Below are 57,671 nucleotides of genomic sequence, written 5' to 3'. Positions count from 1 at the left end.
AAGGGCAATTTATTGAAGGCTTTAGTCATCCTGAAATGGGGCATATGATAGTCAAAAAGCATCCAAAAGATACCTTTGTAGGAAACTGTCCTTTTCATCAGGATTGTCTTGAAGGCATGGCAGCAGGTCCAGCAATTGAAAAAAGAGCAGGACAAAAAGGTCAGGAATTGCCAGCGGATCATGTTGCATGGGCTATGGAAGCTTATTATATTGCACAAGCAGTTTATAATACGACACTTCTTTTATCACCTGATGTGATGATTTTAGGTGGTGGTGTGATGCAGCAACCACAGTTACTACCAAAAATTCGTTTTGAATTTGAAAAAATGCTGAAAAATTATGTCAAAACACCATTACTGGAAGAATATATTGTGACACCTAAGTTAGGTAATGATGCAGGAACAATAGGCTGTCTAGCACTAGCGAGAAAAACAGCTATTTAAAATAAAGCGCGCAGAAAGTATTTTTCTGCACGCTTTACTTATCTTTTTTTATTTTTACTCAACACGAGGTTCTAATTCTTTTTTAGCCTTATCGGTACCATTATTAAGGGCTTTTTTTGCTTTATCAGTTTGATTTGATGCAAACTCGCCTGTACTTTCAGCTACATCACTGACACGATCTTGGAGTGTCACAGAATCTTTTTTGTATTCTTCTTTGGATTTCACATCGACTACATTTACATTGACTTCAATGACCTCTAAACTAGTCATTTTTTTCACTTGTTCAGCAATCACTTTTTGGATTTGGTCATATAATTTTGCAATATCGGTGCCATATTCTGCGACAATATCCAAATCGACTGCTACTTGTTTTTTTCCAACCTCTACATCAATTCCAGCAGTTACATTATTTGTATTGACTAATTTTTCAGCAATATTTGAGAAGAATCCACCATTTACAGTGAGTAACCCATTAATTGATTCTAAAGAAATCCCAATAATTTTTTGAATGACTTTATCATCAAAAGTCAAATCCCCTTTAACTGCTTGTGTAGTTAATTCAGTTCCATTATTTTTTTCCATTGTTAATTCCCCCTATAAGATCTTGTTTATTTTTTAGTTATTTTGACTAAAATCCCCGTTTTATTTAAAAAATAGCCTATGAATCCGCCAACTATGGTTAAAAGCACAATTAAAATGGTTTTAAAAAAACCAATTGTTAGGAATAACATGGCTAAAATAAAGCCTAAAATAGCACCAATAATCGGCCATTTATAAGTTTCCATCCAATCTTGCATCATTTATCATCCCCTTATTCAACACGTGAGCTTGTTTTTACTTTAGGTGTATAATTTGTCAAATGGACATAGATTTTTTTGTCTTCAGTGATGCCTAACAACTGTTCCAAGTCTTGTTGTAGCTGACTTGTGAAAGCTGCATTTTGTTTTTCGATATCTGGATAATTGAGTAAATGGCCTTTAATCCTAATGATGATTTTGTGGCGTTTAATGATTGTTTTAACTTTTGGATTATGCACATAATTCTCTTTTTTGATTGAAGTTAAGACAAAGTTATCAATCGCTTTCTTTTCGATTTTTAAGACACCATTTCCCTTTTTAAATTGAAGGGTTTGGCGTTTATTTGGGAAGAAAATAATGATAAAAATGCAGACAATCAAAAGGACAACAAAGACTAAGCTACCATAAAATAGATAGTAGGGTACATATTGACCAATCATTGGATAATCTTCAAAAGGAAGCAGTTGAACATCCATTTGAGAAATATATTGGTAGGAAGCAGTTGTTGCTAAAACAATGGGTAGTAAAAGAATGAATAACATAATGAGTAAAAATTTTTTCAATCCACTCAAGTTCTCTCCTCCTTTCTTAATCTATGTAAAATGAAACAAAGATGCTATGTAAAAAGAAAGGGAAAGTGTAATGGGGGAAGTATTTGAGATGATATATGTTGTATACCTGTTACTATTAAAATAGTTCACTTCAAGTGAAATGTCCAATGAAACGATTTGTGAAGGATTGAGTCAAATCAGATTGTCTGAAAATAAAAGTCTGATTAGAGGTGAAGATGCTCCGAATGACTTCAAGAAATAAAAAACACTTTTTTGTATTAAAGGATAATAAAAAGTGAAATAAAAAGATTTAAATATCTTTTTTTAATATGAATATATTATAAATTGAAAAATGAACAACAAACCCATATTTACCAGTACTTGACAAAGATAATGAATCAATTATAATAAGCCTTGCAAGTAACATGTGTTACTTGCATCTTGAAAATTCTATTCCTTAAATATGTAATCAGATACTTCGGAATGTTGTGTATTCAACCTTTCGAAGCTTTTTCTATTTTCTTTCCTAAAAATGAAAAAAACACATGTTTTTTTCATTAAAGGAGGCGTTTGAAATTGCGCATAAAAATAGTTAGAAAAAGGAATAAATTGAAATTGTTTGGATTGATTTTACTGATATTCACTGGGCTTCAAAGTATTCAACCACTACATATAGAAGCTTCTCATGTGATTAAAAAAGGGGACTTCAAATTAACCGCAGAAAATAAATGGGATGCAGTTGAAGAAAAAAATTATGCTGAGTTGCATTGGGATCAAGTAGAAAACCTAGCTTCAACGGGCTACACACTCTATCAATCAACAGATGGCACAAAGTTTGAGCCGATTCCTATTAATTACAGAAAAAAGATTAATGTATTAAATATTTATCCAGATGTAGCAGCTTCGAATACATTAAAAGGTTGGATGGACGGTTTAGGCTTAAAAGATGTCCATGGAGATTCATTAATTCAAGTTACAGCATGTTCAATTACAGAATTCAATGCAAATCCTAATGCCTATTTGAAAGATAGTGCAGGAAACTATAAGTATGATGTGATGATGTTTGGTTCTTGGGATGTTTATGGCGGGAAAGATTTAACCGAGCAGTCTTATGCAGCAACAAGGGCATTTTCAGATAGTGGTAGAGGCGTACTATTTGGACATGATACTGTTTATTTTGCAAAACCTCAATTTATGAAATATGCAAAGGATTTGGGTGTTACAACAACCTCATCTGTTCCTGGCGTAGCAGGGGTTGGGCATAATCAAGTGAGAGTAATAGACAATGGGTATCTGATGAAGTATCCGTTTGAACTTAAAAATAATATGGAATTAACCATTCCATATACACATATTCTTCAGCACAAATTAAAAGCCAATCAATCAAAAATCTGGCTGAATTTTACTGGCTCATCCAGTATTTATGCTAATCCAATTATTGATAATGCGACCCTCACTAATAATTGGTATTTAATTACCAATCAAAATGTAGCAATGATTCAGACGGGACATAGTGGTGGGCAATCTACACCTGACGAACAAAAAATTATTGCCAATACCTTATATAATTTGGCACAAGTTTCACAGGATAATTTTACAGATGATTTTACTGTCAAGGATTCTAAAGCACCAGATATACCTGACGTTTCAATAATAGCAGGAAAACCAGTTGAGGAATTAGAGCTATCCATAACTGCAAACGATAAAGGAACACCTTATCAATGGTATGTTGAAGCAGAAACTAAGGTGGGCACCAATAAAATATCTGATACTGTTGAAGAAGAGATTATTAGTGATATGGCAGGATATATTTATGAAATAGACGACAATCCTACCACGCTTCCTAAGGTAGAGGTGGACGAATATGGAAAAATTAAAAATATTAATTTGCCAGTCACATTACCAAATAAAAAAGCCATTCTTACAGGGCTTGATGGTGTAGCAGATGCAAATAAATGGCTTCACATTGTTGCTGTTGATAGAGCACATAACGTAAGTGAAGTGAAGCATCTTCAGATCAAGGATTTACTACCAGCATTTCAAATCAAGCAAAAATATACAGATGTTGATGATGTTGAGATTAAGCCTGTTGTAACGGAAATGGTCACTGCAAAAGAGAACTATCAAGTCACACCACCAGTCATTGCTGGTTATCTGATTACAGGTTATCAAATAGATAAAGAAGCACGGCAAAAATTAGATGAAAATGAAACGGTGACGATTACAGCGGTTTCAAACCACCATCAGGTTGCATTTATTTATCAAAAAATCAACAAGCTTCATGTAAGACAAGTTATTACTGAAGCCTATGACCAATTAGTATTACCAAAAACAGGCTTTGTTACAGTCAACCAAATCGATGGAAATAATGAACTGCAAATTGGTGCACAGCTAAATAGCAAGATTTTATCAGAGCTAGAAATTGCCACACCGAACTTTACAGAAATTTCACTACGAAAGTTGACAGCTTACCAAGGAATGAGCATCAAGCCAATGATTCCTAGCTACTATACCTATGCAGGCTATCGTTTAAGTCAAACTAAGGAAGATCATTTAGCAACACCACTCATCACAGATAGTTGGCCACTTGTGAAGGCGGTTAAAGATCAGGAATATTGGTTGACGATTTATCTATCACCAACCAGCGAAAGTCCTAGACCTTACAGTGGGCAATCTCAACAGCTAGAAATTGGTACATTAATCCCATAAATAATAGCCACAAGCCTAATTTGATAAAGGCTTGTGGTTATTTCTATTGTGACAAAAAGAGTGATAAATCTATTAAAGCTTTATTATTATCTTTAGTAAAAACACACTAAAAAAAACGAAAACACACTTAAAAAACATGAAAACGTATTCTCTTTCATTCTGAATCAACGTATGATGACAATGTAAGGTAAAAGGAGACGATTTATATGACAACTTTGCAGGTGAAAAAAATCAATTTGCAAAATTCTTATCATCAAACTGCTTGGCAAAAGATACTTGCAAGTGAAAACTTACGGGTAGAACATCATTTGTCTTATACAGCAGGTATTTATGATGGCGAACAGTTAATTGCAACGGGTTCTTTACAGCGCAATGTCATCAAAGAAATTGCTATTTTACCACATTATCAAGGAGGCGAAGTGTTTAATCTACTCCTCTCTCATTTGATGTCTGAATTATCAAATAGAGGATTTTATCACTACTTTGTCTTTACTAAACCAATGTACCAACAAACTTTTGAATATATTGGCTTTCAAAAAGTTGCAGCAACTGCAGAGGCCTGTTTACTTGAAAAGGGCAATCAATCTATTGATGAATTTGTGAAATGTTTTTCAAAGAAAGAAAAAGGTGTGAAGCAACAGATAGGATGCATTGTGATGCACGCCAACCCATTTACAAAGGGTCATCTCTATTTAATTGAAACAGCTGCAAAGGCCTGTGCGCAGGTTGTTGTCTTTGTTGTAGAAGCAGATGAAGGGATGTTTTCTTACCAAGAACGAATCGCTTTAGTCAAAGCTGGCACAGCACATCTTAGCAATGTTGAGGTTTATGGTGGTGGGGCTTATATGGTGAATTTTGCAACCTTTCCTTCTTACTTTATTGAAGAAGAGGAGCAAGTGATTCATTATCAAACCGTACTTGATGCGACTATTTTTAAGGAAAAAATTGCACCAGCGATTAATTGTACCGTTCGTTATGTGGGGGAAGAGCCTTTCTCTCATACGACAAACCTTTATAATCAAGCGCTAAAAGAAGTATTGTTGCCTGAGGTTCAAGTTCAGGTCATCCCAAGAAGCGCAAGTTTAGACGGACAAATCATCAGTGCTTCGAAAGTACGAGAAATGATTGAAGCAGGGGCTAGTGAAAAGCTGGCAGACTTTGTTCCAGCAACGACAAGAACGTTTATCCAAGAAAAATATCATGTATAGAGAGGGAAGTAATGATGGAAATTAAACAAACCGCAATGGCAGGGACTTTGGAATCAAGTGATATTCAAATTACCTTAACACCAATTGCCGGAGCCACTGAAATTCATTTAGATAGTTCGGTTGGCAAGCAATTTGGGGAGCAAATCAAGCAAGTGATTACTGAGACACTGGCAAGCTACAAAGTTGAACATGTAAGAGTTGATGCAGTAGACCGAGGGGCATTAGATTGTACGATTCAAGCAAGAACGCAAACGGTGATACAACGTGGCTTAGATCAAGTCGACCAAGTTAATTGGGAGGTTTTATAGGGTGGAAAAATTAAGAAGAACCATGATGTTTGTTCCTGGGAATAATCCAGGGATGGTTAGAGATGCTGGTATCTATGATGCAGATGCGATTATGTTTGATTTAGAAGATGCTGTTTCTTTAGGCGAAAAGGATGCGGCGCGTTTATTGGTTTATCAAGCATTAAAACAGGTGGATTATGGAAATACTGAAATGGTGGTGCGTGTGAATGCACTGGATTCAGCTTATGGTCGTAATGATATCTTCGCAATGGTTAAAGCGGGTGTTGATGTGATTCGTTTGCCAAAAACGGAGTCAGCCCAAGATGTGATTGATGTAGAAGCTGTCATTGTAGAAGCTGAAGAAAAATTTGGTGTGCCAGTTGGAACAACTAAAATGATGGCAGCAATTGAAGGGGCAGCAGGAACCTTAAATGCTTTAGCGATTGCCCAATCTAGTCAGCGCTTAATCGGGATTGCCCTTGGAGCAGAAGATTATGTGACCAATATGAAAACAAGACGTTATCCAGATGGTCAGGAATTATTCTTTGCCCGTAGTATGATCTTACATGCAGCACGAGCAACTGGGATTGCTGCATTTGATACGGTTTACTCTGATGTTGAAAATGAAGCTGGTTTTAGAGCAGAAGTAGAGCTGATTCACCAGCTTGGTTTTGATGGGAAGTCGATTATTAATCCTCGTCAAATTAAAATTGTGAATGATGTTTATGCCCCAAGTCAAAAAGAAATCAGCCATGCGATTGATGTGTTAGCAGCAATTCGTGAAGCAGAAGAAAAAGGTTCAGGTGTGATTTCCTTAAACGGGAAAATGATTGATAAGCCAATTGTTGAACGTGCAGAGCGTGTCATGTTGCTTGCTGAAGCAGCTGGTCTTATTGGAAAGGAGCTAAAATAAATGCAAAACAAAGTTGGACGTGAAATTCCAGATGCGTATTTAAACGATTATGCTTTATATGAAAGCACCAAAATTGGCAATCCAACCATTCAAAAGGTTGCGCCAAAAATCAGTGTTGTCAAACCCGGAGATGAGAAATTAGTCGCTTCTATTGAAGAAGCAATTGACCTGGCTGGATTAAAAGATGGCATGACCATTTCTTTTCACCATCATTTCCGCGAAGGCGATTATGTATTAAATATGGTCATGGATGTTATTGCTAAAAAAGGCATTAAAAATTTATCGATTGCACCTAGTTCTTTAGCTGATGTGCATAGTGAGATAGTGAAGCATATTGAATCAGGTGTCGTTACTAAAGTCACAACAAGCGGATTACGTGGAAAATTAGGCGAAGCCATTTCAAATGGATTAATGGATGAACCTGTTATTTTACGCTCACATGGTGGCCGTGCCAGAGCTGTTGAAACTGGAGAAATTCAGATTGATGTTGCCTTTCTTGGTGTACCAAGTTCAGATGCTTATGGAAACGCAAATGGGTATAAGGGAGAATCTGTTTGTGGCTCATTAGGTTATGCCAAAATAGATGCCAAGCATGCAGATAAAGTGATTTTACTAACTGATAACTTAGTTGGTTACCCTAATACACCAATTAGTATTTCACAAACAGATGTTGATTATGTTGTAGAAGTAGAAGCTATCGGAAATCCAGAAGGGATTGGTAAAGGGGCAACTCGTTTTACCACAAATCCTAAAGAATTACGTATTGCTGAAACGGTAAATCAAGTGATTACAGCTTCTCCATATTTTAAAGATGGCTTTTCATTTCAAACAGGAACAGGTGGCGCAGCGCTAGCAGTGACACGTTTTCTAAGAGAAGAAATGCTTGCAAAAGAAATTAAAGCTTCCTTTGCTCTTGGTGGGATTACGAAACCAATGGTGGATTTATTAGAAGAAGGCTTAGTTGAAAAAATCTTAGATGTACAAGATTTTGATAAGGGTGCTGCTTTAGGAATGGCCAAATATGAACAACAAGTAGAAATTGATGCTTCATGCTATGCCAGCCCTTATAACAAAGGAGCCGTTGTGAATCAATTAGATGTGGTGATTCTTTCAGCTTTGGAAGTCGATACGAAGTTTAATGTCAATGTGATGACTGGTTCAGATGGTGTCTTGCGTGGCGCAATTGGTGGTCATCAGGATGCTTCAAATGCGAAGCTGACCATTATTTCAGCACCACTTGTTCGTGGCCGCATTCCAACCATTGTTCAGGATGTGACAACTGTCATTACACCTGGAGATAGTATCGATGTTGTTGTAACAGAGATTGGGATTGCTATTAATCCTCAGCGTCAAGATTTAATTGATTGCTTTACGCAAGCTGGGTTACCAGTTTATACAATAGAAGCTTTACAAAAAGAAGCTGAAAAAATTGTAGGAAAAGCTTCACCTATTCAATTTACAGATCGTGTGGTTGCATTAGTTGAATACCGTGATGGTACCTTACTAGATACGATTTGCCAAGTGAAAGACTAAAACGTGGGTATAGTCAGTAGGACAAGAGTTGTTCTATTGCTTATCATAAATGAAAACAAAAAAGTATGCTCCTTTTTCAAAAACTCAAACCGCCAAGCCTGATGATGAAAAAGACGCATACCATTAAGAATTATCTTAGCAGAAATTCTAGTTTGTGCAACTAGTATGCTTAAAAAAAGGACATGTCTGAAAATTTCGGAGGTCTTCGAATGTTTCAGACACGTTCAAATTGAATAGCCATTTTATTCTTATCCTTGCGCAGCCAGATTTTTCACTAAGCCCTTCTTGATTCGTCCTTTGAGGAGCAACTTTTTTGTAAAAAAAGAGAAAGAAGGTTAACAAATGGATTTATTAATGATTGTTGGTTTTTTATTAATTGTATCAATTGTCTATTTATTGATTTCGGGAAAAGCAAGTCCGATTGTAGTATTTACGATTTTACCGCTAGTAGCAGCTGGTATTGTTGGAACTGGTTTGACAGAGCTAGGAGAGTTTGTTTCTAGTGGTGTTGCATCAATGGTCACAACAGCTTCCTTATTCGCTTTTTCAATTGCATTCTTTGGATTGATGAACGATGTAGGTGCATTTGATATTATTGTGAACCCCTTGTTAAAAATGATGGGAAATAATGTTTTTGCAGTTATGGCTGTTACGGTAACAATTGCGATTATTGGTCATTTAGATGGTGCAGGTGCTTCAACGGCCCTAATTACGATTCCACCAATGTTGCCATTATATAAAAAGATGAAAATTCGTCCAACAACTTTACTGTTATTATTAGCAGCTAGTGTTGGCGCAATGAATATTATGCCTTGGGCAGGTCCAACGATTCGTGCCGCTACCGTTATTGGTGAAAGTGCCAATACGATTTGGCATGGGATTATTCCAATGCAATTTATCTCAATTGGTTTAACTTTCGGTCTAGCCTTTATTATGTCTCGCATTGAGATCAAACGTGGTGCCGGCATGACAGATCTGGAATTTGCAGAGTTAAAACAAAATACTGGTACAAATAAATCTGAAGTGGAAGTACCAAAAGGCCTATTGATTTTCGATGTCGTCTTGGTTTTTGCAACAATTGCAGCGTTAGTAGCTGATTTATTACCAGCAAATGTGATCTTTATGATTGCTTTCTCATTAGCTTTAGTCTTAAACGTTAAGGATACAAAACAACAAAGTAAGATGATTAAACGCTATGGTGAATCAGCAATGCCAATGATTATGACCTTGTTCGCAGTAGGTGTTTTCCTAGGTGTCTTAAAAGGTACAGGGATGATTGAGTCAATGGCTGGAGGAATTATCCAAGCATTACCAAAAGCACTTGGACCAGTGATTCATATTGTGGTAAGTATTTTCTCTGTTCCATTAATCCTATTCTTAGGAACAGACAGCTTCTACTTTGGCGTGATGCCAATTGTAACAGAAGTTGCTGGCAACTATGGTGTTGGCGCAATTGATGTTGCACGTGTGATGTTAGTGACTGAAAACATTGGTTTAATGATTTCACCAGCGATTGCCGTTACTTATTTAGCTTGTGGCTTAGCTGGCGTGGAATTAAAGGACCATATCAAAGCAAACTTCAAATGGTTATGGGGCTTAAGTCTTGTGCTCTTAATTGTTATGGTGATTTTAGGCATTAGTTAATAGCTTTGTGATTAAAGTAATTCATTTGATGAATTACTTTAATTGCGTTTATTGCAGGAAAGAGGAGGAAGACAGGTGGGAAGTAAAGAGATTCGCTTTACAGAAACAGTTTTACGCGATGGTCATCAAAGCCTAATGGCAACAAGATTGAGCACAGCAGAAATGGTGCCGATTTTGGCAACAATGGATGAAGCAGGCTACCAAGCTTTAGAATGCTGGGGTGGTGCAACCTTTGATGCGGCCATTCGCTTCTTAAGTGAAGATCCATGGGAAAGACTGCGTTTATTTAAGCAGCATGCACCAAAGACACCATTACAAATGTTATTGCGTGGGCAAAACTTATTAGGTTATCGTCACTATGGGGATGATATTGTGGATAAATTTGTGCAGAAAACCATTGAAAATGGGATGGATATTATTCGCGTTTTTGATGCCTTAAATGATACACGCAATATGGAAGCTTGTGTGAAGGCCATTAAAAAATATAAAGGACATGCCCAGCTGGCGATTTGTTATACCGTTAGCCCAGTGCATACCAGTGCTTATTATTTAGAGCTGGCACAAAAATTAGTCGACTTAGGAGCAGATTCGATTTGCTTAAAGGATATGGCAGGAATTTTAACACCAAAAGTGGCCACTGAGCTTGTCACAGCTTTACGTAAGGTAATTCAAGTACCAATTGAAGTGCATACCCATGCAACAAGCGGTGTTTCTGAATTAACTTACTTTGCAGCAATCGAAGCAGGAGCGGATATTATCGACACAGCTATTTCTCCATTTTCAGGTGGTACCAGCCAACCGGCTACTGAGCCGCTTGCGATTGTTGCAGAAGAATTAGGCTATCATACGCATTTAAATCAGGAAAAATTAGAAGAAATTGCTGATTATTTTAAACCGATTAAGGAAAAATATTTAAAAGCAGAGATTTTAGATCCTAAAATGTTAACAGTTGATCCTAAGGCATTATTCTACCAAGTACCTGGTGGGATGCTGTCTAATCTATTTTCACAGCTCAAACAAGCGGGTGCTGAGCAGCGTTTTGAAGAGGTTTTACGAGAAGTGCCAAAAGTTAGAGAAGATTTAGGCTATCCACCGCTTGTGACTCCAATGTCGCAAATGGTTGGCACACAAGCTGTATTTAATGTCTTAACAGGGGAACGTTACAAAATGATTCCTAATGAAATTAAAGAATATGTTCGCGGAGCGTATGGGCAGTCTCCTGCTCCGATTTCACCAGAGATTCGTCAACTGATTATTGGGGAAACACCTGTTATTACAGAGCGTCCAGCTGATTTGATTGCACCAGAGTTTGAGGCATTAAAAGCTGAAATTGGTGAATTAGCAAAATCAGATGAAGATGTGCTGATTTATGCAATGTTCCCACAAGTAGGTAAGCAATTTTTAGCAGACCGAGAAAAGGGTGGGGCAGCTAGTGATGAGCCCATTCGTATTTTCGGTGTGACATCATAGTAGGAGGTAGAGCGTGTGACTGAAATTAGTCTGGCAGAAGGATTAGTCATCTCAATTGGCTGTATTATTACTGTCTTTATTGTCTTAGTTGGTTTGCAGTTTATTTTATCCTTATTTAAATTTATCAAGGCAGATGCCCCTTCAGCGGTAGCAGCTATTCCAACTCCTAGTGCGCCTGTTTTGGCAGTAGATGCTGAGACAGAAGAAGTGGCGATGCTAACAGCATTGATTTTAGCAAATGGAGAATCTCGGGATAAAAAATACGAAATAACAGAAATTAAAAGAATTAAATAAAGGAGCAACTTTATGAAAACATATGAAATTAACGTGAATGGTAAGGTTTACCAAGTCGGAGTTAAAGAAATTGATGAAGCAACTTATAAAAATCACACACAGCAGGCAGAAACAGTTAGTGCGCCTGCAGCTACAGCTGCACCTGTTACAGGTGGTAGTGGAGCAACCGTCTCAGCACCAATGCCAGGTGTGCTCCTAAAAATTGCAGTTAATGTTGGGGATCAAGTGAAGGCAGGCCAGCTTCTTTGTTTACTAGAAGCGATGAAAATGGAGAATGAAATCGTTGCACCAGAAGACGGTGTTGTATCGGCGATTCATGTGAAGCAGGGGGAACAAGTAGAGGCTGGAGCGGTTTTAATAACATTATAAATCTAGGGCTAAACGAATTCAAAAATGGATAAAGGAGTCACATAATGATTGAAACAATAATGAATGTTTTTACAGAATCAGGTTTTGCTGCACTTACGTATAAACATGTAATCATGCTGGCAGTTGCTTGCGTATTCTTATATTTAGCCATTGGAAAAGGCTATGAGCCGTATTTACTGATTCCAATTGCGTTTGGTATGTTACTTGTCAATTTACCGTTAGCTGGTTTAATGAACCCACCAACGGGAGATTCAGCAGGGGGACTGCTTTATTATCTTTATCAAGGAACAAATTTAGGGATTTACCCGCCTTTAATTTTCCTTTGCTTGGGCGCTTCCACGGATTTTGCCCCTTTAATTGCGAATCCTAAGACCTTATTATTAGGTGGGGCGGCACAAATTGGGATTTTCGTGGCCTTCTTAGGTGCAATTGCCTTAGGTTTAACAGGACAAGAAGCTGCTTCAATCGGAATTATTGGTGGTGCAGATGGCCCAACAGCGATTTTCTTAACCAGTCAATTAGCGCCACATATGCTATCGACAATTGCGTTAGCAGCCTATTCTTATATGGCATTGGTTCCGATTATTCAGCCGCCAATTATTAAATTATTAACAACAAAAAAAGAACGCGAAACAAAGATGGAGCAGTTACGTCCAGTTTCTAAAAAAGAAAAGATTTTATTTCCAATTATTACGACAGTTTTAGTTGTACTATTACTTCCGTCAGCTGCACCGTTAATTGGAATGCTGATGTTAGGGAATTTAATTAAAGAATGTGGACAGGTTAATAAAATTACAGATATGCTACAAAATTCTTTAATGTATATGATTACGATTTTCTTAGGGATTACAGTGGGTGCAAAAGCAGAAGCAGATGTCTTATTATCTGTGGAAACATTAAAAGTGATTGTGCTAGGCTTAATCGCCTTTGCTGCTGGAACGGCTTCTGGTGTCTTAATGGGTAAATTGATGTATAAATTAACAAATGGTAAAATTAACCCAATGATAGGTGCTGCAGGAGTTTCTGCTGTACCAATGGCAGCTCGTGTTGTTCAAAAAGAAGGCGCAAAAGCGAATCCAAGTAACTTCTTATTAATGCATGCAATGGGACCAAATGTCGCAGGTGTGATTGGCTCAGCCATTGCTGCAGGGATATTACTACAATTCTTTGGCTAATAAATGAAATTGAAAAGGGAGGTTGAGGTAATGGATTTATTTGCAGGAGGAAACCCAATTTCTTTACAGGATATGCTAGATGTAAGGGAAAAACGTGCATTATTCCAACAGGAAAAGCTGTATTTATATCAGTTGCCGATGCTTTCTTTTCAATGTAATATTCCCGGTCCGATTAAAATGAGTCCCATGATTGAACAGGTTTTTCAAATGGGTGTTGCGCAAATCATGCATGAAGTTGGAGGTTATCCAATTTTGGGTGAATGGGTTTGGTCACTTGCAACAGGACCTGAGTATTTTGTTGTGATTGATTGTGCGCCTCAGCATTTGAAGAAAATCTGTGTTCAAATAGAAGCGCAGGGGCTTGGTCGGTTATTTGATATGGATGTTCTTATGTTGAATAGTGAGGGCAAGCAACAGGCTGTTTCTCGTACAGAGATTGGCTATCCAGAGCGGACATGCTTTGTTTGTGGGCAGCCGGCCAAACAGTGTGGACGAAGCAGAAAACATGGATTAGAGGAAATGACTGAAGTGTTAAATCAATTGGTGATAGATAAGTTTAACACATCATTTTAGCTAAAATAAAACGAATCAAAATCTTAGGATTTTGATTCGTTTTTTTGATCTTTTAAACCTAAATTTACCTAAAAAGATTTTCAACTAAGCGTACAATTTCATCATAGCTTTGATTGGTAAAAATACCATAAAGAGCCAGCAGGAAAACAACAACAGCTCCAATATCATACAGCGGACGAATCACAACAGCATTTCCTTGTTTTTTCGCCTTCTTATACGAATAAAATTCCCAACTTAAAAAAATAAAAATGATGGCAACTAAAATATAATTAATGAGCATGTTTTTCTCCAATCCTTTATTAAAGATGATTTTTTATTTGAAATGGTGGTAAGTCAAAGAAGCTTCGTAGCTTGTTATAAGCTTCTTCTTGTGGATATTTAATTGTATAATCATCTTCCTGAGCAAATTCACTGCCGATTGTTTGGACAGAAAATAATTGCTTATGCGCTGTATCTTTAAATAAGTAATTAGTTTGCGCGCCCTTTACTAAATCCACAGCTTCAATTTGTTCCTTCATAAAATAGCCCCCATCACTCGCTTCTTCCGTTTCTGGATTGTAATGAATGACTTGGATTTGTTTACTAGCAGGATCCAATAGCAAAATATAGGAATAATATGTAGTGATTTTAATCCCAACTTTTGTTGATTTGATAAACTGTCCATTCACGATGATTTTCCCATCTAAATTTGGTTGGACTTTTTGAGCAATTTCTTTCATTTTTCCTAAAAAGTATTGCTCCTCTTCTAACCGTTGTTCATTTCCTGCTTGAAAATATTCTTTCCCTTGTTTGCGCATCCAAAAACTGTAGCCTGTCATTAAAATAATCAATACAATAGGTATTGCAATCACCCACATGTGTCTTTCCCTCCTCATATAATCGGGTTTAATTATATAATAAAAAAAAGCATAACACCATCCCCAAAAATCTAATAGATACTTTGAAAATCCCTTTTTTATTTATTATATAATAGGTTTCGCAGCTAATTGAACTGTGTCTAGTGAGGTTTGTATAACTGGAATCAAAATGAAAAAATGCATCCACTAAAATTTATCTCAAAAAAGTAATTTCAGTGGATGCACTTAAGCGATTCAAATTATTTATTCTGAATTTTTATAAATGGTGTTCAATTTTTTTACAATTCCAGAAAAGAATGCCTGCTGAAGCTAGTAGAATACCAAATACAGAGAAAAGGGAATTGGTAGCTTCACTTGTTTGAGGGAGTGTCTTGATAGCTGGATCATTTGTTTTTTCCTCAACAGTTGTTGTGGGCTGTTGTAAATTTGAATCGACTATTGGTGGTGCTGATGTCTTGGTATCATAGGTTAAATAAATGTCATTTACACCACTTTTAACCAGATAAGCAGTATCCAACTGACTTGTTAATAAATAGTTATCAATCTCTTTAGGAATCATCAGTGAAGCTAAATCGATAGATGCACCAACCGTTTGATTTTTTAAAATCATGGGTTCCTTAAGTGCAATTTCATGATTATCCGCTTGTACAAAGTGAATGGTAACATCCGCTTTTGTGGCATCCTTTAGATAGGTTAAATAAATATCATTTGGACTATCCTTGACCTCATAGCTTGTATCTAATTGATTTTTAAGAAGATAGCCCTCAACGGATGTATCAATATTCTCTTTTGTTAAATCAACCAGACTACCTATCTCTTTAGTTAAGACTACTGGACTTTTTAGCTCACTTATTGGATTTTTCTCATCTACAAAGTGAATCGTGATATCTGTTGTTGGTAGAGGTGGTTCATGATAAGTAACCGCGATCTCTTGTATACCGTTCAGAGCGACCTCCACAGTTGGTTGATCTGCGACATAACCATCAATTGTTGGACTTTGAACCATAACATTTGGTGTTAGCCCTTCTTTTCCTTCAACAACATAATCATCGGCTGCTTTTGAGCCATCCTCATATTGATAATGAATGGTTGTTTTTGCGTTATTCTTGACAAAAGGAACCTGAAATTTTTGTACTTCATCATCTGTAGTGAAAATAACAGTCTCGTTTAATTTAGCTTCCAGTTGGTTGAAATCGATTGAATAGCCTTTAAAATCAGCCAAACTCAATAAATCATTTTCTGTTAGTTGATAACCTAGCTGCTCTTTAAATTCAGCATCAGTCCAAGTACCATTACTAACATTTGAAATACCAGTTAAAATATCAATGAATGTCGTTCCTTTATTATAGTCAGGACCTACATAAAAAGTATCAAAAAAATCTTGAACCGTATATTGTCCAGAAGGGACATTTATATCTATGTAAATATTCACACATTGAATAAGTAGTTCATCAATTAAGCCATCCTCTGTTGTAAGATAGACATCTACACGCCCTTCAAATGGATCTTCTGCATATGTATCTCTGGTTGGGAAAAATGATAAAAAGCTAATGAGTATTGCTATCAATACTATTTTTTTGGATTTTGTCAAAATAATTCCTCCTGTTTTAATGCTAATTATTTCTCGGTTTTAATTATACTACCATAATAAAATAAATCAACTTAGGAAAATGGAGAACAGTTTATTGGTTGATAAAATTTATTAGAAACCCCTGCTTAGAGCTTTTTTCTCTATTTTTTTAAACTGTTTTCAAAAAGATTAGGTTGAATATATAGTTTTTTAATGATTGATTATTTTTTTAAAACTAAAAAGCAAAGATGATTTGTGGTCACCTTTGCTTACTAGTTTTTATTCAATAGTCTTTTAAATGTTTCCCTTATTGCCACCTCGATTGCAAACAGGTTACAATACTTGCTCTAATTTAGCTATAAAAATGGTTAATGCAAGTAAGTCAGCTGAACCGCCCGGACTTAAATGACGTTCAATAAATTCTTGATTGAGTAACTGTAATTGTTTTTTGCCTTCAACTGTTTGAGGTGAATAATGCTCTAAGTAGGCTGTTGCAGCTGATTTGGCCCAATTTAAGCCAGCTATGCCACCACGACTTACCAAATTAGAATCCTCCAAAGTTGAAATGAGGTACATTAAAGTAGTTAATAACTTATCTTCTACACTTAAAGAAGAAGTAGCCTTTTTTCTTAAATAAGGTAAGGCCAGTTCATGAATTAGAGGATAACCGTTTAAAGCTTCTCCTCGAATCCCCATTAGACCATATTTTAAATAAAGCTTCTCGCCATTTGTTAACGGATTTTTTTGTTCCAAACCAATAAAATCCTTTGCCAAAGATTCTGTAACCATAGCTTGCCCTAATTTAAAAATATCTTCTGTTTGAGTGGCTGTTAGAGGGGTACTTAAAACAAGTTTTTCTCTTTTTAAATAACAACCAGCTGCAGCCAGGAGAATACCAAAGGAAAAAATAGCCCCTTTATGGGTATTTACGCCATTTGTTGCAAGATTCATCTCTTTTTCAATCGCTATCCCAATTGGTCGGATTTTGTGAAATAGTTCCGTTAAAGTGCCGTCATGCTGAAGTCCTGCTTGGGCATAATTGATAAATCCAGGATATAAAGCCACTGAGCTATCTAAAAAAGTAAAAAGATCCATATCATCATGAGCACCAGCATTCGTTGCATCAACTAGACCAGGTTTAGGGGATAAAGCAGCCTCATAAAGTAATCCTTGTTGTGCAAACTGTGCTAATTGTTGTGCCAGCTGGTTAACATTTTTCATTACTTTTCTCCGTTTCAGCGATAATAAATTGCATAGAATAGAGTAAGTGCTCTTCAATAATCATCGCAACTTGTTCTTCATCCTTATTCTTCATGGCTCTATAAATTAGCCAATGTTCATCTAGTGCTTTGCGTCTACGAGCTTCTCCGCGAATAGAAATATCGCGAAAGCGTAGTAAGTATTCTTGTAGCTTAGCCAAAATTGAAATTAAGCGTGGCATTTTGGCATTTTTATAAATCATCGTATTAAAATCCGTAAATAATGCAATCACACCATCAATATCTCCATTACGGTTTTTTTCTTCTGTTAATTCAAGTAAGTCCTTCATTTCATCAAATTGGGTTTCCGACATCAGCTTCATGGCATTATCCGTTGCTAAGACATCTAAAGCCACTCTAATTTGATAAATTTCAATAATATCTGCACGATTAATTTTTTTGACAATCACACCAAATCTAGGAATATACTCCACCAAATCTTCTACTTCAAGTCGTTTGAGAGCTTCTCTAACAGGTGTCCGACTGATATTCATTCGATCTGCATATTCCTTTTCATTAATACGAATACCAATCGGAACTCGGCCATCGATAATTGCTTTGCGTAACCCATTATAGACCATCTCGTTTAAAGGTAAATACTGATTGGCATCTGTTGCTTTTATGATTTCTCCAATATAATCATCCATGAGGTTCCTCCTGTTTTCTGTGAACACTTCTTTACCACTTTCATTATATAGTGAATAGAGAGTGAGAACAATGAAATTTGGTAGAATGAGCGAAGAATCGTTTTTTTAATGAATGGATTGTATGGTGCTTAGGCAGAAATCCGGTCATTTTTTATAACAATCAAAAATAAAAGATGAGGTCAGTCCTTGTTTTTTAGCTAAGGACGATTTCATTCAAAAAAATTCTGTTTAATTTTTCAGATTTATTTTATTAACAAATAATATAAAATGACTATCCTTTTTCTTTTTTATGCTTATTGGTATATTTTAATAAAAAGTTGCGAAAAAGGCTTGATAGCAATACAAAAAAATGATATTGACAGGGTTGGTAACTTGGGATAATGTTAGTGTGCAATAAACAATTGTTTGTTGCAAAAAGAAATCCCTGAACTTTAAATGAGTATACCTATGCTTCTGGATGTTGTTTGATCAACATTTAGAAGCATTTTCTATTTTCTTTCCTAAGAATGAAAAAAACAATTGTTTTTTTCATTTTTTAGTTGGAATACATATAAAGGAGTAGGAAGAAAAATGTTTGATTATAATAAAAAAATGGCTGTACGTTCTTTTTTATTGGACATCAACCAATAGCAGCTGATTCTAGTGAAGAGATTATCATTGGTAGTGGAACAGCATTTACTTATTCTATGCCAAAAGACGCGGTTATAACCTACAAAAAAGAGATAAATGCTAGTCAGTCATACATTATTGGAAAGTTTAAGAGTCTCTTCAGTAGCAAAGGCTTTAGGTTTGAGTATAATGTACAATTTTTCATATATAGATGGCATTATTTTAATTAAAAAGGGAGGATTATACATGTTAAATAGAAAAATAAGTAAGCTTTTTATATTGGCTAGTTTGGTCATGTTTTTTTTCGTGGTTGGTTCAAGAACTGAGGCTAACGAATTATCAGAGCCTGATGTTGAAGTTGCAACTAGGGCAGGTGAAACGAACGCAATTATGTTTGATGTAAAAAGAGATGGTCAAAAATATATGTTAGAGAACGTAGATATTGTAAAAAGCTTTGGTGCTATTCAGTCTGTAACGATTAAAATGCCTGAAGGAGTACAGTTAAGTATGACTGTTCCTGCTGGCTGGACAAGTTCTAATAGACCAGAAGAAAAGGTCATTAACTACATATTAACAGCAAACAATACACCTACCGATGTACAAAATGTCTTAAAAAACTTAAATTTATCCATTCAAGATGAAACAAAAACAAAAGGAGACATTAACATTGCCCTGAGTGGAGAAAAAATTTCTTCTTGGAAGGATCCTAATGGTGTGACCCATTATTATAAATTTGTCAAAAAAATTGTGCCATGGCTAGATGCCTATAACGCAGCTAAAAAAGAACGATATAAAGGTTTAACAGGTTACCTTGCGACCATTACAAGTCCAGAGGAACACAGCTATATTTTTAACTCAATTGCCACAGATGCAGGTTGGTTAGGTGGAACAAGAATGATTCTTCATAATGGTTTGCCGATTATGGATCAATCCACAATATCTTCTTTCCTGCCAAACTATAATCTTCAAGCAAACGATTGGTATTGGGCATCAGGACCGGAATCAAATCCTCGTACTGTTTTTTTTATTGGTAAAAGTAAAGCAGCGGGAGGTTTTGCTCCAAGAGGTATCTATAATGGTTGGAGTACGAATCCTCCAGAACCTAATAATAATGGCACCGGGGAGTACGTTTTACAGTTTGCTTTAAGAGGTACGATGTGGTGGAATGACCTAGAAAATGGCAGAAAAGATCCAGTTTATAACTCAGGTTATTATGTTGAATTTAGTCAATATGGTAATCAAAAAGAAATACTTGATGATCAAAATTCCCATTCTGCAGCGATACCACAACTTGTGAAGGTTCAATTCTTGAATCAAGAAAATAATCAGCCTTTAGCAAATGAAAAGCTAACAAGTACAGTTTTTTCATTGGGAGAACCCTATAAAGCTATTCCTAAAGAGATAGAGGGATATGATGTCGTTGTTGCTCCTAGTAATGCCAATGGTGTTTATGGGAAGGAACCGTTAACCGTTACTTATTACTATTTAAAACAGCAAATGATATTTCATATCCAACAAGTCATTTTAGCTGGAAATAATCAAATTGTTGTACCAAGTAAAGGCTATGCGGAGATAAGAAATGTAGATGCTTTGCTTCCTGAAAATGTGATAGCGACGAATGAAAAAGTCAATCAATTAACAAATTCTGTTATTGGAGATTCAAATGAGTACACAACTGTTCATTTAGTTAGAAATCCAAAAGGAAGATACTATCATATTGAGGTCATCATCCCGGAATATTATCAAAACATGGGGTATGTGCTAACAGATAATCTGAATACACCACATTCCTTTAAAAATAAACAGACTGGTGTACCTGTTGTGGATGGTAACGGCAAAAAAGAATATTGGATTACCTTCTATTTACAACCAGAACGTACTGCTCCAAAGCCATATAGTTGGGATTACACAACCTTGAATATCGGATTAATCAATTAAAAAAGCTTGCACAACTATTTAAATAAAAGTCCGTATTTAAAAAAGTCCTAAAATTGTTGTATAATAGACCAATCATAACAAAAAGGACTGAATAAAAATGCTAAAGATTACCCGTATTAAAACTGGCGCAATTGAAGAAAATTGTTACCTTATTTCAAATGAGACAACTTGTTTAGTGATAGATCCAGGTGCAGAGCCAGAAAAAATCATCACAACAATCGACCAATTAAAGGTAAAACCAGCAGCTATTTTGCTGACACACTGCCATTTTGATCATATTGGTGCATTAGAAGAAATTCGTACACACTATCAAATTCCTGTCTATGTTCATCCAGCTGAGCAATCTTGGCTCGGTGATCCAAGTATGAATCTATCCTATAAAATGGGGAGAACCCCAGTGATTGCCAACGAAGCTGAATATGAATTTGACATGAAGCATTATGACCTTGGCGCGTTTTCCTTTAAAGTCGTACCAACTCCAGGACATTCAATTGGAAGCGTGAGCTTTATTTTTGATGGTTTTGTTATCGTAGGAGATGCACTATTTAAGGGAAGTGTTGGTAGAACAGATATCCCAACTGGAGACTCAGCACAGCTGTTAGAAAGTATCGTTACTCAATTATTTACTTTACCAGATGAAATGGTGGCTTATCCAGGACATGGCGATCATACAACGATTGGACATGAAAAAGCAACAAACCCATTTTTTAATCATTAAGCAAATAAAAAAGAAGCTGATTCCCAATAAGAATCAGCTTCTTTTCGTATTAAAAAATATAATAAAGCAATAAAATAGAACCTAGCCCAGCAACGACAGAGATACCCATTGATTTGGATTTATAAGCAACACCCATCACAATCACAGCGGCAAGAATCTTGATATTTCCCCAAATTTCTAAATGGCCACTATTAATAAAAACATCTTTAAAAAATAAAGAAGCAAATAATGCGGCGGGCACATACTTCATCCAATCATGGAACCACTGAGGAATTTCTCTTTTAGAAAAATACATCATTGGCATCACTCGAGGTAAAAAGGAGACAAAGGCCATCCCTAAAATCAAATATAATAACTGACTACTCATGAGGAACTGTCGCCTCCGAATCCATTAAATGTCGTGAATTTTTATTTTGTAATTTTAAATATTGCTCTAAATGATTTTTCTTCAAAAAGCGTTCAATCCCATAGCCTGTAAAAGAAGCAATTAGTGTTGCAAGAATTAAACCAATTGTATTTTGGAAGAGTAACATGGAGCCAACAGCTAAAACACCAGAAAAAAGCCCAACAAAAATAATCAATTTATTTTGTAATTGCATAGTAAACATATAAATAAACATCGCCGTCAAAGCAAAATCAACGACATGTGCATCAAGAGAAAGACCAGAAGCAATAAACGTACCAATGGCATTACTGATTACCCAAGAAGCAAGAGAATAACGATTGACCATTAAGGCCTTTCTACTTGTCCAGTTTTCATCTGTATAAAATTTTAAATAATTGACTGCATAATTTTCATCATTAATCGTTCGTGTAAAAATTGTAATAAAAGAAGGTTTCTCCTTTTTCATAAATGTGGATAAACTTGAACTTAGCAAAATATAGCGCAATTCAAGAAATAAAGTCATCATAATAATTGAGACAATTGGTGCAGCATCCAGTAACATTGTTGCTGCTAAAAATTGTGCGCCACCAGAAAATACTAAAAATGAAATCAAAACAGTGGCAAAAATATTAAATCCGACTTTTTGTAATAAAATACCACAAGCCAGTCCAACTGGTATATAACTTAAACAAAGAGGCATCGCAACTTTTAATGTTTCCTGCCAAATTGTTGGTTTCTTTTTCAACATGAGACAATCCTCCATTATACTTACATGACCAACACTTGCAGTTATAACATAAAATAGGAAGAAATTAAATAGCAATCACGAATTTTTTATTTATCTAAAAGAAAGCAGTTGGCTAAATTGAAGTAAAATATTGCTGCACCAAATAAAAAAAGCTCATACTGAGCTTTTTTAGATTAATCTTATTCTTTGACTGATTCCCTATTTCTTTTCTTCAAATAATGTGTCAACAAAGTAATTACAATGGCACCAGCGACAATGATAGAAAATAGCGTTGCAGGAATTTCAATATCAATCATTGGAATAGATAAGAATAATTTCACTGCAATGCCAATAATTAAACAATAAGCCATTGTTTCTAATTCTGGGATTTTTTTCATCAATTTGGTAATCATCTGAGCAATACCTCTCATACAAAGAATGCCAATCAAACCACCAAGTAAAACAATAACAGGATTTGATGAAATCGCAAGCGATGCTAAAACGGAATCTACCGAAAAAGCAATATCCATTAACTCAATTGAAATGACTACTGACCAAAAAGGAGAAATCCCCCATTTACTTTTCTTCTTTGTTATTGCTGTATGACTTGCTGGTTGATTTTTTTGATAAAAATAATGCACACCCAGATAAATTAAATATAAAGCACCTAAGACTTTAATTTCCCATAAATGAATTAAAAATGTTCCTAATCCAATTGCGATAAAACGGAATAAATAGGCTCCCCATAAGCCATAAACCAGTGCTTTCTTCTGGTCTTCCTCATGCTCAAGAGTTTGTGTTTGTGCCGCTAATACAACCGCATTATCAACTGATAGCAAACATTCCAAAATGATTAAAGAAAAAATCAACATCCAGTCGCTGCCGGAAGTCAGTACCATTTTCCAATTTTCAAGATCAAAAAAAGGTTGATATAATTGTGATATAAAATGAAGCATTTCATCCATTCCCCTCTAAATTTAGACAAGAAACAGTATAACATAGGCCTTATTAGATGGAAATAGTGAATTAATAATGCTTTTTCCCGCGCATAATCACATGAACATATAAATCATATACAGCATAGAGCAACATCACAGTAATCACAAATAACATCATTAATGTATCTTTTCTCACTAAAAATGAAATCAATCCGCCAATTAAAATAATCCCAACATTAATTCTACTGGTTTTCTTTGTATAAACAATGCGTGCTTTATGATAAGCCTTTAGATTAGAGAGTACACTTAAAATAAAAGCCAATAAACTAATAAAAAATAAACTAAAGAAAAAGAGTGGATCTAGTGGTGTATGAATATATAAATCTAGCAGAGCACTCATAATCCCAACACTCAAAAATAGGAAAAGGTGGGTATGCATCATCGTCAGACCATTTGTTTTCAAATGATGATTAATCCCAGAAGTATACATCACCATATAAAAAGCAAAAAGTAAGACAATAATCAGAAAGAAGAACAAGCTTTCTAAGGTAATATGATGGGGATCAATTGTCTGCGTCATTGAAATAATCGATTCTCCAAATAATAAAATCATAAACAAACTATAACGCTCCGTTAAATGACTAAACTTAGTTGGAACAGCAGTCAATACTTGTCCATATGCAAGAGGTGTAAACGCAGCAAACAAGACAGCGACCAAATACACGACATAATTAAATGGAGCAGGTAAGAATAGTGAAATAAGGCCCAATAACACCGCGGGAAGTAAACTCATACAAATATACTTACAAAGCTTCTTAACAGCCTCATTCGCGCTTTCTAGGTACTTTAAAAGGAATTGTAACGCAATGCTAGCAAATAAAAGCGTGGTACCACCAGCAAAAGTGAAAAATGACTTTGCTAAATTGGTATCAATTGATTGAGATAAAACAGCAACAAAGAACATATTCATAAATAAAAAGAGATAAAAAGGCAAATGTGGCTGGAAAAAACGATTATTATAAACCGTTTGATAGGTCCAAATACTCCAAAAAATCAGAATAAATAAGGCGAATTCTCCAAGTAATTGAAAAGGAATCCGATCAAAGCGATCAACTTGAATAATCAGATGAGAAATTCTTCTAATCGCATAAACAAAAATCAAATCATAAAATAATTCTGCAACACTGACTTTTTGAGGAACCGCTTCTTTCATATGAAAACCACCACCTTTTGTTGAGATTGTAAAAAAAGTATACAATAAATCATATTGAAAAGACATTGAAGCGTTTTAAGATAAAGGTTAAAATAAATCAAATAGAAATGATACCAAGTTTATTGGAGGAACCAGATGAGGCTAGATAAATTACTTGAAGCAAAGGGCTATGGTTCAAGAAAAAAAGTGAAGCAGTTAATTAAAAGAAAACAAGTCTTGATTGATGGTCAAGTCATCTTGGCGGATGGCTATGCTGTGGATCCAGAATTTCAGCAAGTCATTGTAGCAGGAGAGCGCTTAACGGATGAGACCCATGTTTACTATCTGTTAAATAAACCAGCTGGTGTTGTTAGCGCCGTTTCAGATGATAAAAATCAAACGGTGATTGATTTAATTGCTGCAACAGATCAAAGACCTGGCTTGTTTCCAGTGGGACGTTTAGATAGAGATACAGAGGGATTATTGTTAATTACTAATAATGGTCAGCTTGCTCATACTTTACTTGTTCCTGGTAAAGAGGTCATAAAATGTTATGAGGCAGTAGTCAATGAAGAAGTAACAGCAGAAGATGTCCTCGCTTTTGAAAAAGGGATTGTTTTTCATGGGGGCATTCAATGCAAGCCTGCAAAATTAACGATTTTAAGTGCAGCACCTCATCAGAGTAGCGTACGCTTAGAGATTAGTGAAGGGAAATTTCACCAAGTAAAAAAAATGTTTTTATCAGTAGGAAAAAAAGTCATTTATTTGAAAAGAATCTCAATGGGCAGTTTGGTGCTTGATCCAACATTGGAACTAGGCACGTATCGACCATTAACCAAAGAAGAATTTCTTTTATTAACAGATGGGAGGAAAGACTAGTGGAAATCAAACAATATGAGAAAAAGTATGAAACAGCTTGGCTTCATTGTCGGTTACTTTCATTTTTTGAAACAGCTTATTATGATGACGTTTATACAAGCGTCCCTAAATATGAAAAGAAAAACGCATTAAAAATCATTGCTGTGGAAAATGAACAAGTGCTTGGTCTGATTGATGTCATTTGGGATAGCGCAACTTTAAAAGAGACCAGTTTAGCTGAGGGGAAAGGTGCTGTCATTGAACATTTAGCCATTCATCCAGCTTTTCAAGGTCGTGGCATTGCGCAACAGCTTTATGATACAGTGCTTCAAACCTTAGCAGATGAAGGTGTGGATTTTATTGAGGTTTGGACAAGAGATGATGTGGGGGCCAATCGGTTTTATCAAAAGCAAGGCTTTGAAGTGGCTTCTCAATATTTTCATGTTTATGGGAAAAAACAACAAGCAGTTGATTCTACATTAGTTAGTGGCTTTTATCATGTGCTAGAGCTAGAACAATTAGCGCAATATGAAACGACAAGAGTTCATCTTTGCTATGGCTATTTAAAATGGCTAAATAAATAAAGTGTTGCAAGCCTTCAAATGTTCAGTCACATTTGAAGGCTTTTTTATAGTTAAGTAGTAATGTATAACCTAATAAGTAAGTTCTCGTACAAGACTATTTTTAGGGGAAAGGGTCTTGCATCTTTGAGTTAATGGGTCTGAAACTTTGATTTATCTGAAGGAGGTAAGCTTGGCTAGATATGCTATGAAGGTTGTATAAAGGTACTTTCTTAATTCTCTGAAGTATTATATACTCAATGTTGAGTATATGAGTTAGGGAGGTAAGTACAATGACAAGATTAATCGTACTTGGTTTATTGGATGAGCAGCCTATGTCGGGCTACGATATACAGCAGAAAATTCGTCATGCTGATGCAGAAAGGTGGGGAGGGGTTCTGGTTGGTTCAATCTATCATGCATTAAAAAAATTAGAACAAGAAAATCATATTGAATTATCAGATGTGAGACAAACTGGAAATAGGCAGAAATCTATCTATCAAATTACAAATCAAGGAAGAGCGTATCTAAATTTACTGATCCTTGATTCATTACACACTAAATCTGTCATCTATCCAACAAGGTTGTATAGTGGAATATCGCTTCTTGGTAAAGTGCCTACTAAAGATGCGCAACAAGCATTACTACAGCAAAAGGATTTACTAAATCAAGAATATCAATCACTTAAGCGAGGCAATGAAAAAAACATCAATGAAAAAATAGAAGTTCCTCCACTGTCAAAGCTTACAATCGATAATCTGTTTGCTATTCTTCAGCTACAGCAGCAATTTATTGATGAAATACTAAAAACACTAGAATAATAGGAAAGCTAAGGAGTGAAGAAAATGAAAGTAATACTACTCATCCTATTGGGGCTATTTGTTCTGTTTGTACTGATGATAGTGATTGGCAGATTGATGAACACTCAGAAATTTAAAATCCGCTCAGAAACAGGTATTCAGAAATCTGAATATGTAGTGATAGGTGGAATTAAACAGTATATACAAATTCGTGGAAAAGATATCTCTAATCCTGTCATCATTATGCTTCACGGCGGACCTGGAAATAACCTGTCATCTTATTCATATAAATGGCAAAAGGATATAGAACAAGACTATACAATAGTTCAATGGGATCAGCGTGGGAGTGGCAATACATATTACTGTAACAAAAAGGCTGAGAAACCAAACCTAAAACTTTTGCTGTCTGATCTTGACGAGCTGGTAGATTATATCAAAGGAGGGTATGACAAAGAGAAAGTGATTATTTTAGGACATTCATGGGGAACATTTCTTGGCGGAGTATACTCGCAGAAGCATCCAGAAAAAATAGCGATATATATATCTATAGGTCAAATGTTAGATTTCAAAAAAACTGAACAGATATCAACTGAAGAGGCGATTCGTTTGGCTAATGCAAGTAATAATAAGCAAGACGTCAAAAAAATGCGTGAGAGCCTCGCGTCAGTAATGATGTACCAAAAATTTGATAAGTCAGAAGCGACAAAACTAATGAAGTTTCGACAGCTCAAAGAAAGATATCTGCCTACTCAGCATGGAAATGAAATCATTCCATTGTACTTATTTTCGCCATATATGACCTTTAATCACTTGAAATGGATGTTAAAATTTGATAATTTAATTGAATCAAATAGTACAATTTATAAAGAGCTTTTGTCAGGGGAATTGACGATGTATAGCTATAGTATGCAGTATGAAGTTCCTATTATGATGATATCAGGTGATCGTGACTGGACAACACCACGAAACATGGCTCTAGACTACTTTAATCATATTGCTGCACCGAGCAAAGAATTTATAACAATTAAAAATGCTGGACATATTCCATTTGTTGATAAACCAAGAGATTTTTCTAGCTTATTATTGTTGAAGTTGAACAGTGTAATGAAAAACGGACAACATTAGTTTGGAGGATATCAGCCAAATAATATGTTTAGTTTCACTTTTCGTTTAAGTGTCTCAAAAACACTTTCAAATACCCTCATTTTTATTAATCTATCTTCTTCAACGATATTTTTCCAATAAAATTCATTTCTAATCTTTTATTGTGTTTAGAAATCTGATTGAGGGATACTAAACGATAGCGTGTATAACGACCTCCATACCAGTTATATAACAAAATATTAACAGTTTTAATCAGTCCTAAAGAGAGTTTTCAGCTTTTCTTTAGAGAAATTTAAAAGAATCGTAGTTCTTAGTTGTAAATGAAGTTTAGAATGACTATAATATAGAGCGAACTATATTATTAATTATACTTATTATTATATGTAGGATTTTAAAGGGGAGGTTTTTTTTGATGGGAGCAGATATTATATCGCTGGCCCGTTTCCAGTTTGCGATGACCACAGTTTTTCACTATTTCTTTGTGCCATTATCTATCGGTCTAGCACTTGCAGTAGCAATTATGGAAACAATGTATGTTGTAAAAAAAGATGAGAAGTATAAAGTGATGGCAAAATTTTGGGCTAAAATTTTCTTACTAAGTTTTGCTGTAGGGGTTGTAACAGGGATTATTCAGGAATTCCAATTTGGGATGAACTGGTCTGATTATTCACGCTTTGTTGGTGATGTTTTTGGCGCACCACTTGCAGTTGAAGCGTTATTAGCCTTTTTCCTAGAGTCAACATTCTTAGGTTTATGGATGTTTGGTTGGGATAAATTTAGCAAAAAAATTCACGTTTTATTTATTTGGTTAGTATTCATTGGTTCCATGCTATCTGCTTTTTGGATTTTAGTTGCGAATAGCTTTATGCAACATCCTTCTGGCTACACATTAAACAATGGTCGTGCTGAATTAACTGATTTTGGGGCTTTATTAACCAATCCACAAGTTTGGTATGAATTTACCCATGTCCTATTTGGTGCAGTGGTATTAGGTGGTTTCGTAGTAGCTGGTTTATCTGCTTTTAGATTGCTTAAAAAGAAAGAGGTTACCTTCTTTAAATCATCTATGAAACTTGGTTTAACAATTGGATTAATTGGTGCTTGTTTATCTGTCTTAACAGGAGATTTACAAACAAAAGCATTGGTCGAAGATCAACCAATGAAATTTGCAGCAACTGAAGGTTTATATGAAGATTCTGGAGATCCTGCTTCTTGGACTCTGATTGGTTTCCAAGATACAGATAAAAAAGAATCTACTTGGTCACTTGAAATTCCAGGAATGTTAAGTATTCTTTCTTACAATAAGCTAGAAGGCTCTGTTAAAGGAATGAATACAGTTAATCAAGAATTGATTGCGCAATATGGTGAACGCGATTATTATCCACCAGTTAAAACGTTATTCTGGAGCTTTAGAGTCATGGCTGGAAGTGGGATGTTCTTAATTCTTGTTTCAGCGGTTGCTTTATGGTTGGGACGTAAACAAAAAGATATTCTAAACAAAAAATGGGCACTAGTTGTTGTTGCTTTTTGTACCTTTGTACCGTTTATTGCTAATACAGCAGGTTGGTTGATTACTGAACTGGGTCGTTATCCTTGGACGGTTTATGGCGTCTTCACGATTGCAGATAGTGTCTCTCCCAATGTCTCAGCTACTTCATTATTAATTAGTAATATTGTTTACTTCTTACTCTTCTCTGGTTTAGGTGCCGTAATGGTTTATCTAGTGAAGAAAGAATTAAACAAAGGACCATTTGCTGATGCAGCTGGACAAGACAATGCAGCAAAAGCAGTTGTTGATCCATTTGAGAAAGGGGCGTTTTAATCATGGGGGACGTAAGTAGTTTACAATTGTTATGGTTTGCTTTGATTGGCGTACTTTTCTCTGGTTTCTTCTTCCTTGAAGGTTTTGACTTTGGTGTGGGTATGTCCACACGTTTTCTTGCAAAAAATCGTGCCGAGCGTGATCAAATTGTGCATACAATTGGTCCGGTTTGGGATGGTAATGAGGTTTGGCTACTAACCGCTGGTGGGGCAATGTTTGCCTCATTCCCGGGTTGGTATGCAGCTGTTTTTAGTGGCTACTACTTGATTTTATTTGCGATTTTATTTGGTTTAATTATTCGTGGGGTTTCATTTGAATTCCGTGAAAAAATGGACACACAAAAAGGCCGCAATTTCTGGGATTGGACATTATTTATTGGGAGCTTATTACCACCATTTTTCTTTGGTTTATTATTTACAAGTATGGTTCAAGGCATGCCTTTAGATGCTGATGGCAATATGATGGCAACTTTCACTGATTACTTTACACCATTTTCTATTGTGGGTGCAGTTGCAGTTACCTTACTATGTTTATTACATGGTTTAAATTATATTCGTTTAAAAACAGCTGGGGACATTCGTGTACGTGCTGAAAAAATGGCGCAAAAATTATATATTCTATTATTTGTAGGATTAGTCGCATTTGCTGGTTTAATGTATGTTTCAACTGATTTCTTCACTGTACATCCAGTTTCGACACTGATTTTACTAGTGGTGATTATTGTATTAAGTGTTCTTGCAACATTCGGTGCTTATAAAGGGAAAGAATGGTTATCCTTCTTAACAAGTGGTCTAACCTTAATGGCTGTTGTCGCCTTATTATTCTTTGGTTTATTCCCAAGAGTGATGGTTGGACAAGAATCAATCTATGATTTATTGATTGTGAATGCGTCAAGCTCACCTTATACACTTAAATTAATGACATGGATTTCACTATCAATTTTACCGTTTGTATTGGCTTATCAAGGCTGGACATACTACATTTTCCGCAAACGCGTGAAAAAAGAGGATGTCGTAGGAGGACATTAACAGATGATGGATAAACGCTTATTGGGTTTATCTGGCATGAAAAAAGTCATGATGATGCTTGCAGGAATTTCTTTTCTGCAAGCTTTTATGATTATTTTTCAAGCGAGATATTTAGCCCTTTCAATTACAGGATTATGGAATGGAGAAGGTCTAACAGCACAATTTGGTCATATGCTGTTCTTTTTTTTAGCGTTTGCTGGTCGTCATTTATTGACTTTGATTAGAGAGCATATTTTAGATGGCTACTCTTATGAAAAAGGGCAAGAGCTAAGAAAGGAACTATTGCATCAAGTCTTTTCGTTAGGGCCTAAAATGGTTCAAAAGGCAGGAACGGGTCATGTTGTCACTATGGCTTTAGAAGGCATTCGTCAAGCTGAAAATTATATCACATTGTTTTTATCAAAAATGATGAATATGATGATGATTCCTTGGCTAGTGTTAATTTATGTTTTTACTTTAGATATACGTTCTGGCTTTACAATGATTATTGTTTTTCCAATTATTATTTTATTTATGATTATTTTAGGTTATGCAGCAAGAGGAAAAGCGGATAAGCAATATGCGACCTATCAAGTATTGTCTAATCATTTTGTCGATTCTTTACAAGGGTTAGAAACCTTAAAGCTGCTTGGTTTGAGTAAAAAATATAGCAAAAATATTCATGATGTGAGTGAAAGCTATCGTAAAGCGACAATGAGTACCTTGAAGATTGCGATATTATCAACCTTTGCCTTGGATTTCTTTACAACACTTTCAATTGCTGTGATTGCGTTGTTCTTAGGCTTACGGTTATTAAATGGTAGCCTGACGCTCTTACCTGCCTTAACGGTTTTGATTTTATCACCTGAGTTTTTCTTACCTTTACGTGAGTTCTCAAGTGATTACCATGCAACCTTGGATGGGAAAAATGCAATGGGCAGTATCTTAGATGTTTTGGCGATGCCAATACCTGAAAATACAAATGTTTTAAGTGCGAAAGAAGCAAAGTGGGATGCTGATAGTGAATTCGTTATCCAAGGGTTGACAGTTCATCATGATGACCAGGATCAAGCAGCTTTGGCTGATATTGCTTTCAAATGGAAAGGTTATGGGAAAATTGGTCTAATTGGCGCGAGTGGTTCTGGGAAATCGACATTTATTGATACAATTGGTGGATTTTTACAGCCTGATGAAGGTGTAAAAATTGAAATTAATGGTGCAAAATTACCTCATTTTTCACAGCAACAGTGGCAAAAAGACATGATTTATATTCCACAAAAACCTTATTTATTTCATGATACACTAGCAAATAATATTCGGTTTTATTCTCCTGAAGCAACCAATGGAGAAGTGAAAGCAGCGGCGGAAAAAGCTGGCTTGACGGAATTTATTGCAGAGTTGCCAGAAGGAATGGAAACCTTAATTGGTGAAAGTGGTCGAATGATTAGTGGCGGTCAGGCACAAAGAGTTGCGATTGCACGTGCCTTTTTAGATAAAGACCGTAAAATTTTACTTTTTGATGAGCCAACTGCTCATTTAGATATTGAGACTGAGGTCGCATTAAAAGAAAGTATTTTACCCTTAATGTCTCAGCACTTGGTATTTTTTGCAACACATCGGCTACATTGGACAAAAGAAATGGATTATATTTTAGTCTTAGATCATGGCAAAATTGTAGATGAAGGCACACATGAAGAATTGCTCGCTAAAAATGGCGCATATGTGGCATTAATGAACCAAATGAAAGGGGAGACAACAGATGTTTAAAACAAGATTTGCAGCCATGCGTGCTACTTTTAAGCAGGATACCTGGGTCAAACCTTTTATGGCAAAATATCGTCAGCTCCTTTATTTGGTTTTATTTTTAGGATTTATGACCTTATTTTGTGGTAGTGCTTTAATGTTTACTTCTGGCTATTTAATTAGTAAATCTGCCAGTCAACCAGAAAATATCATGTTAGTCTATATTCCCATTGTGTTAACCCGGGCATTTGGGATTGGTCGTCCCGCTTTTCGTTATGTAGAGCGTTTAACCAGTCATAATTGGGTATTGAAAATGACCTCTGATATGCGGGTGAAATTATATCGTGCCATGGAGCAGGATGCGGTTTTCTTTAAAGGAAAATATAAAACAGGCGATATTCTAGCGGTTTTAGCTGAGGATATTGATCATATTCAAAACTTATATTTAAGAACCATTTTCCCAACACTGATTTCTTGGGGGATTTACTTTGTTGTGATTGTCTTACTTGGTTTCTTTTCGATTCCATTTGCACTGTTGATGCTCTTAATGCTAGCAGTTGTGGCCATTTTAATGCCGCTGTTTTCAATTTTAATTAATGGCGCAAGAATGTATCAACAGAAAACGGCACGTAATGGTCTCTATGACAAACTAACGGATGCGGTGTTAGGAGTAGGGGATTGGTTGTTCAGTGGGCGTAAAAGTGATTTTATTGCCAGCTATGAAGCAAGTGAAGCAGCAGTTCGCGAGGATGATGCAGCAATCAAACGTTTTAATCGAACCAGAGACTTTCTTGTTCAACTTTGCTTTGGCGCGATTACGATTGTTGTGCTATTTTGGACAAGCGCTGTGTTTAAAGGGGATCATGGTGGTGCAGCGAACTGGATTGGTGCGTTTACTTTAGCGATTTTTCCTTTAATTGATGCCTTTGCTCCGATACCTGAAGCGGCTTCTGAATTGACGATTTACGAGGATTCCGTTAAACGAATGAATGCTTTACCAGCTGTGGAAGCTGCGACAGAAGAAAATCCTGAGCTGGATGTATTAAAAAATCAAGCCTTTCAAGAGCTGACCTTGGAGGATGTAACCTTCTCTTATCAGCCAGATGGCAAAGTAGTATTAAAACAGTTCAACCTAACGATTTCTCCAGGAGAAAAACTTGCGATTTTAGGGAAAAGTGGCGCTGGAAAAAGTACTATTGGTAAGCTGATTAGAGGAGATATTTCCCCAAATCAAGGAACCGTTCTGTTAAATGGTGTACCAACTAATGCCTTAAAAGACCAAATAGCGAATTGGGTTGGTGTGATGAATCAATCACCCTATTTGTTTAATACGAGTGTCTTGAATAATGTGCGATTAGGAAATATTCATGCAACAGATGAAGAAGTGAAGGCAGCATTGTACCAAGTTGGCTTAGGCGAAATGATTGAGAAATTACCAGCTGGTTTTGACACGATGGTTGAAGAAGCTGGAGGACGCTTTTCTGGTGGCGAAAGACAGCGTTTAGCTTTAGCGCGTATCTTATTGCAAAATACACCGATTGTGCTCTTAGACGAGCCGACAGTAGGGTTAGATCCAATTACAGAACAAACCTTGCTTGATACTTTATTTGAAGTCTTAAAAGATAAAACGATTATTTGGATCACCCATCATTTACAGGGTGTGGATCAAATGAACCAGGTCCTGTTTATTGAAGATGGTGGCATTGAAATGACAGGTAGCCCAAGTGAGTTACTAGCAAATAATGCCCGGTATCAAATGCTTTATCGCTTAGATCGTGGCGAATAAAAAAACGCGTTATTCAAGATTCAAAACCTTGAATAACGCGTTTTTATTTATTGGAATGTCACCTTAATTTTAACAATCTCACAATTTGTCCCAATTCTCATTGGTGGTCCCCAAGTTTTAGCACCAGATGTTACAATCACTTGATTATGATGCGCTGTTTGATAATAACCATAGTCTACAGCAAAAGCGAGGCGAGTCACTAAGCTAAATGGAAAAACCTGCCCTTGATGGGTATGTCCTGCTACGATTAAATCAACATTTTCCTCATAATCATGAATAGTTGATGGCTGATGATCTAAAACAATTAACGGAATGGACGCATCCACTTCTGCTAAAGAAGCAGCCATTTCTTTTCGCTTTTCATTTTGATTGCCAATTGGGCTAATATCTTTTCGACCAGCAATGGCCAGTTTATTTTCAATGAGAATCAATTCATCTTCTAATAAAGTGATATTTGAGTCCTTAATGAAAGCTTTCATTTTATCAAAGTTTGCACCTGCATCATGGTTACCCCAAGATAAATAAACACCATACTTCGCTTTTAGCTGATGAAATAGCTGCATGATACGGTCAGGCTCTTGAACAGCTTCAAAATTGCCATCAAATAAATCCCCTGGAATTAAGATTAAATCAGGTTGTTGTTCATTCACTAAAGAAACAATTTTTTCAAATTGATGGGCATCATTTATGTAACCTAAATGAATATCGCTAAACATTACAATATTAAGTGATGCTAAGTCGCTTTTCTTATCAATGGTAATCTGATATTCAGTTGTTTTTAATTGCTTTGCATGCCAGACGCCATAAATAAATACACCTATTATCACAATCAGAGGTAAACCAATAGAAAGCTGATCAGCGGGATTGAAGTCTTTCTTAAATAAATGAATGCATTGCAGTAGTAAATCCGTTAAACCAAACAATACAAGGGAAGTTAGGATGATTCCTAACCAATAAGAACCCAATTTCCCTATAAACCCACCAACATTCTTATCTGATAGCAAATAAGTCGCTAAGGTTGAAACGGCACAGCAGGCAAAAAGCATGGCAATCAAAATGTCCGTGTTAAAAGGAAGAATGCCATCTAATAAGATGGCAAGCTTATGTCCAACATAGTAATGCATGAATCCAAATACAGTAATGATGATTCCAAAAATTAAATTACGCATTTTTCGGCTCCATTCGCGTCCCAAGCTTATCTCCTAATTTAACAATGCTTTCTTGATCCTTTTGCGTATTATCAATCAGCTCTGTAGAAAGCTCAACACTATTTTCTTTAAATAAAAGAATAATTGTAGATCCACCAAACTCAAAGTAACCTTTTTTCTCAAAAGCATTAAAAGCACCAGCGTCTTTTAAATTAACAATTTTACCAACAAGTAACGCACCAACTTCTATTTGTGTCACTAAACCAAAATGTGCTGTTTCCATCACAGTGACTTCTCTGGCATTACGAATATAGACGTTCTCTTGTTCTAATGAAATCGGTCGAACAGTGTGTAAAACGCCTTTTATTTTTTTCTGACTCCTAATCTGACCACTATCAAAATAAGCATAATGATGGTAATCATCAGGTGTTAGTCTAAAAATTAGCATCTGTCCATTCATATATTCCTGAGCTAATGCCTCATCTTGAAGTAAGTCTTTGATCCGGTATTCAGACTTTTTAATATAAAAGCTTTGGTTCTCAGTAATCGGATAAACGGAAACTTTTCCATCACAAGGAGAATAGAAGGTATCCACATCCAGTGTCTGAGGATTAGGTGGATTGATGAGTTCGCGCTTAAAAAAATCATTAAAAGAACGATACTTTTTCTCAGTATATCGGTCCATCTGAATCTGATTACTTTTAATAAATGATTGAATATAAGGAATCGATAATCTACTATCTAAAACCGCACCACCTATTTTAGAAAAGACAGGCTGGACTAAGATTTTTAAGAACATTCGCCCAATTGGATTTTTGTATAAAAATTTTAACGAACGACTATCTTCTTGGTTTAGATCAATAGTTTTAAAAGTTGGCTTCATTCTGTTGGTCCTTTACTTAAATATTTTTCTCTTGTTTTTCTTCATGCATTTTAAATAATTTTGCTACATTGATTTTTTTAATTTTAACTTTAGTAATAAACAATAGACCGATAATCGCTAAAATATACGTATAAATTGAAGCTAAATCAAGATTTAACACATTAGATAAAATAAATAATAGCGGTAAAATACAGGCTACACTTGTCACAGGTAGTCCTTCATAATAGGTTCTAGGTTCACGCTTTTTCTCTTTTCTGCTCATTTCAGTAACATTATAATGAGATAAACGAATCAATCCTGCGAGAATAAAGAATACATAAATTAAAATGGCAATAAAACTTTCATTTCCAAGTGAATAACCCATAATTGCTGGTAAACAGCAAAAACTAATTAAATCTGCTAAAGAATCAATTTGAATTCCATAAGCCATCTCATCTTCACTTCTATTTTTCTTCGTATTGGCTACAGCGCCATCAAACATATCACAAATACCAGCAATAACTAGTAATGTCACACCACCTGCAATATTTCCTTGCAAGGATAAAAACATACCGATTACGCCAAATATTAAGTTTCCATAGGTTAAAATAACGGTATAATTTTGTTGACCAATCATAGTAACACCTCTCTTTTAGTTAAATCATACCATTAAACCTAAGCATGCTGTCAATATAAAAATGATACTTAAGAGAAATCTTAATGAATGAAGCATTTGATAAATAGCTTTAAGCTTTGTGAAAAAGCCCTGAAATAGTTTCTCTACATGGTAAAAAAACAAGTTTCTAAGGGCGGATAAACGCAAGAAACTTGTTTCATATATTGATTTCGTCACAGATTTAATATGAACGGTTTAATAATTTTTTTGTAATGGTCATTAAGATTTCTTTTTCAGGCTTATTGGGTAGATGCTCAATCCTTTTTAGCGCCTTATTGGTATAACGTTCAGCAAGCGCTTGTGCCTGCTCAACACCACGATATTGCTTAATCAGTGCCAAAACAGCTTCAATATCGGTAGCTGTCATTTGTTCTTTTTTATTTAGAAAAGGTTCAAATTCAGCTTGATGATTGTGCATAGCTAAAATTAATGGTAAAGAATAAACGCCTTGTTTGACATCTTCTAGGACAGGCTTTTTCATGGTGTCGCTGTCCACAGTATAATCTAGAATATCATCTAAAATTTGAAAGGCGATACCAATCTGACGCCCAATCTGTTGACTAGCAGCAATAACCGCTAAATCAGCTTTGCCATGTTTGGCTCCTTCAAAACAGCTAAGCGAAAAGAGCTGTGCTGTTTTACCATTGACTCTTCTTAAGTATTGTCTGACAGTTACATTTGTATTATAGCAAAGATACATTTGATCTAATTCGCCTAATAAAATCCGTTTCATGGCAAAAGCATTAAGCTTAAGTGTTTTTTGTGATTCACCAATATCAGCTAATAAATCAAAGTAAACAGTAAAAAGAAAATCACCTGTATAAACAGCAATATCTTTACCATATTTAGCTTGAACTGTTTCAGTGCCACGTCTTGTAGGAGACTCATCAATCACATCATCGTGAATTAAAGTGGCCATATGCAAAATTTCAACAGAGGCGGCAGTAGCTAGAATTTTTTTGTGGTCTTGTTTAGAGGGATTTCCAAAGCGAGAAAAAAGAATGGCATAAGCAGGACGTAGGAATTTACCACCTGAATGTAATAAATCATAAAGCGTTGCTTCTACATCTTTATTGCGAATTCTAATTTTCTTCTCAATGATATGATAGCTCTGGGCTAAATCATTTTTTATTGCTGGAAAGTTGTCCCACATTGGATGAATCGACATAGCCAGTTTCCTTTCAAATAAGCTTTATGAGAATGCTTATCATTTTAAAATAGTAACAGTCTAAATCTATCTTATAAAACGTGTTGTGTCAACGGTTCAGCTTAGAAGAAATGAAATTTTTATGTAATAAGGAATAAATTGTAGGATTCATTTTTAAAATAGTGCAGTAGGCTATTTTGTTGGGATGCTTGCAAAAGTGATAAGTACGCTAAAATCTATTTTTTAGCATGAGCTTCTAAAAGGCACACCTATAAAAATACAAGCTACGACATTTTATTTGGATAGTGAAAACTGGTGAAAATGTAGACTTAATTGTTTTCAATAAAGGGGAATCAGAAGTTCAGCAGCTATTAAAAAGCTGTTAAATCACTCTTTTAAAAAAACTAAATGAGGTAGATCAGTTGAAATTTACAAAGAAAGTCCCTTGAAGCGTTGCGACTCAAGGGACTGCGTTTAATTGAGATGATGTTTACTTGTTTTTTTGAGCTTCCTCTTCTTCTATTTCAGAAACATTTTTCTCAGTCTCATCATCAAATTGATGTTTCGGAGTTATGAACCCTGTAAAATCAAGCGCTCCCTCAAAGTGTTCACTATAAATTCCAGCATCAAATGTATTTTCTTCGTTATTAAAATACCCTTTTATATGTGGAACACCTGTTGGATTTATTATAACTTTGGTAAATTGAACAGTTTCAATATCTTTAAAATTATATTTTAGATACTTTTCAATACGTGGACCTTCAGTTTCTATCAGTTTCTTTTTATCCCATTCTTTTTTCAAAAAATACCCGCTTATAAGTATCAGTAAAATAACGACTATAATAATTCTATTTTTTTTCATAAAACCTCCTGTATTATGTTGGCGCTAATAACAGACAAATAATTTTTATGAAAATATCTAAGAACATTATCAATTATCCTGTTATTGACGATTTTCCTCTTTTTCTATTTCGGTTACTGTTTTACTTTCATATTGATATTCTTCTCTTGGTATTAAACTTTTTTCATCATCAATCCAATTCACTCCAGCATTGAAATGGTCATCATAAATACCAACATCAAATTTCAACTCAGGATTGTTGTTCACATATCCTTTGATATGTGGTATTCCAGTGGGATTAACTACAACTGTATCAAAAGTAATCGATTCATAATTTTCGTAATTATATTTTAAATACTTTTCAATTCGAGGACCCTCAGTTTCTATCAGCTTTTTTTTATCAAATTCTTCTTTCAAGTAATACCCTCCTCCTATAAGGACTAGTAAAATAATAATTATGATAATTTTCTTTTTTTTCATAAAACCTCCTGTATTATTAGGAATATATATTCTTAATAATACAGGAGGTTTTACTTTGGCACAACTAACAGATGAACAATATTTTGAGCTGAGGGATAAAGTTAATAAAGATAAATATTTAAAAATTGGAGTAAAAATTCGAAATGGTATTTCATTTATATGAAAAAATATTTATTCAGAAAAAAAGATGTACATCTTTTGAACTTACGCAAAGTGACGTCGTACTATTTCATCTCAACATGATAGATTTAGCATTTCAACAAGAAAACTATCCACTGTCAAAGGAAATATTAAGTTTTATGAAAAAAGAATTTTCACACCCTTTAGATTTTCTTGCAACCACTATGATGAAATTTTATGACGGATTATTAATAATTTTATTGAGTGAAAATGTAGACGAAGGAACTAGACTTGCAGGAAGTACTATTTTAATACTCAAGATGTGTGATTTAAATAGACAAGCTCAAACACACCAGGATGATTTGAATCACCTTAAAAAGAAATTTGATCTATAAAAAGAGTAAATGGACTATCTTATCGGCAATTGTTAGTCACGTTATTTATTTTTTCAAGTAGATTATTAAAAACAACAGAAACTGAGCATTAGTTAGTTTCTGTTGTTTTAGGTTGGGAGACAACTTCTAAATGAGAGGGTGTCTTTTTTTCTTGTTGAATTTGCTGACTTTGCTTTACAGCATCATGATATTGGATAAACTCTTTCACTTCGTTTGTGTAAGCTACAGTGGATTGAAGCAGCTCCACTGTTAGACGATTAATTTCATCCATGTGTTTCATTGCACGTTTTACTTCAAGAGGTTGATTGGGATTTTCATTCATGATTTGTTGGGCTAATTGTGGTCGAACTTCATGCCAATGTTTTTTCAGACTATTTGGATCAAAATTTTCTTCTTTTGTCATAGTGGTCACGTCCTTTTTGTTCTCAAAAGAGTAAAAAATAATTATTTCCATATCTTGCTATTCATTCTTTTTATTGATAATTTTCTATTGCTTCTTCTAAATCCTCTGTTAACAGTAAAATATCTGCCATAGCTAACCGCAATGAATCAGAAGAGGTTCCTTTCAACATATCATCGTAATCTTTTTTAGCATTCGTACCCAAAAAATTAAGTACAATATTTCCAGCTTCTTTTTGCTTCCTTAAAAGTTGTTCTAAGTCTTCTTGTAATTCAGTTATTTTAGTATGTGTTTTTGTTCGCAATAATTCCTTTTGTTGCACAATTCTTGCTAATTTTTGAAGATGCTGAATTTCTTCTTGATAATAAAGAACCATAGCTGGGTTACTATCTTCTCTAGCTAATTCTTTTTCTAAGTTTGCTTGATATCTATTTATTTCATCGTTGTACGCTATATAGGTTTGATTACTACCAGCTATATCAATTGGTTGGAAATTCATTTTCTTCCTCCTACGATTCTATTGGTTGCGGTCCTGTTACTGAGGGCTTCATCTTATCAGGTTTAATATCAAATGAGCGTGATGCTTGAATATCTTTTGCTAAGACTCGATCTGTTTTGTCCGCTTCATCTGCGCTCGCTTTTAAACTATCGCTTAATTGATAGATTTTTTCTGCCAGTGTGCGACAATATAAATCAATCTTTTCACTTATTTCTGGATGATGCATAAAATAATTTCCTTCCCTATAGGGAAACATTTCAGATAAAATATCGGTCATTTCATGATCCTCTAAATCGTAAAACTCATCACTTGTGCGCATCTGCCTCACAAAATCATCTATTTCTCCATACTCGTAATCTTGATATTGTCTAAATGCTAGTTGAATGTCAGTAATGATTTCTTGATTCATCATCAGCTTGTTTGCATGAGAACGAAGCTCTTCTGGAGAAAACAGAATTTGTACCTTTCCACCTTTAAACATGCCTTTAAATGAATCTCTGGTATGTCCCATGAAGGGAATATCATTTTTTGAACTTTTAGCTAAGTATTGTTTGCCAATCACATTTCCAAAAGGAACATGGCCTACTGGATCAAACTTATGTCGATAATCAATGATTTTATCCATGAAGTATCCAGAATCTACCAACTCCTGTAAATCTTTTGGTAATAATCGATAAGCTTTTGCGGCCGCAAATGTTGTGGCTCTTTTATCTTTAAGTACGGCCATGTACTGTGCTAATGCGCCACCTAGACTATGACCTGTAAAAGAGTAGTCTTTGATAGGGTATTTTTTTAGTGTTTCATTCACAAAACTTTCATACCCAATAAATTGACTCTCTTCATTTTTAATTAAATCTTGTTCTTTATAATGTTCAGGTTTTTGCGCGATAGCTAAATCACCTAGGTCTGTTTCTATCCAGTCCTTTACTAGTTCGCCTAGATTATCCGTTTGACTTCCTCTTGAAGAAAAAACGACAGTTGGGTAGCTTGTTATTTTTCCGGCTTGCATAGCTTGATAATCTTTTAATGGAACAACTGCGATTGCCTGTAACCCGCTTTTTTGATCTACAGCATTGATTGTTATCCAATATGAACCATCTTCCGTTTGAATATGATCTCCTGCGTGGATATACTTATCATCATAAACCTCATCAGCTAAATTAAAATATTGTTCTTCTGTTAGTTGTGCCAAAATAAAACCTCCTGTATATTAAGTATGTATACTTTATTATACAGGAGGTTTTATGAAAAAAAAGAGAATTCTTATAATCGTTATTTTATTGATACTTATGGGAGGTTATTACTTGAAAAAAGAATTTGACAAAAAAGGAATTATGAACGAAGAAGGGCCACGTATTGAAAAGTTTTTAACCTATAATTACAACGATATAAAAACTATCCACTTTACAAAGGTAGTTATCAACCCTACTGGTATTCCGCACATACAAGGATACGTTAATGATAATAAAGAATATTATTTCAGTGCCAGTATTGGTACTCCACATTTTAATACTGGAGTTTCGTTCAGCAAAAATTGGGTTCCAAAAAAATTTGGAGATTCTACAATAAAGACACTTGAAGAAATTGAAACAGAAGAAAAAAGCAAGTAGACATCATCTACATTAAACGAAGTCCCTTGAGCCGAAACGCTTCAAGGGACTTTCTTCATGTACCTTAATTGATGATAGCATTTTAAGTGAAAAAAGAATTAATATGAGACAGCTAGTATCGTGCACCCTTTTCAGATGTATCTCTCCGATAGAAAATCAATTCACTATCATCACGAGCATCTCAAAAAATGTAAACATCAGAAAAGACTTCTTCTTGACAAAACACCAGTTTCAACGCAATATTGAAAGCAGTGAATTGAATAAAGGATGGTTTTTATGAAATTTAAAACTTTTTTAGAGCTGGTCGAAATACAAGCAAAAACAGCAAGTGTTTTACCGTATTTTATGGGGATTTTATATGCCTGGTATCACTATCAGGAGTTACATTTACTGAATTTGCTCTTATTTTTTATTGCAATGTTTCTATTTAACATGGCAGTGGATGCAATTGATAACTATATGGATTATAAAAAAGCCTCGAAGGAGCATAACTACAGAGAAGAAGTGAACATCATTGGACGCGAAAAAATTCCGATGTCATTGGTGTTAACCTTAATTATCTTAATGGTTGTTGTTTCAGCTGGAATCGGTCTATATTTGGTTCAACAAACAGGCTTACCCTTACTCTTTATGGGGCTCTATTGCTACTTTATTGGGATTTTTTATTCTTCTGGTCCAAAGCCGCTTTCAAGTATGCCAGTTGGGGAGCTTTTCTCAGGTTTAACAATGGGGTTTATGATTTATTTAATTAGCATTTATGTGAATGCTTACAATGTGATGACCTTTGATTTGGCTACTTTCTTCACGATTCTTTTTGCATCAATCTTAAATATGTTTGCAATCGCGAATTTAATGCTGGCAAATAATACCTGTGATTTAGAAGAGGATATTGTGAACAAGCGCTATACACTGCCTTATTATTTGGGACGTGCCAAAGCATTGTCACTATTTAAATGGCTGTATATCTTAGGGTATCTTTCATTGCTTATTTCGGTAATGGTAGGAATTTATCCAAAAATGATGCTTTTGACATTGTTAACAATTCCTTTTGTCCAGAAAAATACAACGCTTTATTTAAAAGAGCAAGTGAAGAAAACGACCTTCGTTTGTGCAGTGAAAAATCTAGCATTGATTACAGCTGCGGAAGTGGTGACTTTTGCACTAGGAATTTGGTTGAACTTTTAAGGTACAAAAATAGCTTTAAACAAAAAATATCTTGGCGATTTTCAGCTTTTCTGAATGTCGCCAAGATATTTTTATTTGTCTCAGTGCTATCTCCTAATTATGGATTAACAATGGTATCTGCTGTCCCAGTATTTAAAACGGATAAGCAAGCATCTAAACTGCCAAAAACTAAGTTTTCAACAGCAGTTTCAGTATAAAAAGCAATATGAGGTGTATATAAAACATCTTCGCGCTGAATTAATTGTTCTAAAATAGGATCTTCTAATTTTTTACCAGACCAATCTTTTGTTACATAAGGCATTTCATTCTCATAAGTATCAATCGCACATGCTGAAAGCTGGTTTGATTCTAAAGCATCTATTAAAGCTTGTGTATCAATAACGCCTCCACGCGCCGCATTAATTAAAAAGGCGCCCGGTTTCATTTTAGCAAAGGTTTCTTTGTTAAAGAAATGATGATTGTCTTTCGTAAGTGGCATATGAATCGTCACTAAGTCAGATTGCGCTAAAAATTCATCTAAATCATCTACATAAGTTAAGATTTTCTTTGCTTCCTCACTTTGATAAGAATCATATCCAATTAGCTCTGCGCCAAATCCTTTAAAAATCTCAGCAGTCATTTGACCAATCCGCCCTGTTCCTAAAATACCAATTTTTAAAGAACGAACTTCTTTAGCGAGAATCTGCTTATCCCAAGTAAAGATATGATTAGTCACTCTTTTTTGAATTTTTTGCGTGTGTCTTAGTAAGTTAAGGGCACTTCCAACCGTGTATTCTGCCACTGAATTAGGAGAATATGCTGGTACATTTGTAATGATAATTCCTTGTTTTTTTGCTTCATCTAGGTCATGCATATCAAAGCCAGCTGAACGTTGCGCAATTTGTGTAAACCCATCGTTTTTAAGACGGCCATACATTTCAGTAGGAATACTCATGGTTTGCTGCATACTAATACCATCTTGTCCTTCTAAGAGGTGGTAAGTACTGTTATCTAAAACTTCGCTGGAAATGGTTAGATCAATCTTATGATCTTTTGCCCATTGTTCTGCGAAAGCCTTTTCATCTTCTCTTGCGCCCATCATGATTATCTTTTTCAATCTCATCTTCTCCTTTGTCCTGTTTCTGTTATACAAATTAAGTATATGAGATTGAGAGATATTTCACTAATTAGTATTTTTTATAGGGCTATCTATTTCATTAATGATTGGCAATTTCCTGATTTGTCAAAAATTCTAAGCATAGTGCTGCTGCTGGAGATAGTGGTTTATCTTTCTTATGAACCACCACAATATCAAAGGGTTTTATTTTATCACTTAAAGGTACCCAGGCAAGTGGAGCATCTTTATATAAGGATTTTAATTGAACAGGCATAATAGCTACTAAGTTCTTTTTTAAGACATGTTGAATTAACACTTCGTGATTGTTACTCATAAAATCAATATCCGGTCTAAACCCATTTTCTCTAGATTTATTTTTTAAGACATGCCACAACACATAGTCTTTACTCATTGAACCAAAGCTCTCTTCTTTTAAATCTTTGATCCAAAGTGCTTTTTCTTTTGCTAAAGGATGATCTTCTCTCATTAAAACATAAGCATCATAGTTAAAGGTATGAATTGTATTTCTCTCTATCTCAAGGTCTGGCTCAAGAATTGGGAAAGAAACAATACCAATTTCTAATTCCTCATTTACAACTTTCTTTTGCGTTTTGATTGAGCCGTTTTCTTCTATAGTAATGGAAAAATTTGGATAGATAGACATAAATTGTTGAATTAAGGGCATATAGACAGGTGAAATAACAGAATTTGAACCAATCGTTAATTCTTTTTTTCGATAAGTATGATCATCGCCAATTAATTCAGTTAACTCATCTAAGTTTTCGATAATTTTTTGCCCTTTTTCAAAAAGGATATTTCCTGCAGTTGTTGGCATGACCTTATTTCCAACTTGATAAATAAGTTTTGAACCAAGCTCTTCCTGCAGTTTATTCATGTTCCAAGATAAAGTGGGTTGGGTAACAAAAAGGTTTTTTGCTGCATGAGAATAATTCTGAGTCTTCATAATCTCTATAAAATAACGTAATTGTCTAAATTCCATTAGATAATCCCCATTTCTACAAATTTTATTTGGCTATAGAATTTATCAATTTCAATTTTCTGAAGTTGCAACATATAATGAAGGTGTAAAAGAAATAAAGCGCTTTCTATAAAAGCTGTGATGATAATTGCATTTATATTCATTATAACTTATAAAAGAAGCTTTATAAAGCGGAAAAGAAAGGATGAGTGAGAATGGTTGTCGGTGATTTTGAGTCTAGTTTAGGCACAATCGTAATTGGAGCTGGCCCGGGAGGGTATGTTGCGGCGATTAGAGCAGCTCAATTAGGGCAAAAAGTTGCGCTGATTGAAAAAGAAAATATAGGGGGGACCTGTTTAAATGTCGGCTGTATTCCTTCCAAAGCTTTAATTGAAGCAAGTCATCATTATCATAACACTAAAAATGCCCCGTTTGCTGGAATCAACACAGAGAACACCACATTAGATTTTTCTGAAATTCAAAATTGGAAAGACAATCAAGTCGTAAAAAAATTAACAGATGGCGTGAAGTTTTTACTCAAAAAAAATAACGTAGAGATTCTTGAAGGTACTGGTTACTTCATGGATAAAGAAAGAATTCGCGTCATGCACGAATTTGGAGGGGATACTTACAAATTTGAACATGTGATTATCGCTACTGGTAGTACACCAATTGAGATTCCAGGCTTTAAATTTGGAAAACGTGTTCTTGATTCAACTGGACTACTTAATTTAGCTGAACTACCTAAAAAGTTAGTTGTTATTGGTGGCGGTTACATTGGAAGTGAACTAGCTGGCGTTTTTGCTAACTTAGGAACAGAAGTCACCATTCTTGAAGGACAATCTTCAATCTTGCCAAACTTTGATAAGAAATTAGTCTCATTCGTAGAAAAATCATTTAAGAAATTAAATGTAGTCATTGAAACAAATGCTTTAGCCAAAAAGGCGACTCATTCAGATAACGATGTTTCTGTCACTTATGAAGTAGATGGAAAAGAAAAAGAGATTACTTGTGACTATGTGTTAGTTTCTGTTGGTCGTAAGCCAAATACAAGTGAATTAGGCTTAGAAAGAGTCGGAGTTGAACTTGATGAGCGTGGTTTAATCGTTGTTGATGAAAAATGTCAAACAACACTTGAAAATGTTTATGCGATTGGTGATATCATTCCAGGCCTAGCTTTAGCACATAAAGCTAGCTATGAAGGAAAAGTTGCTGCAGAAGCGATTAGTGGACAAGATGTGGCTGTTGATTATAAAGCCATGCCGGCTGTGTGCTTCACAGATCCAGAATTAGCTTCAACAGGTCTAACAAAGGAAGAAGCAATTCGTTTAGGTTATGAACCACAAGTATCTGAATTCCCATTCCAAGGCAATGGACGTGCTTTATCAATGGGGAAAACAGAAGGGTTAGTTCAAATCGTAAGTGATAAAAATACAGGAGAAGTCTTAGGTGGCCAAATCGCAGGTGTAAACGCAAGTGATTTAATTTCAGAAATTACTTTAGCAATTGAAACAAGTGCAACAATTGAAGATTTATCCTTAACGGTTCATCCACATCCAACCATCAGCGAAACAATTATGGAAGCAGCAGAAGTAGGATTAGGGTTACCCATTCATATTTAAAAAAATTAATTATAGGAGACTAAGATTATGTCGATTAAAAGTGTTAAACCAAAAGAATTTACCATGAATATCTTAAATGGTGTTGCGTTGGGAGTTGTTGTTTCATTAATTCCAGGAGCGCTTCTAGGAGAGTTATCTAAAGCTTTAGGTTGGTCATTTGGACTCACTTCAACTGGAATAGCAGCAACGCTGATGCCTATCGTTGTAGGTGTGGCTGTTGCGATTAACTTCAAATTTACACCCATTCAAATTGGTTCACTTGGAATGGCCTGTGTGGTTGGCTCAGGTGTTGCTCATGTCAATCCTGCGGGTGGATTTGTTTACCAAGGCTCTGGAGATGTGATTAACACAGGGTTAACAGCCGCGATTGCCGCTCTTTTAATTATTCTATTAGGAGAAAAATTGAAAGCCTTTACAATTCTAGTGATTCCTACGATTGTGACAGTCGTTGGTGGTGGACTTGGCTTTTTAATCCTACCATTCATTCAAAGTCTTACAGCAATGTTTGGTCAATTCATTGCCACTTTAACAGATTTACAACCAATCCCAATGACCATTGCGATAGCGGTTATGTTCTCAATGATGATTGTTTCGCCAATTGCGACAGTTGGAATTGCTACTGCCATTTCTCTTTCAGGTATTGCCTCAGGTGCTGCTAACTTAGGAATTTGTGCTACTGGATTTTATCTATGTATTGCTGGTTGGAAATCAAATGCAATTCCAACATCATTTGCCCACTTCGTTGGTTCTCCAAAAATGCAAATGGCTAACGTCGTGAAAAAACCTAAAATCTTATTACCAGCGATTTGTAGCGCAGCGATTACAGGTTCTTTAGCATTCTTCTTAGATATACAAGGTACACCTTTTAGTGCAGGATTTGGATTTAGTGGCTTAATTGGACCAATTAATGCATTAGCTTTAAAAGCAGATGGTTGGACAATCGGTAACATCATTACCACGATCATTGCATTTCTAGTTGTACCAGTTGTTCTTGGATTTGTATTTAATTATTTATTTAATAAGAAGTTAGGGCTTGCCAGTTCAGAAGATTATAAATTAGATTTCAACTAAAGAAAGGGAGTAAAAATCGATGAGTAAACAGGATTTTAAATTATTTGAAGACATGATGAAGAAAAGTGAAGCTGCAATTCCTTTAGTACAAATTCTAGATGAAAAAGGAAAGCTAGTGAACAAGGGAATGAAGAGCTCTTTAACAGATGAAGAGTTAGTTGATTTAATGAAAGTTTTAGTTTGGGGCAGAACAACGAATGAACGCTTAATCTTGGCAGGGCGTCAAGGCCGTATTGGTAACTTACCGCCATCAGAAGGTCAAGAAGCTTCTCAATTAGCAACACTTTTTGCAATGAATAAAACAGACTTTGTGTTACCAACTTATCGTGATGTGATTCCTTTAGTTCATCATGGTATGTCAATGAAAAATGCTGTTCTTTGGTATCGTGGGCACGTAGCAGCAAATATTTTCCCTGAGAAAATTTATGGTTTGCCAGCTCAAACGATTATTGGTTCTCAAATTATTCAAGCAGCAGGTCTAGGTTATGCTTATAGACGCGATGAAAAAGATCAAGTGGCATTCACTTATATTGGAGATGGTGGTACATCACAAGGTGACTTCTATGAAGGAATTAACTTTGCTGGTATCTTCAAGTCTCAAGCTGTATTCATCGTTCAAAATAATAAATATGGGATTTCTGTTCCTCGTGAAATGCAAACTAAAGCTGGAACATTAGCTCAAAAAGCAGCAGCAGCAGGTATTCCAGGGATTCAAGTAGATGGTATGGATCCGCTAGCATTATACGAAGCAACTAAAACAGCTCGTGAGTACACAATGGCTGGTAATGGACCTGTGTTAATTGAAACATTAACTTATCGTTTCGGTGCGCATACATTATCTGATGATCCGAAAAGATACCGTTCTCAAGAAGAAGTCGATGAGTGGGTAGCAAAAGATTTCTTAATTAGAATGAGAACCTATTTAGGCGAAAAAGGTTTATGGAACGAAGAAATGGAACAAGAAGTCATTGATGCAACAACCAAAGAAGTAAATGACGCTTTAGACTTAGCTGATAATGAACCAAAAATGAAAGTATCTCAATTACTGAAAAATGTCTTTGAAGTACCGACACCTCGTATTCAAAAAGAAATCGAGATGTATGAAGCGAAGGAGGAAAACTAAAGATGGCAGTTAAAAATATGGTACAGGCTATCAATGAAGCCTTAACACAAGAAATGAAACGTGACGAAAGAATCTTAGTTTTTGGTGAAGACGTAGGAACGAATGGTGGGGTATTCCGTGTCACTGATGGAATGGTTGCTGAATTAGGAGCAGACCGCGTTTTCGATACACCTTTAGCAGAATCAGGTATTATGGGCATGGCATTAGGCATGGCACTAGGTGGCTTCCGTCCCATTCCAGAAATTCAATTCTCTGGTTTTACAATGGAAGCAATCGATGGACTTTTAGGACAATTAGCTCGTCATCGCTACCGTCTAGGTGGAAAAGAAGGCGTTCCTGTAACCGTTCGTTCAACCTTTGGTGGTGGTGTAGGAACACCGGAATTACACTCAGATAACTTAGAAGGGTTATTTGCTCAATCACCTGGTTTACGTATCGTTATTCCAAGTGGTCCATATGATGCAAAAGGTCTTTTAACGGCTGCAATCAGAAACAATGACCCAGTTTACTTCTTAGAGCATTTAAAATTATACCGCTCAGTTACAGAAGAAGTGCCAGCAGAATCGTATGTGATTGATCTAGATAAAGCACATGTTGTTCAAGAAGGAACTGACATTACAATTGTCACTTATGGTGCAATGGTTCATGAATCTAAAAAAGCCATTGAAAAACTTGAAAAAGATGGGATTTCAGTTGAATTAATTGACTTAAGAACAGTGGCGCCATTTGATATTGATACTATTTTAAATTCAGTGAAGAAAACAGGTCGTGTCGTAGTTGTTCAAGAAGCACAACGCTTAACTGGGATTGGCAATCATATCATGGCTGAAATTGCAGAAGGTGCAATGTATGACTTAGAAGCTGCAATTGGACGCGTAGCTGCTCCAGATAGCCATTTCCCATTTGGACAAGCAGAATCAATCTGGTTACCAAATGCTTCATTAATTGAAGAACAGGTCAGAAAAACAATGGCTGAATAAAAAATAGGAGGAGAACTCATGGCTTATATATTTAAATTACCAGATGTGGGTGAAGGGTTAGTTGAAGCAGATATTATCCAATGGTTAGTAAAAGAAGGAGATGTCATAAAAGCTGATGATGCCTTAGTTGAAATCCAAAATGATAAATCAGCAATGGAGATTCCCTCTCCGGTTTCAGGAACAGTCGTTAAAATATTAGTTCCAGAAGGCGTTGCGAAAGTAGATGAAGGCATTATTGAAATTGATACAGGGGACGAAACAGCTGAAGAAGCAGTTGCTGTAGCACCAGTTGTAGAAGAAACCGTAAGTACAGGTAACTATGTTTTTGAATTACCAGATGTTGGCGAAGGGTTAGTTGAAGCAGAAATCATCCAATGGTTAGTAAAAGAAGGGGAGAAGGTTCAAGCGGATCAAGCTTTAGTTGAAATCCAAAACGATAAATCAACAATGGAAATTCCTTCTCCAGTTTCAGGGACAGTCGTTAAAATATTAGTTCCAGAAGGTATGGCAAAAGTAGATGAAGGCATTATTGAAATTGATACAGGTGCTGGCGGACCAAGTAATCAAACTGCAGCTAAACCTCAAGAAAAAGCAGCAGCACCTAAAGTGGCAACTCAATCAGTACCAACTGGCGCACCATCTGCAAAAGTTCGTGCACTTCCTTCAGTAAGACGTTATGCAAGACAGCAAAACGTTGATTTAGCACAGGTAACACCAACTGGACCAAATGCTAAGATTTTAAAAATAGATGTGGATACATTCTTAAGTGGTGGGGGAGCACCAGTCGCTGCACCAGCTCCAGCAGCAGCTGTTTCAACACAGGCTGCCGTGGAAGAAACGCCAAAAGCAGTGGCTAAACCTGCAGCACCAGTTGTTCCGGCAAACGAAGACTGGGTTGAAAAAATGACACCAACTCGTCGTGCAATTGCAAAAGCGATGGTCACTAGTCGTACCGAAATTCCGCATGTCACAGTCTTTGATAAATTACGTGCTGAAAAATTAGTAGCGCATCGTAATGCCTATAAAGAAATTGCGAAAGCAGAAGAAGTTCGTTTAACTTTCTTACCATATGTGGTGAAAGCGATGGTTGCAATGTTGAAAGCTTATCCAGCCTTAAATGCTTCTGTGAATATGGAAAAATCAGAAATTGTTCATCGCGGAAATATCAATATTGGCATTGCAACAAATACAGAGCATGGTTTATTTGTACCAGTTATTAAAAATGCAGATCGCAAGAGTATTTTTGAAATTGCCGAAGAAATTGAAATATTAGCTAAAAAAGCGATGGCAAATCAGTTAACGCGTGACGATATGAGTGGTAGCTCTGCAACGATTACAAATATTGGTGGTATGCCTGGAACGGGTGGTGTCTGGTCAACACCAATTATCAACTATCCAGAATCCATGATTATGGGGATTGCACGTATTTCTGATGAAGTGGTTGTGAATGAGGAACGTGAAATGGAAGTTGCATCAATTATGCGCTTGTCATTTGCCTTTGACCACAGATTAGTAGATGGTGTGGAAGCTCAAAATGCATTAGGTGCTTTTAAGAAAGCATTAGAAGATCCAAACTTAATGTTGCTTAAAAATTAAGAAAAAATTTGGAGGTGTTTAAATGGTTTTACAATCATTTGAGTCATTAAAAAAACGCCTTTCAACAACAAAACAAGCGCCTAAACGAGTGGTTGTTGCAAATGCAACGGATGAACATACTGTTTCAGCAGTCATGACTTTATTTAAAGAAAATATGTTAATGCCAACTCTTGTTGGTGATCAATCAGTCATTGTTCCACTGCTAGAAAGTTTGTCAATCTCAAAAGAGGAAATCGCTAAATTAGATATCATAGACGTTACTGGAGATGAGGAAATTGCTTTTAAAGCAGTTTCCTTAATCCGTGATGGACTTGGTGATGTTTTGATGAAAGGCCATATTCAAACAAGAGATTTATTAAAAGCAGTTGTAAATAAAGAAACAGGTATTCGTCAGCAAAAAGTATTGTCCCATGTGGCGATTAATGAAATTCCTTATTTTCATAAATTACTCTTTTTAACAGATGGTGGCATGATGTTGACACCAGATGTTGCAATGAAACAAGAAATCTTAAAGAATGTACTATCTCTAACGAAGCAGTTAGGTTATGAAACAACTTATGTAGCGCTATTAGATGCTAGTGAAAATGTGAACCCTAAACTACAAGCTTCTCTTGATGCAAAAGAAATCAAAGAAGCAGCCAAAAATGGTGCGTTTCCAGATGCTGTGATTGAAGGGCCAATCTCTTTAGATTTATCTTTAAGCAAAGCGATTGCAAAAGAAAAAGAATACACAAGTCCTGTTGCAGGAGAAGCGGATGTCTTGCTTGTGCCAGATATCGTTTCTGGAAATCTACTTGGAAAAAGCATGGTGACATTTGGAAAAGGTCAAATGGCGGGGCTTGTTTTAGGTGCGACTGTTCCAATTATTATTACTTCTCGTGGTTCAACAACAGAAGAAAAAATAAATTCATTAATGATTGCATGTGCTATATAAGGAGCGAACACAAGTGAAAAAAATATTAGTTATTAATCCGGGCTCTACTTCAACTAAAATTGCTTACTATGAAGATAAAAAAGAACGATTAAATAAAAATGTTCATCATGAAACAGCTGAGTTAGAAAAATTTGCTACAATTGCCGATCAATATGATTATCGTTTATCATTGATTCAATCATTTTTAGAAGATGAGGGCATTGATTTTACACAGCTTGATGCTGCTGTTGGTCGTGGTGGTTCCTTACCACCTGTAGAAGCAGGCGCCTATCTCGTCAATGATCAAATGATTGATTGGCTAGTTAATAAAACCAATGTTCACCATGCGTCTAATTTAGGTGCCATGTTAGCAAATGGTTTTAGGGAAAAGAGTAAAGCAGACTGTATCGCGATGGTTTATGATCCGATTACAGTGGATCAATATCATGAATTAGCGCGTGTTTCAGGTCTAAAAGGTGTGAAGAGAACAAGTATTGGGCATGCTTTAAATATGCGTGCCATTGCGTTAAAAACAGCAGCTGACTTGAATAAGCCTTATGAAGACGCTAATTTTATTATTGCCCACTTAGGCAGTGGCTCAACAATCAGTGCCCACCAAAAAGGACGGATGATTGATTATTCTCTGGATGATGAAGGACCATTTTCTGTTGAACGAACAGGGAGTTTATCATTAAAAGAATTTATCCCATTCTGCTATCAAATGACACAAGAAGAAATCACTGCTTGGACGCGTAAGAAAGGTGGTATGATTTCTTACTTGGGCACAAACAGTGGTCTCGAAGTAGAGGAAAGAATTTTAGCAGGAGATGAGGAAGCACGTCTAATTCTTGAAGCAATGGCCTATCAAGTTGCTAAAGGGATTGGAGAGCTTGCTACCGTTTTATCTGGCAAGGTTGATCAAATTGTCATTACTGGTGGTCTTGCTTATTCAGAAAGACTAATGAATTGGATTACTGAAAGAGTTTCTTTCATTGCACCAGTATCTTCTGTTCCGGGAGAATTTGAGATGGAAGCTTTAAGAAACGGTGCTTTACGCGTTTTAACAGGTGAAGAAAAAGCAAGGGAATTTGAATAAACAAAAAGGTTGGATTTTTTCAAGAGAGGAGTCTTCCTGGTATGATGAATATTCTTGCATTTAATGATGCTGTGGTCGCAAAATATGGGCATTTTGCTCAAGTGATGCTTGAAGTGACAATTGAAGAAAAAAATATCGTGATTACTGCGCCCATTTCTTTTTTAAGTGATTACAGTGGCATGTCTCTTAGTATTTTATGGGAAAAATCTGGGATTGATAACTATCAAGCAATTGGGTTACAAGATTTATACTATACCACTCATGACAACATGACTTATGATTCAAATGAACAGACTTTAACGGTAATCGATCCAAATGGAATGGTCCTTAAAGTAAAAGCATAGCATGCAGAATCATTTGTTGTTACTCTTGAAAATAAAATTGAAGTAAAGTGCAGGATTCAAAGAGAGGAAGCATCATATTTCCTCTCTTTTTTTGATCTCTTATTTTTAAATTGCTGATGTGAACCTTTAATCGGTTCAGTAGCTAAAATAGGGTCTTTCCTCTTAACGTATCTGCTACAACTTCAATTGGACAAATAGCCTCATTTTTATCATGCATTTCCTTTATAATGGTTGTGTTTTAACCAAATTTCAACATAACGGTATTGCTTATATTCATATAGAATACTCATAAAAAAAATGACAATACCGATTTTAAAAGGAATAAAAGACAATGCTAGCTTAATAGGTAATCATGTTTACTTCTAATAACTCACGATATTCACCATCCAATGAGGGAAAATGCCGTTGCAGAGATTATTATTTTTGGCAGAAGTGTAGGACAAGCTACAGTTGAAGAAATGAAATAATACTATATGAAGATAAAGAGCGTTCATCTTTGATGAATGCTATTTTTTTGTGATTAATATGAGAATAGTTAATGGGACAGCGAAATAGTTGCTTAATGAATAAGTTCCGCATATAATGACATTATTAAAAAGAAGGGAGTGTCAATAAAGCAGAATGATTGATAAAGGATAATCAAAAGGTTATCCTACCTGTATGATTTAGAGTGATTCAGATGATGTGTTAAAGGATATTTAAAAATAGGGGGATTTAGTAGTGGAGTATTATGATGGGGATAATCGAATTTATGTAACGAATGATGTAGACATTGAAGTAGGAGAGATTACTTATGTTCCAAGTGGCGAGCATTTGCTGATTATTGAACATACAGGGGTTGATCCAGCTTATCGGGGACAAGGCATTGCACAAGAACTCGTTCGATTGGTTGTAGAAATAGCAATCATGCAAGGCAAAAAAGTGATACCATTATGTCCATTTGCCAATGCGGAATTTAAAAAACATCCAGAGTATCAGAAGATAGAAGCAAAATAAAAAGTAAAGCAGGCAAAAAAGTCTGCTTTGCTTTATTTTATATACAGTGTTCTATCTAGGAAACTAAATTTAGCATTTACTATCAGAAACTCAATTAGACGAGAAAGAAAAAATAGCATATAATAGATGAGAGTAGTGGTATGATAAGAAAGATTATTATGAGTAGCATCATTATTTAATGGTTAAGGTTAAAGGAGAAATAACTTGAATAAATTTTTAGGTCTAAGATTGACCAATATAAGAAAAAGTAAAGGATTAACACAAAAAGAATTGGCACAAGGCATTATTTCCAAATCTTATTTGTCTAATATTGAGAATGGCAATAAGTTTCCAGGAAAAGAGACACTAGTTTTTTTATGTAACCGATTGGAATTGAAAACAGAAGAGATTGTGGTTGAACAACCATCAAGTCATGAATTAATCAGACTTTTGGAAAAAGTCTTTCAAGCCCTTTTATACGATGAACTACAAACCGCTAAAAAGCTGTTACAGCAAGTTGAAAAAGAATATCACTTACATAGAGAAGAAGCAAAATTAGAAATTGCTTATTATTTACTTTTATCATCCTGGTATTATAAATCCTGGCGATATGATGAGGCGAAACAAATTAGTCGCATTTATTTATCTACAGTAAAAAAAGTGATTCCTGTTAAAAGCGATGATCAACACTTGCTGCGTTATTATTACTTCTATCAAGTACAAAAGAACTTTAATACAAACCAATACCAAAAGGCAGTTGATGCAGCTGAGGCATTTGTGGCACTCCCATTTGGGGAACCTATTGAAAAAAACATTATGCAAAGCAATATCCCCATTCTTTATATCAATCTTGTACAGTATGAAAATGCATTGGCTGCGACAACGAAATTCTTTGACAACTTAATGCTTGTGTCTAAGGAACAGCAATCACATGCTGTGAAAGTTGCTTATTTAGAAGGGTTTATTTATTATGAGATTGGTTTTTATGCCCAAGCAGAAAAAGCCTTTGAAAAAGCTTTAGTATTAATAGAAGAATATCCTGCTATGAAAGATCATTTTCATGTCTTGATTTTGTATAAACAAGCCCATACCTTTCAAAAAAATAACAACAAAATGGCAATAGAAGAAGTTTATGACCGCATTTATATCATGTTAAAGAATAAAGATGAAGCAAATTATACCTTAACAAGAAATGAAATTTTACCAATGACAGAACTATTGGTTTATTATGCAGAAAATAAGCAAATTGATCGTGCTGAATATCTACTAGCTTTTTCTAAACGTTTAGATTGCAAATTTGAAGAAACGCTTTACTTTATTCGATATGGAGATGCTCTTTGTGATTTAAATCGAGGAGATGAGAGCAGCTATGAAACTAAAATTGACAATTTGTTAAAAAAAGTTGATGCTTCAAATGATCCAAGTTTTATTGCTAGAGTGAAAGCACAGTCTAGCCAGTATTTTTCTGAAAAAGCCATGTATAAGAAATCTTATTCTATTTTGAAAGAAGAAAAATAAAAAACAGCTAATGAGAGTTTGCCTCTCACACGCTGTTTCTTTTTTTATTTATTTACTTTGGAGGAGTAAAATAAATGAAAAAATATTAGTTGTTGGGTATGAATAAAGTATAGCTTTTAAATGTGAAAAAATTGTGATGAAACTAGTAAGAAATTGATAAAAAACATACTAAGATTAGAGGGTAAAGTCATCGACGGATGACTTTACCCTCTATTTCCCTATTTTTAGGTATATAGTAAGAAGTGAAAGGAAGATCGATCATAACCTGATGGACTTCGAGTCCCTACAAAAAAACGATCTCCTTCACTGTCATTTTAAAATCTGGTTTAAGTATGTTGGGGCTTCGAGCTCGTGTTTAGGAAATTAGGAACGAAATGAAACAGTGAAGAACCTTTCGAAAAAAAAGAAAGAAGATGAAAATATGGCTTATGTACTTGCATTGGATGTTTCTATGGGAAAAAGTTATAAGGTTCTTTATGAAGAGGATTGTTGTCTCTCCGAGGGAGAGA

At 35.4% G+C, this 57,671-nt stretch carries 58 protein-coding genes (1 of these 58 running past the window's edge); 35 read left to right on the top strand and 23 right to left on the bottom strand.

Annotated features, from left to right (window positions below):
* Positions 1-443, top strand: the 3' portion of a protein-coding gene (locus BMW29_RS10420) for an ROK family protein (RefSeq protein WP_092653133.1). 427 nt of this gene lie to the left of the window's left edge; 443 of the gene's 870 nt are visible here — the last part of the coding sequence; its start codon lies beyond the left edge, outside the window; its stop codon occupies positions 441-443.
* A gap of 54 nt (positions 444-497) precedes the next feature.
* Here the strand turns inward: BMW29_RS10420 and BMW29_RS10415 are convergent, their stop codons facing one another.
* The 3 genes from BMW29_RS10415 to amaP are packed head-to-tail and all read right to left on the bottom strand — an operon-like array spanning position 498 to position 1,812.
* Positions 498-1,025 (bottom strand): Asp23/Gls24 family envelope stress response protein, encoded by a 528-nt coding sequence (locus BMW29_RS10415; RefSeq protein ID WP_092653131.1) that lies wholly within the window; start codon positions 1,023-1,025, stop codon positions 498-500.
* A gap of 26 nt (positions 1,026-1,051) precedes the next feature.
* Positions 1,052-1,240, bottom strand: a complete 189-nt coding sequence (locus BMW29_RS10410; RefSeq protein ID WP_092653161.1) for a DUF2273 domain-containing protein — start codon at positions 1,238-1,240, stop codon at positions 1,052-1,054.
* A gap of 14 nt (positions 1,241-1,254) precedes the next feature.
* A complete protein-coding gene (gene amaP / locus BMW29_RS10405) occupies positions 1,255-1,812 on the bottom strand; it encodes an alkaline shock response membrane anchor protein AmaP (RefSeq protein ID WP_092653130.1) in 558 nt (185 codons plus the stop codon).
* A gap of 555 nt (positions 1,813-2,367) precedes the next feature.
* Here amaP and BMW29_RS10400 point away from each other — a divergent pair.
* From BMW29_RS10400 to citX, 11 genes are all read left to right on the top strand, one after another.
* Complete coding sequence (locus BMW29_RS10400; protein ID WP_092653128.1) at positions 2,368-4,500, top strand: DUF5057 domain-containing protein; 2,133 nt, start codon at positions 2,368-2,370, stop codon at positions 4,498-4,500.
* Between the two features lie 206 nt (positions 4,501-4,706).
* A complete protein-coding gene (gene citC / locus BMW29_RS10395) occupies positions 4,707-5,708 on the top strand; it encodes a [citrate (pro-3S)-lyase] ligase (RefSeq protein ID WP_092653126.1) in 1,002 nt (333 codons plus the stop codon).
* A 14-nt stretch (positions 5,709-5,722) separates the two neighbouring features.
* Positions 5,723-6,016: a citrate lyase acyl carrier protein gene (citD, locus tag BMW29_RS10390; RefSeq protein ID WP_092653159.1), complete on the top strand. Its 294-nt coding sequence runs from the start codon at positions 5,723-5,725 to the stop codon at positions 6,014-6,016.
* A 1-nt stretch (position 6,017) separates the two neighbouring features.
* The gene (gene citE / locus BMW29_RS10385) at positions 6,018-6,908 is read left to right on the top strand and encodes a citrate (pro-3S)-lyase subunit beta (RefSeq protein WP_092653124.1); all 891 of its coding nucleotides are present in this window, start codon (positions 6,018-6,020) and stop codon (positions 6,906-6,908) included.
* Positions 6,909-8,441, top strand: coding sequence for a citrate lyase subunit alpha (citF, locus tag BMW29_RS10380; RefSeq protein ID WP_092653122.1), 1,533 nt, complete (start codon positions 6,909-6,911; stop codon positions 8,439-8,441).
* A 342-nt stretch (positions 8,442-8,783) separates the two neighbouring features.
* Complete coding sequence (locus BMW29_RS10375) at positions 8,784-10,085, top strand: CitMHS family transporter (RefSeq protein ID WP_092653120.1); 1,302 nt, start codon at positions 8,784-8,786, stop codon at positions 10,083-10,085.
* Positions 10,086-10,160: 75 nt separating this feature from the next.
* On the top strand, positions 10,161-11,555 hold the full coding sequence (locus BMW29_RS10370; RefSeq protein WP_092653118.1) for an oxaloacetate decarboxylase subunit alpha: 1,395 nt from the start codon (positions 10,161-10,163) through the stop codon (positions 11,553-11,555).
* Between the two features lie 15 nt (positions 11,556-11,570).
* On the top strand, positions 11,571-11,849 hold the full coding sequence (locus tag BMW29_RS10365; RefSeq protein WP_092653116.1) for an OadG family protein: 279 nt from the start codon (positions 11,571-11,573) through the stop codon (positions 11,847-11,849).
* Positions 11,850-11,861: 12 nt separating this feature from the next.
* Positions 11,862-12,218 carry a biotin/lipoyl-containing protein gene (locus BMW29_RS10360; RefSeq protein ID WP_092653114.1) on the top strand — a complete coding sequence of 119 codons (357 nt, stop codon included), beginning with the start codon at positions 11,862-11,864 and terminating at the stop codon, positions 12,216-12,218.
* Between the two features lie 44 nt (positions 12,219-12,262).
* A complete protein-coding gene (locus BMW29_RS10355) occupies positions 12,263-13,393 on the top strand; it encodes a sodium ion-translocating decarboxylase subunit beta (protein ID WP_092653112.1) in 1,131 nt (376 codons plus the stop codon).
* Between the two features lie 30 nt (positions 13,394-13,423).
* Positions 13,424-13,966: a citrate lyase holo-[acyl-carrier protein] synthase gene (gene citX / locus BMW29_RS10350; RefSeq protein WP_177165747.1), complete on the top strand. Its 543-nt coding sequence runs from the start codon at positions 13,424-13,426 to the stop codon at positions 13,964-13,966.
* A 64-nt stretch (positions 13,967-14,030) separates the two neighbouring features.
* Here citX and BMW29_RS10345 read toward each other — a convergent pair whose 3' ends face one another.
* The 5 genes from BMW29_RS10345 to BMW29_RS10325 all read right to left on the bottom strand — a co-directional run bounded on the left by BMW29_RS10345 (position 14,031) and on the right by BMW29_RS10325 (position 18,299).
* Positions 14,031-14,246, bottom strand: a complete 216-nt coding sequence (locus BMW29_RS10345; RefSeq protein ID WP_092653108.1) for a hypothetical protein — start codon at positions 14,244-14,246, stop codon at positions 14,031-14,033.
* Positions 14,247-14,265: 19 nt separating this feature from the next.
* Positions 14,266-14,823: a hypothetical protein gene (locus tag BMW29_RS10340; RefSeq protein ID WP_092653106.1), complete on the bottom strand. Its 558-nt coding sequence runs from the start codon at positions 14,821-14,823 to the stop codon at positions 14,266-14,268.
* A gap of 256 nt (positions 14,824-15,079) precedes the next feature.
* Positions 15,080-16,414, bottom strand: a complete 1,335-nt coding sequence (locus tag BMW29_RS10335) for an LPXTG cell wall anchor domain-containing protein (RefSeq protein WP_092653104.1) — start codon at positions 16,412-16,414, stop codon at positions 15,080-15,082.
* Between the two features lie 312 nt (positions 16,415-16,726).
* Entirely contained in the window at positions 16,727-17,614 is an 888-nt protein-coding gene (gene citG, locus BMW29_RS10330) for a triphosphoribosyl-dephospho-CoA synthase CitG (RefSeq protein ID WP_092653102.1), read from the bottom strand.
* Positions 17,601-18,299, bottom strand: coding sequence for a GntR family transcriptional regulator (locus BMW29_RS10325; protein WP_092653100.1), 699 nt, complete (start codon positions 18,297-18,299; stop codon positions 17,601-17,603). The genes citG and BMW29_RS10325 overlap by 14 nt, the downstream gene beginning before the upstream one ends.
* 855 nt (positions 18,300-19,154) lie before the next feature.
* Here BMW29_RS10325 and BMW29_RS10320 point away from each other — a divergent pair.
* Together BMW29_RS10320 and BMW29_RS10315 are read left to right on the top strand one after the other, a co-directional pair.
* Positions 19,155-20,846, top strand: a complete 1,692-nt coding sequence (locus BMW29_RS10320) for a MucBP domain-containing protein (RefSeq protein WP_177165746.1) — start codon at positions 19,155-19,157, stop codon at positions 20,844-20,846.
* A 97-nt stretch (positions 20,847-20,943) separates the two neighbouring features.
* Entirely contained in the window at positions 20,944-21,564 is a 621-nt protein-coding gene (locus BMW29_RS10315; RefSeq protein ID WP_092653096.1) for an MBL fold metallo-hydrolase, read from the top strand.
* A gap of 49 nt (positions 21,565-21,613) precedes the next feature.
* Here the strand turns inward: BMW29_RS10315 and BMW29_RS10310 are convergent, their stop codons facing one another.
* The 4 genes from BMW29_RS10310 to BMW29_RS10295 form a co-directional block, all read right to left on the bottom strand.
* On the bottom strand, positions 21,614-21,931 hold the full coding sequence (locus tag BMW29_RS10310; protein ID WP_092653094.1) for an AzlD domain-containing protein: 318 nt from the start codon (positions 21,929-21,931) through the stop codon (positions 21,614-21,616).
* Positions 21,924-22,697: an AzlC family ABC transporter permease gene (locus BMW29_RS10305; protein WP_092653092.1), complete on the bottom strand. Its 774-nt coding sequence runs from the start codon at positions 22,695-22,697 to the stop codon at positions 21,924-21,926. Before BMW29_RS10305 ends, BMW29_RS10310 begins: the two co-directional genes overlap by 8 nt.
* A gap of 179 nt (positions 22,698-22,876) precedes the next feature.
* Positions 22,877-23,632, bottom strand: coding sequence for a TerC family protein (locus BMW29_RS10300; RefSeq protein ID WP_092653090.1), 756 nt, complete (start codon positions 23,630-23,632; stop codon positions 22,877-22,879).
* 70 nt (positions 23,633-23,702) lie between these two features.
* Positions 23,703-24,827 (bottom strand): low temperature requirement protein A, encoded by a 1,125-nt coding sequence (locus BMW29_RS10295; protein ID WP_177165745.1) that lies wholly within the window; start codon positions 24,825-24,827, stop codon positions 23,703-23,705.
* Between the two features lie 135 nt (positions 24,828-24,962).
* On the opposite strand from BMW29_RS10295, the gene BMW29_RS10290 reads away from it, so the two are divergent.
* From BMW29_RS10290 to cydC, 8 genes are all read left to right on the top strand, one after another.
* Entirely contained in the window at positions 24,963-25,685 is a 723-nt protein-coding gene (locus tag BMW29_RS10290) for a 16S rRNA pseudouridine(516) synthase (RefSeq protein ID WP_092653086.1), read from the top strand.
* Positions 25,685-26,248: a GNAT family N-acetyltransferase gene (locus tag BMW29_RS10285; RefSeq protein ID WP_177165744.1), complete on the top strand. Its 564-nt coding sequence runs from the start codon at positions 25,685-25,687 to the stop codon at positions 26,246-26,248. Before BMW29_RS10290 ends, BMW29_RS10285 begins: the two co-directional genes overlap by 1 nt.
* Positions 26,249-26,517: 269 nt before the next feature.
* Positions 26,518-27,045 (top strand): PadR family transcriptional regulator, encoded by a 528-nt coding sequence (locus BMW29_RS10280; RefSeq protein WP_092653082.1) that lies wholly within the window; start codon positions 26,518-26,520, stop codon positions 27,043-27,045.
* A 24-nt stretch (positions 27,046-27,069) separates the two neighbouring features.
* Positions 27,070-28,149 carry an alpha/beta fold hydrolase gene (locus tag BMW29_RS10275; RefSeq protein WP_092653080.1) on the top strand — a complete coding sequence of 360 codons (1,080 nt, stop codon included), beginning with the start codon at positions 27,070-27,072 and terminating at the stop codon, positions 28,147-28,149.
* A gap of 391 nt (positions 28,150-28,540) precedes the next feature.
* Positions 28,541-29,950: a cytochrome ubiquinol oxidase subunit I gene (locus BMW29_RS10270; RefSeq protein WP_092653078.1), complete on the top strand. Its 1,410-nt coding sequence runs from the start codon at positions 28,541-28,543 to the stop codon at positions 29,948-29,950.
* A 2-nt stretch (positions 29,951-29,952) separates the two neighbouring features.
* Positions 29,953-30,978 (top strand): cytochrome d ubiquinol oxidase subunit II, encoded by a 1,026-nt coding sequence (gene cydB / locus BMW29_RS10265; RefSeq protein WP_092653076.1) that lies wholly within the window; start codon positions 29,953-29,955, stop codon positions 30,976-30,978.
* 3 nt (positions 30,979-30,981) lie between these two features.
* Positions 30,982-32,724 (top strand): thiol reductant ABC exporter subunit CydD, encoded by a 1,743-nt coding sequence (cydD, locus tag BMW29_RS10260; protein WP_092653074.1) that lies wholly within the window; start codon positions 30,982-30,984, stop codon positions 32,722-32,724.
* Positions 32,717-34,486: a thiol reductant ABC exporter subunit CydC gene (gene cydC / locus BMW29_RS10255; protein ID WP_092653072.1), complete on the top strand. Its 1,770-nt coding sequence runs from the start codon at positions 32,717-32,719 to the stop codon at positions 34,484-34,486. The genes cydD and cydC overlap by 8 nt, the downstream gene beginning before the upstream one ends.
* Positions 34,487-34,533: 47 nt before the next feature.
* Here the strand turns inward: cydC and BMW29_RS10250 are convergent, their stop codons facing one another.
* The 6 genes from BMW29_RS10250 to BMW29_RS10225 all read right to left on the bottom strand — a co-directional run bounded on the left by BMW29_RS10250 (position 34,534) and on the right by BMW29_RS10225 (position 39,640).
* Positions 34,534-35,655 carry a metallophosphoesterase gene (locus BMW29_RS10250; protein WP_092653070.1) on the bottom strand — a complete coding sequence of 374 codons (1,122 nt, stop codon included), beginning with the start codon at positions 35,653-35,655 and terminating at the stop codon, positions 34,534-34,536.
* Entirely contained in the window at positions 35,648-36,517 is an 870-nt protein-coding gene (locus tag BMW29_RS10245) for a phosphatidylserine decarboxylase (protein ID WP_092653068.1), read from the bottom strand. Before BMW29_RS10245 ends, BMW29_RS10250 begins: the two co-directional genes overlap by 8 nt.
* A gap of 16 nt (positions 36,518-36,533) precedes the next feature.
* Positions 36,534-37,133, bottom strand: a complete 600-nt coding sequence (locus BMW29_RS10240; protein ID WP_092653066.1) for a CDP-alcohol phosphatidyltransferase family protein — start codon at positions 37,131-37,133, stop codon at positions 36,534-36,536.
* A 220-nt stretch (positions 37,134-37,353) separates the two neighbouring features.
* Positions 37,354-38,340 (bottom strand): polyprenyl synthetase family protein, encoded by a 987-nt coding sequence (locus BMW29_RS10235; protein WP_092653064.1) that lies wholly within the window; start codon positions 38,338-38,340, stop codon positions 37,354-37,356.
* Between the two features lie 469 nt (positions 38,341-38,809).
* Positions 38,810-39,181 (bottom strand): DUF1433 domain-containing protein, encoded by a 372-nt coding sequence (locus BMW29_RS10230; RefSeq protein ID WP_092653062.1) that lies wholly within the window; start codon positions 39,179-39,181, stop codon positions 38,810-38,812.
* A gap of 81 nt (positions 39,182-39,262) precedes the next feature.
* A complete protein-coding gene (locus tag BMW29_RS10225) occupies positions 39,263-39,640 on the bottom strand; it encodes a DUF1433 domain-containing protein (RefSeq protein WP_092653060.1) in 378 nt (125 codons plus the stop codon).
* Between the two features lie 143 nt (positions 39,641-39,783).
* Here BMW29_RS10225 and BMW29_RS10220 point away from each other — a divergent pair, with 143 nt between their 5' ends.
* Positions 39,784-40,155 carry a hypothetical protein gene (locus BMW29_RS10220; RefSeq protein ID WP_092653058.1) on the top strand — a complete coding sequence of 124 codons (372 nt, stop codon included), beginning with the start codon at positions 39,784-39,786 and terminating at the stop codon, positions 40,153-40,155.
* Positions 40,156-40,243: 88 nt separating this feature from the next.
* On the opposite strand, the gene BMW29_RS10215 is transcribed toward BMW29_RS10220, so the two are convergent.
* The 3 genes from BMW29_RS10215 to BMW29_RS10205 form a co-directional block, all read right to left on the bottom strand.
* The gene (locus tag BMW29_RS10215) at positions 40,244-40,558 is read right to left on the bottom strand and encodes a hypothetical protein (protein WP_092653056.1); all 315 of its coding nucleotides are present in this window, start codon (positions 40,556-40,558) and stop codon (positions 40,244-40,246) included.
* Positions 40,559-40,628: 70 nt separating this feature from the next.
* The gene (locus tag BMW29_RS10210; RefSeq protein WP_092653054.1) at positions 40,629-41,054 is read right to left on the bottom strand and encodes a hypothetical protein; all 426 of its coding nucleotides are present in this window, start codon (positions 41,052-41,054) and stop codon (positions 40,629-40,631) included.
* A 10-nt stretch (positions 41,055-41,064) separates the two neighbouring features.
* Complete coding sequence (locus BMW29_RS10205) at positions 41,065-42,246, bottom strand: Tle-like phospholipase domain-containing protein (protein WP_092653052.1); 1,182 nt, start codon at positions 42,244-42,246, stop codon at positions 41,065-41,067.
* A 112-nt stretch (positions 42,247-42,358) separates the two neighbouring features.
* Here BMW29_RS10205 and BMW29_RS10200 point away from each other — a divergent pair, with 112 nt between their 5' ends.
* The gene (locus tag BMW29_RS10200; RefSeq protein WP_177165743.1) at positions 42,359-42,664 is read left to right on the top strand and encodes a DUF1433 domain-containing protein; all 306 of its coding nucleotides are present in this window, start codon (positions 42,359-42,361) and stop codon (positions 42,662-42,664) included.
* A 276-nt stretch (positions 42,665-42,940) separates the two neighbouring features.
* Positions 42,941-43,849 carry a prenyltransferase gene (locus BMW29_RS10195; protein WP_092653048.1) on the top strand — a complete coding sequence of 303 codons (909 nt, stop codon included), beginning with the start codon at positions 42,941-42,943 and terminating at the stop codon, positions 43,847-43,849.
* 97 nt (positions 43,850-43,946) lie between these two features.
* On the opposite strand, the gene BMW29_RS10190 is transcribed toward BMW29_RS10195, so the two are convergent.
* Together BMW29_RS10190 and BMW29_RS10185 are read right to left on the bottom strand one after the other, a co-directional pair.
* The gene (locus tag BMW29_RS10190) at positions 43,947-44,945 is read right to left on the bottom strand and encodes a D-2-hydroxyacid dehydrogenase (protein WP_245706272.1); all 999 of its coding nucleotides are present in this window, start codon (positions 44,943-44,945) and stop codon (positions 43,947-43,949) included.
* A gap of 100 nt (positions 44,946-45,045) precedes the next feature.
* Positions 45,046-45,945 carry a LysR family transcriptional regulator gene (locus BMW29_RS10185; protein ID WP_092653046.1) on the bottom strand — a complete coding sequence of 300 codons (900 nt, stop codon included), beginning with the start codon at positions 45,943-45,945 and terminating at the stop codon, positions 45,046-45,048.
* Between the two features lie 194 nt (positions 45,946-46,139).
* Here BMW29_RS10185 and lpdA point away from each other — a divergent pair, with 194 nt between their 5' ends.
* The 10 genes from lpdA to BMW29_RS10135 all read left to right on the top strand — a co-directional run bounded on the left by lpdA (position 46,140) and on the right by BMW29_RS10135 (position 57,162).
* The gene (gene lpdA, locus BMW29_RS10180; RefSeq protein WP_092653044.1) at positions 46,140-47,546 is read left to right on the top strand and encodes a dihydrolipoyl dehydrogenase; all 1,407 of its coding nucleotides are present in this window, start codon (positions 46,140-46,142) and stop codon (positions 47,544-47,546) included.
* Between the two features lie 27 nt (positions 47,547-47,573).
* Complete coding sequence (locus BMW29_RS10175) at positions 47,574-48,617, top strand: PTS sugar transporter subunit IIC (protein WP_092653042.1); 1,044 nt, start codon at positions 47,574-47,576, stop codon at positions 48,615-48,617.
* Between the two features lie 19 nt (positions 48,618-48,636).
* On the top strand, positions 48,637-49,740 hold the full coding sequence (gene pdhA, locus BMW29_RS10170) for a pyruvate dehydrogenase (acetyl-transferring) E1 component subunit alpha (RefSeq protein ID WP_092653040.1): 1,104 nt from the start codon (positions 48,637-48,639) through the stop codon (positions 49,738-49,740).
* Between the two features lie 2 nt (positions 49,741-49,742).
* A complete protein-coding gene (locus tag BMW29_RS10165) occupies positions 49,743-50,720 on the top strand; it encodes an alpha-ketoacid dehydrogenase subunit beta (protein WP_092653038.1) in 978 nt (325 codons plus the stop codon).
* An 18-nt stretch (positions 50,721-50,738) separates the two neighbouring features.
* Positions 50,739-52,316, top strand: a complete 1,578-nt coding sequence (locus tag BMW29_RS10160) for a 2-oxo acid dehydrogenase subunit E2 (protein WP_092653036.1) — start codon at positions 50,739-50,741, stop codon at positions 52,314-52,316.
* Positions 52,317-52,338: 22 nt separating this feature from the next.
* Positions 52,339-53,250 (top strand): phosphate acyltransferase, encoded by a 912-nt coding sequence (locus tag BMW29_RS10155; RefSeq protein WP_092653034.1) that lies wholly within the window; start codon positions 52,339-52,341, stop codon positions 53,248-53,250.
* 13 nt (positions 53,251-53,263) lie between these two features.
* Positions 53,264-54,325 carry a butyrate kinase gene (gene buk / locus BMW29_RS10150; protein ID WP_092653032.1) on the top strand — a complete coding sequence of 354 codons (1,062 nt, stop codon included), beginning with the start codon at positions 53,264-53,266 and terminating at the stop codon, positions 54,323-54,325.
* Positions 54,326-54,366: 41 nt separating this feature from the next.
* On the top strand, positions 54,367-54,669 hold the full coding sequence (locus BMW29_RS10145) for a hypothetical protein (RefSeq protein WP_092653030.1): 303 nt from the start codon (positions 54,367-54,369) through the stop codon (positions 54,667-54,669).
* A 720-nt stretch (positions 54,670-55,389) separates the two neighbouring features.
* On the top strand, positions 55,390-55,665 hold the full coding sequence (locus BMW29_RS10140; RefSeq protein ID WP_092653028.1) for a GNAT family N-acetyltransferase: 276 nt from the start codon (positions 55,390-55,392) through the stop codon (positions 55,663-55,665).
* 204 nt (positions 55,666-55,869) lie between these two features.
* Positions 55,870-57,162 carry a helix-turn-helix domain-containing protein gene (locus BMW29_RS10135; RefSeq protein WP_092653026.1) on the top strand — a complete coding sequence of 431 codons (1,293 nt, stop codon included), beginning with the start codon at positions 55,870-55,872 and terminating at the stop codon, positions 57,160-57,162.
* The last annotated feature ends 509 nt before the right edge of the window (positions 57,163-57,671 follow it).

Source organism: Isobaculum melis (assembly GCF_900111355.1).
Taxonomy (GTDB): domain Bacteria; phylum Bacillota; class Bacilli; order Lactobacillales; family Carnobacteriaceae; genus Isobaculum; species Isobaculum melis.
Note: the sequence above shows the minus strand (reverse complement) of the source record. Positions and strands in the feature narration are given on the sequence as shown.

What these genes read in the sequence shown, in the direction of transcription:
- BMW29_RS10220 (WP_092653058.1), top strand. Translation starts at nt 39,784, where the DNA reads ATGGTATTTCATTTATATGAAAAAATATTTATTCAGAAAAAAAGATGT.
- citF (WP_092653122.1), top strand. Translation starts at nt 6,909, where the DNA reads ATGCAAAACAAAGTTGGACGTGAAATTCCAGATGCGTATTTAAACGAT.
- BMW29_RS10325 (WP_092653100.1), bottom strand. Translation starts at nt 18,299, where the DNA reads ATGGATGATTATATTGGAGAAATCATAAAAGCAACAGATGCCAATCAG.
- cydB (WP_092653076.1), top strand. Translation starts at nt 29,953, where the DNA reads ATGGGGGACGTAAGTAGTTTACAATTGTTATGGTTTGCTTTGATTGGC.
- BMW29_RS10210 (WP_092653054.1), bottom strand. Translation starts at nt 41,054, where the DNA reads ATGAATTTCCAACCAATTGATATAGCTGGTAGTAATCAAACCTATATA.
- BMW29_RS10375 (WP_092653120.1), top strand. Translation starts at nt 8,784, where the DNA reads ATGGATTTATTAATGATTGTTGGTTTTTTATTAATTGTATCAATTGTC.
- BMW29_RS10215 (WP_092653056.1), bottom strand. Translation starts at nt 40,558, where the DNA reads ATGACAAAAGAAGAAAATTTTGATCCAAATAGTCTGAAAAAACATTGG.
- BMW29_RS10160 (WP_092653036.1), top strand. Translation starts at nt 50,739, where the DNA reads ATGGCTTATATATTTAAATTACCAGATGTGGGTGAAGGGTTAGTTGAA.
- BMW29_RS10295 (WP_177165745.1), bottom strand. Translation starts at nt 24,827, where the DNA reads ATGAAAGAAGCGGTTCCTCAAAAAGTCAGTGTTGCAGAATTATTTTAT.
- BMW29_RS10250 (WP_092653070.1), bottom strand. Translation starts at nt 35,655, where the DNA reads ATGCGTAATTTAATTTTTGGAATCATCATTACTGTATTTGGATTCATG.
- citD (WP_092653159.1), top strand. Translation starts at nt 5,723, where the DNA reads ATGGAAATTAAACAAACCGCAATGGCAGGGACTTTGGAATCAAGTGAT.
- BMW29_RS10320 (WP_177165746.1), top strand. Translation starts at nt 19,155, where the DNA reads ATGTTAAATAGAAAAATAAGTAAGCTTTTTATATTGGCTAGTTTGGTC.
- BMW29_RS10410 (WP_092653161.1), bottom strand. Translation starts at nt 1,240, where the DNA reads ATGCAAGATTGGATGGAAACTTATAAATGGCCGATTATTGGTGCTATT.
- BMW29_RS10185 (WP_092653046.1), bottom strand. Translation starts at nt 45,945, where the DNA reads ATGGAATTTAGACAATTACGTTATTTTATAGAGATTATGAAGACTCAG.
- BMW29_RS10340 (WP_092653106.1), bottom strand. Translation starts at nt 14,823, where the DNA reads ATGTGGGTGATTGCAATACCTATTGTATTGATTATTTTAATGACAGGC.
- citX (WP_177165747.1), top strand. Translation starts at nt 13,424, where the DNA reads ATGGATTTATTTGCAGGAGGAAACCCAATTTCTTTACAGGATATGCTA.
- BMW29_RS10225 (WP_092653060.1), bottom strand. Translation starts at nt 39,640, where the DNA reads ATGAAAAAAAAGAAAATTATCATAATTATTATTTTACTAGTCCTTATA.
- citG (WP_092653102.1), bottom strand. Translation starts at nt 17,614, where the DNA reads ATGAAAAATGTTAACCAGCTGGCACAACAATTAGCACAGTTTGCACAA.
- pdhA (WP_092653040.1), top strand. Translation starts at nt 48,637, where the DNA reads ATGAGTAAACAGGATTTTAAATTATTTGAAGACATGATGAAGAAAAGT.
- BMW29_RS10145 (WP_092653030.1), top strand. Translation starts at nt 54,367, where the DNA reads ATGATGAATATTCTTGCATTTAATGATGCTGTGGTCGCAAAATATGGG.
- BMW29_RS10155 (WP_092653034.1), top strand. Translation starts at nt 52,339, where the DNA reads ATGGTTTTACAATCATTTGAGTCATTAAAAAAACGCCTTTCAACAACA.
- BMW29_RS10240 (WP_092653066.1), bottom strand. Translation starts at nt 37,133, where the DNA reads ATGATTGGTCAACAAAATTATACCGTTATTTTAACCTATGGAAACTTA.
- BMW29_RS10300 (WP_092653090.1), bottom strand. Translation starts at nt 23,632, where the DNA reads ATGCTTCATTTTATATCACAATTATATCAACCTTTTTTTGATCTTGAA.
- BMW29_RS10270 (WP_092653078.1), top strand. Translation starts at nt 28,541, where the DNA reads ATGGGAGCAGATATTATATCGCTGGCCCGTTTCCAGTTTGCGATGACC.
- BMW29_RS10345 (WP_092653108.1), bottom strand. Translation starts at nt 14,246, where the DNA reads ATGCTCATTAATTATATTTTAGTTGCCATCATTTTTATTTTTTTAAGT.
- BMW29_RS10360 (WP_092653114.1), top strand. Translation starts at nt 11,862, where the DNA reads ATGAAAACATATGAAATTAACGTGAATGGTAAGGTTTACCAAGTCGGA.
- cydC (WP_092653072.1), top strand. Translation starts at nt 32,717, where the DNA reads ATGTTTAAAACAAGATTTGCAGCCATGCGTGCTACTTTTAAGCAGGAT.
- BMW29_RS10415 (WP_092653131.1), bottom strand. Translation starts at nt 1,025, where the DNA reads ATGGAAAAAAATAATGGAACTGAATTAACTACACAAGCAGTTAAAGGG.
- BMW29_RS10230 (WP_092653062.1), bottom strand. Translation starts at nt 39,181, where the DNA reads ATGAAAAAAAATAGAATTATTATAGTCGTTATTTTACTGATACTTATA.
- BMW29_RS10275 (WP_092653080.1), top strand. Translation starts at nt 27,070, where the DNA reads ATGAAAGTAATACTACTCATCCTATTGGGGCTATTTGTTCTGTTTGTA.
- BMW29_RS10290 (WP_092653086.1), top strand. Translation starts at nt 24,963, where the DNA reads ATGAGGCTAGATAAATTACTTGAAGCAAAGGGCTATGGTTCAAGAAAA.
- BMW29_RS10280 (WP_092653082.1), top strand. Translation starts at nt 26,518, where the DNA reads ATGACAAGATTAATCGTACTTGGTTTATTGGATGAGCAGCCTATGTCG.
- BMW29_RS10165 (WP_092653038.1), top strand. Translation starts at nt 49,743, where the DNA reads ATGGCAGTTAAAAATATGGTACAGGCTATCAATGAAGCCTTAACACAA.
- BMW29_RS10310 (WP_092653094.1), bottom strand. Translation starts at nt 21,931, where the DNA reads ATGAGTAGTCAGTTATTATATTTGATTTTAGGGATGGCCTTTGTCTCC.
- citC (WP_092653126.1), top strand. Translation starts at nt 4,707, where the DNA reads ATGACAACTTTGCAGGTGAAAAAAATCAATTTGCAAAATTCTTATCAT.
- lpdA (WP_092653044.1), top strand. Translation starts at nt 46,140, where the DNA reads ATGGTTGTCGGTGATTTTGAGTCTAGTTTAGGCACAATCGTAATTGGA.
- BMW29_RS10305 (WP_092653092.1), bottom strand. Translation starts at nt 22,697, where the DNA reads ATGTTGAAAAAGAAACCAACAATTTGGCAGGAAACATTAAAAGTTGCG.
- BMW29_RS10315 (WP_092653096.1), top strand. Translation starts at nt 20,944, where the DNA reads ATGCTAAAGATTACCCGTATTAAAACTGGCGCAATTGAAGAAAATTGT.
- BMW29_RS10355 (WP_092653112.1), top strand. Translation starts at nt 12,263, where the DNA reads ATGATTGAAACAATAATGAATGTTTTTACAGAATCAGGTTTTGCTGCA.
- BMW29_RS10235 (WP_092653064.1), bottom strand. Translation starts at nt 38,340, where the DNA reads ATGTCGATTCATCCAATGTGGGACAACTTTCCAGCAATAAAAAATGAT.
- BMW29_RS10175 (WP_092653042.1), top strand. Translation starts at nt 47,574, where the DNA reads ATGTCGATTAAAAGTGTTAAACCAAAAGAATTTACCATGAATATCTTA.
- BMW29_RS10245 (WP_092653068.1), bottom strand. Translation starts at nt 36,517, where the DNA reads ATGAAGCCAACTTTTAAAACTATTGATCTAAACCAAGAAGATAGTCGT.
- BMW29_RS10195 (WP_092653048.1), top strand. Translation starts at nt 42,941, where the DNA reads ATGAAATTTAAAACTTTTTTAGAGCTGGTCGAAATACAAGCAAAAACA.
- cydD (WP_092653074.1), top strand. Translation starts at nt 30,982, where the DNA reads ATGATGGATAAACGCTTATTGGGTTTATCTGGCATGAAAAAAGTCATG.